The following is a 57,671-nucleotide window of genomic DNA, read 5'->3' as shown; positions in this document are numbered from 1 at the left end:
TGAACTCGACCAGGTCGTAGTTCTGCATCAGGTCGTTCACCACGCGGCGGATGCTGATGTAGGAGGTGATGTTGCCGTCGGCGTCGAACAGCGGCTGCACGGTGGTATCGACCACATAGAGCACACCGCCCTTGCCGAGGTTGGGCACGATGCCGGTCCAGGTCTTGCCGGCCTTGATGGTGTCCCACATGTCCTTGTAGACAGCCTTGGGCACATCCGGATGGCGCACGATGCTGTGCGGCTGGCCGATCAGTTCCTCGCGGGCGAAGCCGGTGAGCGTGCAGAACAGGTCGTTGGCATAGGTGATGTTGCCCTGCAGGTCGGTGGTGGAGATCACCATGACGTTCTGCATGGCGTTCAGCAGCTGGGTGTTGTCGGGGGTGTAGCTCATCGCAGGGTCCTTGTGGATGCCGGTAGCGCCGGCGTGTTCGGGTCCTGCATAGAGATACGCCCGCACGGCAGCGGGCGGTTTGACATTGGTCAAGTGCGTGGCGCGAAGGCCTGCGACCGGGTGTCGCAGTGGGCGTTCACTGCTGCAGGGGAAAACCGATCGTCTCGTGGCAATGCTGCACCAGGTGGCGGCCTCCCTCATTGATGCGCAAGGTTTCCGCGTCACCGAAGAACCGCAGCAGCGCTGTCCCGGTCGTACTGCCCGCGTGCGCGGAGCGCCTGGCTGCGGATGGCAGGAACGGATCAGCTCGCGGATCGTGTCCGCTTGGCAGATCCGTACGTGCAACTGCACCTTCGATCACCAGCTGGGCACATGCGCCTGCCAGATAGGCGTCTGGTTCCCGCTGCCCGCCGCGCCGCGGCTGCCCAGACAATGCGGTGGCGATATGCTGGAACTCATGCGCGGTGGTGGCGATCACGCGCTTGCGCAGCGAATCGGTGTCGGGGCCGGAGGGAAACCAGAAGCTGACCACCTGGCCCGGCGGCTCTGGTCCTGGCAGTTGTCGCCAGATGCCGCCTCCGTCACTTACGATCGTGAGCTGGTAACGCACAGGCATCCATTCCAGCCCATTTGCCTGGAGCGGCAGTCCAGCGGATCGTGCGGCGGCCTTGCAAAGCTGTGATGCTTGCATGGCCGAAAGCGCTCCATCTGCCCAGAGAAGCAGAGTTGCGACGGATGACCACCCGCACTCGATGGATCGGTTGGCATACTCCGAGCTTTCCGGGCCGGGTAGCACTGACACTGTGCTGATCTTCAGATGCGAGGAAGGGCCTCGCAACAGGGTGGCATACCCTCCATCGGGACTGACCAGGTTCCGGGGAGGCAGCTGGAGGGATTGGCACGCACTTGTGGCCAGAAGGATTGCCGCCAGCCCAGCATAGTGCCCGAGGGCGGAGCCTGGTTGGGTACGCCTGGACTGGCGGCGCTGCATCAGGGGGTCAGCCCGCATTGATACGGCGATGGATACTTCGTACAGACTTGAAATTCCGAGACTGAAGCCGCTTTGGTGGCTCCGCCATATCGAGAGGCCGCCGCGATGGTGTTTGGTCCAGGGGCTGCACCTACATCGAATGTTGCAAGGTCATACCTCAACTCGGTCGCTGGACCGGACGCAGATGCGGCCCAGGCGTTCGCGCCATCCGGATCGACAAGCCGGAGGACGGTTCCTGTTCGATGCCATTGGAACTGCTTGGCGGCGATGGTGGCTCCTTGCCTGGCGTCAAACAGCAGCAGGGTTACAGATCCATTGGCTGGGAAGGCTATGGATGAACCCGAGACGTCGATTTCGAATTGCGCGGCATCTGGGACTTCCGATGTCGACGCCAGCAGAATTCGCTCGAACCAAAATATGCCATCGCGTTCGCCTCCGCCGATCTTGCCTCCAATCCTGCCTTCTATCCGGCACTTCTTGGTTTCTTCGCACGATGCGCTCAACTGCCACTCCATTGGCCCGCAGCCAGCAGAGATGAGGGTGATACCGATTGCCGCCACGATCGCTCGTAGATTGCTCATTGGTACTCTCCACGTTTGACGTCGATTGACCGATCAGCTCAACCCGCTGGCTCGGTAGTCAATGCGTATCGACTGTGGCTCGATCAGGCAATCGGAATTGTTTCAAACACCTCCAGTAGGTGGCTCCGGGCCACATTTGACGCGGCAGGCAAATGTCCAGGTCGTGCTAATGGCGACACTTGTGCCTCCAGTCGCACCACGTTGTGAAGTCGCGCGTGTGTCAGCCCATCAGATAACGCAACACTCCGGCCGAGGCCACGCCGATCAGCACCGTCGGCAGCATCGACAGCCGCGTGGCGGCCAGCAGGGTGATCGCCAGTGCGGCCAGGTCGGCGGGCTTGTCGGCGACGAAGTCCGGGGCGATCACCGAGATCAGCACGCAGCCCGGTGCGGCTTCCATCACCGTTACCGCGCGCTTGCTCAGCGTGCGGTTGCGCAGCGCGAGGAAGCCGACGATGCGGGTCAGGTAGGTGGCGGCGGCCATCAGCACGATGGTCAGCACCGAGGTCCAGTGGATCAGTCCGTTGAAGATCATGCTGCGTCCTCCGCCAGCAGCCAGGCGGCGGCCAGGCCGGCCAGGGCGCCGCTGGCCACGTACCACGCTCCCGGGATCAGCAGGTAGGTTGCAGCGGCCACCACCAGGCTCACCAGCCACGGCCGCGCCGCTTTCATGCCCTGCCACATGCCGCGCAGCAGCACCAGGAACACGGCGGGGAAGGCCATGTCGAAGCCGTAGGCGTGGATGTCGCCCAGCATCGGCCCGACGATTGCGCCCAGCGCGGTGCAGGCCACCCAGACCGTGTACAGGCCTGCCGATACGCCCAGGTAGTAGGCCAGGCTGAAGCCGAGCGCACGGCGGCGCGCATCGGCCACGCCCATCGCCCAGCTTTCGTCGCACATGAAGAACAGGGCCGGCAGCACGCGGCGGCGCGGCAGGTGCTGCAGCAGCGGGGCCAGGCTGGCGCCCATCAACAGGTGGCGGCTGTTGACCAGCGCGGTGATGGCCACGATCAGCGCGATGTGTGGCGGCGACGTCCACAGTTCGACGGCGGCGAACTCCGACCCGCCGGCAAAGTTGAGGCCGGTCATCAGCGGCACTTCCAGTGCGCTCAGGCCCTTCTGGGCCGCCTGCGCGCCGAGTACCAGGGCGAAGGGAATGAAGCCGATCATCACCGGTACCGCGGCGCGCAGGCCGCGCAGGAATTCGGCACGCGGCGCGGTATCGCAGATGTCTGGCAGGGGGAGGGTGGTACGGGCGTCCATGGAACGGCACAACGAGGTGGGGGTGGCCCATGCTAGCGGTCCGATCACGAAATCGGGTTGCGTTGATGCCACTTGATTCTGGATGATTGATATTTCATGCGGCCAGAAGTCACACGGGTGAAATCCCATGCAGTACCAGCTCGACAACCTCGATCGGCGCATTCTCGACGCCCTGCAGCGCGACGGCCGCCTGCAGAACCTGGAGCTGGCTCGCCTGGTCGGGCTGTCGCCGTCGGCCTGCCTGCGCCGGGTGCGGTTGCTGGAGGAGGGCGGCTACATCGATCGCTATGTGGCCTTGTTGAACGAGGCCAAGGTGGGCCGCGGCTTCACGGTGTTCGTGCGGGTGTGGCTGCGCGGGCAGGACGAGGACACCACCAACCACTTCATCAACAGCATCAAGTCATTCCCGGAAGTGCTTGAATGCCATCTGATGGCGGGCGACTGCGATTTCCTGCTGCGGGTGGCGGTGGCCGACCTTGATGCCTACCGGCAGTTCCAGATGCAGCACCTGAACCGGATCGCCGGGGTGCAGAACACGAAGACCGAAATTCCGATGCAGCGGATCAAGCAGACGACCCAGTTGCCGCTTTGAGGATGGTGGGTTCCGGCCGGGTTGCACCCGGCACCCGCGGTAGTGCCGGCCGCTGGCCGGCAACCTCAGGAGCAACAGCACAGCAACAGAGATTCTCCGTGGGGCGGCGGGGCGGTATGGCCAGGCAGGACACGCCGTAAACCCTTCCTTGGGGGCTCGATGGCGCCATCCATGGCGCCAACGGTCCTGCCTGGCCATACCGCCCCGCCGCCTGACAGCTTCCGCGATCTGTCGGGGTCGGATCCCGTGCGCAGATGAACCTGTCTGCTCGATTCATTGATTCCTGATGCGTGACTGGCTTTACGGAGCCTGCCTCGGCGTCAGCCGTGGCGGCGGTCATCGCAATGACATCTGGCACCGGTACGGTTTGAGCCCGCTTGCGGGTCGCGCGCGGGCCGGGGTTCCGGTCGTGGTGCGCGTCCACTGCAGCTGCTGTCGCTGCCGAGGGTCATGTGTTCTACGTCAGGGGGCTGAATGGACACCATGCGGTCAGAACTTGGAAGGTGGCCATCGCCGCATGGCTGCTGCTGTCCTTTGCCGCTGCCGCACAGGACGCTGTTCATGCCTACGACATCCCTGCGCAGCCGCTGGAACAGGCGGTCGAGCGCTTCAGCGTCATCAGCGGGTGGTCGGTGATGTACCCGGGCGATCTTGCTGCGGGCCGCAGCAGCCATGCGCTGCGCGCCAGCCTGGCGCCGCTGCCTGCGCTGAAGGTGCTGTTGCAGGACTCCGGTATCGAGGCCGAGGTGATCGGCGAGCAGCGTGTGGTGCTGCGCCGGGGCACGTCCTCCGTCGCCGAACCCGGTGTTGGCGTCGATCTTCCCGATGCCGAGCGCCGGCGTCGCTACGGCGGGCTGCAGCAGCGCCTGCGCGCAGTGTTCTGTGACGACCCGGAGATCGCGCCCGGCCGCTATGCCGCGACGCTGCGTTTCCATGTCGACAGCGAAGGCCAGGTGCATGCGCCCGAGCTGCTGTCAGGCAGTGGCAGCGCCCGTCGCGATGCACGCCTGCTGCAGGCGATGCAGGGCCTGGTGCTGGCGGCCGAGGCTGGCGCGCTGGCGCAGCCGGTAACGCTGCAGATCCGACCTTCCGGCACCGACCACGACTGTGGCCGGCGCGCGCCCCTTCCATGACTTCAAGGATTCGAACATGAGCAACGGTACGGCTGGGGCAGTTGACCTGATGGACCACCTTCTGGGTGCCTACGATGAGCTGAAGCGCCGGCTGGTGCGCAAGCTGGGCTCGGAAGAGCTGGCCGGCGACGCGCTGCAGGACACCTGGATGCGCCTGAGCGCGCGGCGTGATCGCCTGGACGCCGTACAGAACCCCGCGGCCTACCTGCTGCGCATGGCGATGAATACCGTGATCGACCGCCAACGTGCAGACCACCGCCTGCTGAGCCTGGAGGAGGTGGATACGCTGATGGACATGGCCGACCCGGCACCCGGCCCGGCGCAGGCGGCCGAACTGGACTTCGCGCTGGAAGACATGGTCGGCCTGCTGCAGCGCATGCCCGAGCGCCGTCGCCGCATCCTGCTGGCAATCCGCGTCGATGGCCTGCAGCAGCGCGACGTGGCCGACCACCTCGGCGTGTCGCTGCGGCTGGTGCAGCGTGAGCTGAAGGCGGCCCAGGATTACCTGGCCGAGCGCAGCGGGCAGGGGCGCCAGGTGCGGTTCTGAGCGACGGCATCCGTCTACACTTTGACGCCGAGCAGAACCCCGCAGCGTGCGGGTCCGGCATGAGCCCTCATGGATCCTGACGATCGCCCGCAACGCCCGCTGGATGCCGTCGAGCGTCAGGCCCACGCGTGGGTGGTGCGGCTGACCTCGGGCGAGGCGACCGCCGCCGACGGGCGCAGGTTCCGTACCTGGTGTGAGGCTGACCCGCGTCATCGCGAAGCGTTTGGCCGAGCGCGCCGGCAATGGGAGCAGGTACGCCTGGCAGGCGAGCAGCTGCCCGCCACCGCGCGTCAACCGGTCGTGCCGACGCCGGCCCAGCGCTGGAGCCGACGCGCCTTCCTGGGCGCCGCGATTGCCGCCCCGGCCAGCCTGGTAGTGGTGGCGGCCATCCGCCCGCCGCTGGGGCTGTGGCCCTCGGTGACGGCCATGGCAGCCGATTTCCATACTGGCACCGGTGAGCGACTGCAGATCGCGCCCTCGCCGCAGCTGAAGATCGAACTGGATACGCAGAGCAGCCTGCGCCGCCGCGCGGACACGCAGGGCGAAGGCTTCGAGCTGGTGCAGGGCCAGGCCGCGATCGAGACCCAGGCCGGCCTGCGCCTGGCGTTGTTCGCGGGCCCGGGCTGCGTGATTGCCGATGAGGGAGCGGTGCGCCTGGACGTCCGCAACACCCATGGCCAGGTGCGGGTGACCTGCCTGCAGGGCAGTGCCCGCATCGAGCATCCGCAGGGCCGGCTGCAGCTGCAGGCGGGCCAGCAGACCCAGTACGACGAGCGCCTCAGTGGTGTGGTGGCCGAGGCCGTGGCGTCGGAAGTGAGTGCCTGGACCGAGGGCATGCTGGTGTTCCGCCGCGCACCGCTGCGTGAGGTGGTGGAGGAGATCAACCGTTACCGCCGCGGCAAGGTACTGCTGGGCGAATCGGCGTTGGCGCGCGCACCGGTCAGTGGTCGTTTCCGCATCGATGATCCGGACGCGGCACTTGAGCAGCTGCGACTGACGATGTCGCTGGATCTGCGTCGCTTTCCGGGTGGCATTGCCGTCCTTGGATAGATGAAGACGCTGGCCGTGCGCACCGCGCAGGGCTGTTGCAAGCAAGGAGAAGCCAAGGATGCGCAACGAGACCATCGGTGTGCTGGATCTGCGTCGCAATCTGTCGGCGTTGCTGGAAACCACGCAGCGACGGCCGTTGATGGTGCATCGATATGGCTCGCCCTGGGTGTGCGTGGTGTCCGATGCGCAGTGGCAGCAACAGGCGGTGCTGCTGGATTTCGATCCGCAGTCGCACCCGCTGGCGATGCTGCTGCGCCTGCAGCAGCAGGCGCTTCCCCTGTCTGAAGCCGGTGCGTTGTCACCTGCGGTCCTCGCGCGCGCCCTGCTGTTGACGGGGGTTCATGGCATTGACGATCTGGCGCAGCTGCACGAGCAGGTGCTGCACCATCGGCTGTGGCACTGGTTCGTGGCGGGCACCCACGGTGTGATGGACAGCTGGCAATTGCCGGCGCTGCGCGTTGCGATGGGGGCATGGTGCGATGACGCGGAGATGACCGATGCGCTGGCCGCGTTCGCCGCGCGCAGCGACGTGGCGATACTGGCGCGCCGTTGCGGAGGCGACGCACCGCGACTGGAGCGCGAAGCCTGCAGGCAGATGACGCTGCGATGACGTTGGCGATGAAGCGCCACGCAGCGCACAGAGCTGCGTGTGCGCTGTCGCTTCACCTGCCTTGCTGACGTCTTCTCCAGAGTACGGCGCACCACGCGTCGCGGAGCACGGGCGGCGCCGATGGCAGACAGTCGCAGGATCAGCATGCTGGAGCTGGATCGTCACCTGAGCCAGTCACTGGAGCAGGCACGGCATACGCCATTGAACGTGCAGCGCTATGGGCACTCCTGGGTCTGGGTGTTGTCCAGTGACGCCTGGGCAGATGCGGGGCGTTGGGCGGCACTGGATGGTAGTGCGCACCCACTGGTGGCGCTGCGAGAAGCGCTCGACCTGCAGCTGCGGCCCTGGCCCGAAGCAGCCATGAGCCCGCTCCCGCTTGATGCAGGTGATGCGCGGCTGCTGCAACGCGCGGCCCTGCTGGTGGTCATGCGCGATCTGAATAGTGCCCAGCGCGTGTACGACGACCTGCGCTATCACCAGGCCTATCGGATGTTCATCGGCCTCGATCATGGAACAGCGTGGTCGCCGATGCAGTGCGTGCGGCTGCTGCAGGCCTGCGCGCACCCATTGCTGCGCGGCTGCATCGACGATGCGCTGGCCAGCGTGCCGCGGCACCTGCTCGAGTCTGCATGTGCGCCGGCTGCGCGTGTTGCGCCTGCACAGGCACACGCGCAGCGAATTGCCGGCGGATGTTTATCGTACTGACACATGCACCGCTGACCATGGCGCAGCGGTCTCTTCCAGGATGACGAGGGCGGAACAATGGCAAGGCAGATTCGTGGTCGCAAAGCTCGGCAGAAGGGTTTCAGCCTGATCGAGATCATGGTGGTGGTGGTGATCATCGGCATCCTCGCCGCGCTGATCGTGCCGCGGTTGATGGACCGTCCGGACCAGGCACGGGTGGTGGCGGCGCGCCAGGACATCGCGGCGCTGATGCAGGCATTGAAACTGTTCAAGCTGGACAATGGTCGCTATCCCAGTGCCGAACAGGGCCTGCAGGCACTGGTGAAGCCCCCGCAGGGCGGTGGCGCGATGCCGGTCACGCCCTATCTGGATCGCCTGCCCAATGACCCGTGGGGCCATCCGTACCAGTATCAGATACCTGGCACCCACGGCGACATCGATGTGTTCTCGCTGGGTGCGGACAGCAAGCCCGGTGGCGACGCCGGGAACGCGGACATCGGCTCCTGGCAGCTGTGAGGCAGGCCGATGTCAGCCCGGATGCGTTCTTTTTCGAGTGTCCGTCAACGTGGCATGGCGGTGATTGTCGCCCTGCTGGTGGTGGCACTGGTGGCGGTGATTGCCACGGCACTGCTGACCCGGCAGTCGGCCCAGCTGCGCGCGCTGCGTGGCGACCAGCTGCGCGCACAGGTACGCATGGCCGTGGACGTAACGCTGGAGCGTGCAGCGCAGCAGCTGCGTGAGGATGTAAAGGAACAGCTGACCACGGTGCGCAGCGGGCGCTGGGCCCGCCCGTTGGAGCTGCAGGCGCCGTTGCCGGTGCAGCTGCAACTGGTCGATGCGCAGTCGATGTTCAACCTGCGCAACCTGCTGGCGCATGGCAGGCCGGACCCCGAGGCGCGGCGCGCGTTCATCGCGTTGTGTGCCGGGCAGGGGCTGGGCCAGGGCGCCTGCGCATCCGCCGCGGACCACATCCAGGCGCGCCTGCGCGATGGCGACATGCAGGCGCAGGCGCCGCTGCCGCGTGAATCACTGATCGAACAGGCGCTGGCCGGCGCTGACCCGGTAGCGCTGCAGGCGCTGGCGCGGCGCACCGTGGTGCTGCCGGCGCAGACCCTGGTCAACGCCAACACCAGCGACCTGCGCGTTCTGCAGGCGGTGACGCCTGCGGTCGAACCGGCACGGCTGCAGGCGCTGCTCGGTGAGCGCGACGCTGGTCATTGGCTGCTCAATCGCGGCGACATCGCCAATCGACTCCAACTGAGCAACGAACAGATGGCCGTGCTTCCCCTGGGTATCCATAGCGAGTGGTTCCTTGCCGTCGGCCAGGTGCAGGCTGACGGCAGCGCGGTTGATTTTCGCGCGCTGCTCTGGCGCGAGTACCGCGACGATGGCGTGCGTGTGCAACGCGTGTGGACGAGGATCGGCGCATGACCGTGCAGCTTCGGGTGCGCTTGCCGGCGCTTGAGCGTCTGCGCGCCGACAGCGCGGTGGACTGGGCGCAGCTGCACAAGGGCGAGGTGCTGGCTCACGGCCGCGACACGCTGGCGGCGCTGGGGCTGCGCCATCCGCAGGCTGCGGTGCATGCCTGCCTCGATCCGAACGACCTGATCCTGCTGGAACTGCAGTTGCCACCGTTGTCCGGGCGCCGTCTGCAGTCGGCGCTGCAGGGTGAGGTGGAGGCGATGCTGCTGGATGACCTGCAGGAGGTAGCGCTGGCCCACGGTGTGCAGGCGACGGACGGCACGGTTCCTGTGACCTGGTTGGGCCAGCAGGCGGTCCTGCAGGCGCAGCAGCTGCTGGCTTCGTGTGCACTGCGGCTGCAGGCACTGTATCCGACGCCGCTGCTGCTGCCCTGGCAGGACGGCCATGCCACGCTGCAGATCAGCGGCGAGCACCTGCTGGTACGCAGCGGGCGCGATCGGGGTTTCGTTCAATGGTATGGCGGACGTGATGCCTGTGCGGTGATGCAGGCGTTGGCAGTGCGCCTGCAACAGGCCGGCGTGCAGGCCGTGCAGTGGATCGATGGTGTGCCGCCGACGTGGCCGGACAGTCTGCCGGCCACCGCCATCCCCCATGAACGGCAGGCCTCTGGCCCCTTGCCAGGCTGGTCATTGCCGCTGCCCGGGGCGGGCCAGAAAGCGCCGCGGCTTGCGATCGGGCTGGCATTGGCGGCGATGTTGCTGGCCGCGCTCGGTCTGCAACTGCAGGTCTCGCGGTGGCGAAGTGAGGGCGAGGCCCTGCAACAGGACATGGCACGCCAGTTCAGCGCACGCTTCCCGGAAATCACCGACGTGGTGGACCCGGTGCTGCAGGCAAGGCGAGCACTGGCCGTGCCACTGCCGGCGCCGCCGTTGCCGCCGCTGCAGCGTCAGGTAGCCGGCACGCTGCAGGCGGTTCCGGAGCTGGCGGGACAGGTACGCAGCCTGCATTACCAGCCCGGGCAGCTGGACATGGAGCTGGATGCCGACGCCCAGGCATTGGCCGACGATCCGCAGCGGCTTGAGCATTGGCAGCAAGCGGTCCAGGCGCAGGGCCTCCAGTTGGCGCGCGAAGCCGGTGGACGCCTGCGGGTGAGCGGAGCTGGACAGTGACGACCCGGACCCTGCGGCTGGTCGCGGGAATGACGGGCGTGCAGCAGCGCTGGCAACGCCTGCCACCGCGCGACCGGCTGATGCTGTGGGTGATGGTGGTGGCGCTGCTGGCGGCGGGTCTGTGGATGTTGTGGCTGGAGCCGCTGCTGAAGCAGCGCACGCACTGGCAGGCCGAGCTGCCGCGGCTGCAGGCGCAGGCGCGTGTCCTGGCGCCACTGCTGCACGCACGCGAGCGCCAGCAGCGGACGCAGGGGCAGCGCCCGACGATGGCCAGGTTGCGTGACGGAATCAAGTCGGCCGGCCTCGCCGACGGACTGCATATCGAAGCGCGCGACGGGCGCTGGCACCTGCAGGTGCAGGCGGTGCCCGCTGACGCGCTGTGGAACTGGCTGCTGCCCGTGCTGGCCGATCCGGCCATCGAACTGCAGCAGCTGCAACTGACACGCACAGGGGATGCGAACATGCCGGCGGCACGGATTTCCGGAAACATCGTGATGGCGCTCAACGTGGGTGCCCATCCATGAGGGCGATGCGCAGCCTTGCCTGCAGTACCGCACTGGCCCTGATCGTGTGCATGGCCCACGCACCGGCGCCGGTGCTGGCGCAGGACACCCGCGATGAGCCGGTGCAGTTGAACCTGGTGGATACCGATATCGGTGGCGTGTTGCGCATGGCGGCACGCTTCACCGGACGCCAGTTCCTGGTCGACCCACGGGTGACCGGCAAGATGACAGTGGTTTCCGATGGTCCGGTCAGCCGTACCCAGGCCTACCAGTTGCTGCTGGGCGCACTGCGCATGCGTGGCTTCGCGGTGGTTGAGAACGGCGGCGTCAGCCGGGTGGTGCCGCAGGCCGATGCCAAGCTGCTTGGTGGCCGGGTCGGTAGTGGTGGTGCAGGGGGCGAGGTCGCCACGCGCACCTTCGCGCTGCGCTACGAGAACGCGGCCGCGCTGGTGGCAGTGCTGCGGCCGATGATCAGCCCGGACAATCCGATCACCGCCAATCCGGGCAACAACACCCTGGTGATCACCGACTACGCCGACAACCTGGAGCGCATCGCGCGGGTGATCGCCAGCGTCGATACGCCGGCCGGCATGGACACCGATGTGGTGAAGCTGCAGCAGGGCATTGCGGTTGACGTAGCGGCGATGGTCGCGCCGCTGCTGGATGCGCAGGGCGCCGAGCCCACCCAGAAGGTGGTGGTGATGGCCGACCCGCGCAGCAACAGCGTGCTGCTGCGCTCCAGCAGTCCCGGCCGCACCCGCCTGGCGCGGCAGCTGGTGGAGAAGCTGGACCGCGCCCAGGACGAGTCCGGCAACCTGCATGTGGTCTACCTGCGCAATGCCCAGGCCAACCAGCTGGCCGGTGTGTTGCGAGGCGTGGTGGCGGGGCAGAGCGATGCACCGGCGATGGGCAGCAATGAAGGCATCACACCACTGCCGGGTGACGCCAACCGTTCCACGCCAACGCAGCCGTCGCAGCCGCAGCAGGCCAAGACCGGAGGCAATGCGCTGGAATCGCAGCGCCTGGACCCCAGCCGCCGTGACCCGATCGATGCGGGAAGCACCGGCTTCAGCCAGAACGGCATCTCGGTGCAGGCGGACGTGGCCACCAACACGCTGCTGATCTCGGCGCCGGAGCCGGTGTACCGCAACCTGCGGCGGGTGATCGACCAGCTCGACCAGCGCCGTGCACAGGTGCTGGTCGAGAGCCTGATCGTGGAGGTCAACCAGACCGACGCGGCCGAGCTAGGCGTGCAGTGGACGCTGGGCAATGGACGCACCTTTGGTGGCACCCACTTCGGTGGTGCCACCGGCGGTAGCGGGCTCAATACCGGCGCGCGTACCACGCTGGACGTGCTGCCCAAGGATGGCCTGAAGATCGGCGTGATCGACGGCACCATCAACCTACCCGGTGTCGGCCAGATCCTCAACATGAAAGCGCTGGCCACTGCGCTGCAGAGCAAGGGCGGTGCCAACATCCTGTCCACGCCGAACCTGATGACGCTGGACAACGAGGCGGCCAGCATCATGGTCGGCCAGACCGTACCGTTCGTCAGCGGCCGCTACGTGACCGACGGCGGTGGCGGCAGCAACAACCCGTTCCAGACCATCGTGCGCGAGGACGTGGGCCTGAAGCTGCGGGTGCGCCCGCAGATCTCCGAGGGCGGAACGGTGAAGCTGGACATCTACCAGGAAGTCAGCAGCATCGACGCGCAGAGTGCCAACAGTGCCGCCGGCATCATCACCAACAAGCGTGCGCTGGATACCAGCGTGCTGCTGGACGATGGCCAGATCATGGTCCTGGGTGGCCTGCTGGAGGACAACGTCAGCCACGGTCGTGATGCGGTGCCGGGGCTGGGCAAGCTGCCGTTGCTGGGGGCGCTGTTCCGCAGTGATACGCGCAAGCGCTCCAAGACCAACCTGATGGTGTTCCTGCGCCCGCACGTGGTGCGCGACCCCGCCGCCGGCCAGCGTCTGACCCGCGACCGCTACGACTACATGCGCAACGCGCAGGCCAGCGCGCAGCCGGTACAGAGCTGGGCATTGCCGGCGCTGTCGGCACCACAGCTGCCGCCGCAGGACCTGTCTGTACTCGGCCAGGGCAATGTGCGCGACGGGCAGGGCCAGCCGCTGCAGAACACCAGCCTGGCGGCGTTGTATCCGGCCGGTGACGGCGACGCGCAGCTGGTGCAGTTCGCGCAGGGGCTGGACCCGGCCCGTGCCAGCCAGGGGGTTGCACAGGTGCGGGCACTGGGCCTGCAGGCCTACGCGGAGGCGACGCCGGGCGAGAGTGGGCAACGCCTGCGCGTGCGCCTGCCGCGTGATCCGGCGACGCTGGATCCGGCATTGCAGCAGCTGCGCGGGCTGGGCTACACGCCGGAACTGGTGATCGGGCCGTGAGCGCGTCTGCGCCACTGCCGTATGCCTGGGTGCGCAGCCATGGCGTGATGCTGTCCGAGGCGGGCGGCGAGCCCGTGTTGCTGGGCACCGCCGACACCGCGGCGTGGGCCGTGGCCGAACTGCGCCGCCGGCATGGCCCGCTGCCGTTCCATGCGCTGGATGCGGCGACCTGGCAGCAGCGGCTGGGTGAGCAATACCGTGACGGCGGCGATGCCGCTGCCGTGGTCGGTGCCGCCGAAAGCGAAGTCGACCTGGACCGGCTGATGCAGGACATGCCGGAGGTCACCGATCTGCTGGATGCGCAGGACGATGCACCGGTGATCCGCATGATCAATGCGCTGTTGGCACAGGCCGCACGCGATGGCGCCAGCGATCTGCATATCGAACCGTTCGAGACCCATTCGGTGGTGCGCTACCGTGTCGACGGCACGCTGCGCGACATGGTGCAGCCGCGTCGCGCGTTGCATGCAGCACTGGTTTCGCGCATCAAGATCATGGCCCACCTGGACATCGCCGAGAAGCGGCTGCCGCAGGACGGGCGCATCGCGATCCGCGTGGGCGGGCGGCCGCTGGATATCCGTGTCTCCACGGTGCCGACCGGGCATGGCGAGCGCGCCGTGCTGCGACTGCTGGAGAAGGATGCCGGCCGCCTGCAGCTGCAGCGCCTGGGCATGGCGGATGACACCCTGGCCACGTTCACCGGGTTGATCCGGCAGCCACATGGCATCGTGCTGGTCACCGGGCCGACCGGTAGCGGCAAGACCACGTCGCTGTACGCCGCACTGGGCCAGCTCGACAGCAGCACCAGCAACATCCTCACCGTGGAAGATCCGGTGGAGTACGACTTTGCAGGCATCGGCCAGATCCAGGTCAACGCACGCATCGGCATGAGCTTCGGCACCGCGCTGCGCGCGATCCTGCGCCAGGACCCGGACACGATCATGATCGGCGAGATCCGCGACCTGGAAACCGCGCAGATCGCTGTGCAGTCGTCACTGACTGGGCATGGCGTCCTGGCCTCGCTGCACACCAACGATGCGATCTCGGCGGTGACCCGCCTGGCCGACATGGGCGTGGAGCCTTTCCTGCTGGCGTCCTCGCTGCGCGGCGTGCTGGCGCAGCGGCTGGTGCGGCGGCTGTGCACGCAGTGCCGGCGTGCCGAGGTGGACGGCGAGGGTCGTACCGTATGGCGCGCTGTGGGCTGCGCGGCCTGCGGCAATAGCGGCTATCGGGGACGCACTGGCATCCATGAACTGTTCGTGGTCGACGACCGCGTGCGCGCGTTGATCCATGAAGGACAGGGTGAGCCCGCGCTGCGCGAGGCGGCCCGGCGTGCCGGCATGCGGACCTTGCGGCAGGACGGCCAGCGCTGGGTCGACAGCGGGGTGACCACGCTGGAAGAGATCCTGCGCGTCACCGGCGACGATTGAGGCCTGCATGGCACTGTTCGACTACCAGGCTGCCAACGCGCAGGGCCGCATCGAGAAGGGTCAGCTGGATGCCGACAGCCCGCGCGGTGCGCGCCAGCTGCTGCGTGGGCGCGGGCTGACCCCTGTGCAGGTGAGTGCGGCGCGCAGTGCCGGCAGTGGTTGGGGGGCTCGCCGGTTGTCTGCCAGCGAGCTGGCCTGGGCCACGCGCCAGCTGGCCAGCCTGCTGGCCGCCAGCCTGCCGTTGGAAGGTGCTTTGAGTGCGGTGATCGAGCAGGCCGAGCGCCCGCATGTTGCGCAGGCGCTCACTGCAGTTCGCGCCGACGTGCGCGCAGGCCAGCGGCTGACCGTGGCGCTGGCCGCGCGGCCACGCGATTTTCCACCGATCTATCGGGCGCTGGTGGGGGCGGGTGAAGACTCCGGCGACCTGGCGCGAGTGATGGAGCGCCTGGCCGACTACATCGAAGAACGCAACGCGCTGCAGGCCAAGGTGCTGACCGCCTTCATCTACCCGGCGGCGATCAGCCTGGTGTCGGTGGCGATCGTGATCTTCCTGCTCAGCTACGTGGTGCCACAGGTGGTGACCGCGTTCGTGCAGGCGCGGCAGACGCTGCCGATGCTGACCCAGGTGATGCTGGCGGCCAGCGCCTTCGTGCGCAGCTGGGGCGTGTGGGTGGGGCTGGGCATCGCTGCGCTGGTGGTGGCGTGGCGGCTGGCGCTGCGCCGGCCAGAGCTGCGCCTGCGCTGGGATGCGCTGTTGCTGAGGGTGCCGATGATCGGGCGCTTCGTGTTGGGCGTGAACAGTGCGCGCTTCGCCTCGACGCTGGCGATCCTGCTCGATGCCGGCGTGCCGCTGCTGCGTGCGCTGGAGGCGGCACGACAGACGCTTGGCAATGCATTGCTGGCGCGCTGTGCCGATGACGTATCTGGGCGCGTGCGCGAAGGTGCCGCGCTTGGCTCTGCGCTGAAGGTACAGAAGGTGTATCCGCCGATCCTGGTGCACCTGGTGGCCAGTGGCGAAAAGACCGGTTCGCTGGCGCCGTTGCTGGATCGCGCTGCGCAGACGATCTCGCGGGAGATCGAGCGTCGCGCGATGGCGCTGACCGCGCTGCTGGAACCCACCATGATCCTGGTGATGGGCGGCGTGGTGCTGACGATCGTGCTGGCGGTGCTGATGCCGATCATGGAAATGAACCAACTGGTGCAGTAGATCCGCGCCATGCGTGGATGGATCACCGCGCCATGGGCGGCACATCCACGCATGGCGTGGATCTACTGACAGCTGGATTCCTCCACACAATCCTCCACACCTTTTTCTGATCTTCCAGAGGTTTCTTAAGCGGCCTGTCATCGGCGCGCACCAGCATAGCCACGTCGCCGCAGAGTGGGCTGGGAGGCCCTCGGCGGCAGCAGGCGTGTAGTGACCGTTCCTCCCTTGGCGTTTCCCTTCGCAGTAAACCCTTCAGGAGAAGATCATGAACAAGTACAAGACCCTGGCCGCGCTGGTTGCCACCGCGCTGCTGGCCACTGCCGGTGCCGCTTCGGCGCAGACTGTCACCGGCGGCGGCGCTTCGCTGCCGGCCGACCTCTACAAGGGTTCGTCCGACAGCATTCTGCCGGCGAACTTCACCTACGCCGTGACCGGTTCGGGCACCGGCAAGAAGGCCTTCCTGGAAAACAACTCGCTGCTGTTCTCGACCACCGGCACCGTGCACTTCGCCGGCAGCGATTCGGTGCTGAGCAACACCGAGCTGACCACCTACACCACCAACTTCAACCAGCCGACCAATGCCAACCGCTACGGCGCGCTGATCCAGGTGCCGTCGGTGGCCACCTCGGTCACCATCCCGTTCAACAAGGCCGGTTCTGCGGTGAACCTGAGCGTGGCGCAGATCTGCGGCGTGTTCTCGGGTGCGATCAGCGACTGGTCGACCATCGATGCCAACCGCAGCGGCCCGATCCAGGTCGTGTACCGCCCGGAAAGCAGCGGCACCAGCGAAATGTTCAGCCGCTTCCTGACCGCGGCCTGTGCCGCTGAGAACGCTGAAACCTCGAAGCTGGTGGGCGGCAAGTTCGCCATCAAGTCGACCTTCGCCGACCTGTACAAGCGCGATGCCAACGGCAACCTGCCGGCGTTCCTGGTGCCCGCCCCGGCTACCGGTGGCACCTCGCTGTACAACGCTGTCTACGCTGCTGAAGGACGTATCGGCTACGTTGGCCCGGACGTGATCCCGAACGTGACCGATGCGACCAAGGTCGCCAAGGTCAAGGGCTTCTCGCCGGACCAGGTGAGCGTGCAGGCCACCCTGGACACCGTCGCTCCGCCGACCGGCACCGCTGCCGAGGACCCCGCCAACTGGGTGCCGGTGTTCGGCAACCCGTCGGCCGGCTATCCGATCGCCGGCTACACCAACCTGGTAATCGGCCAGTGCTACAAGGATTCGAGCGTCGCCACCAGCCTGCGCGGCTTCCTGGCCCGCCACTATCCTGCGACCTACACCGTCGCGTATGAGAAGTCGATCACCGACCACGGCTTCATTCCGCTGACCAAGGCCTGGCGCGATGCGATCCGCAACCGTTTCGTGCTGGCCAGCAGCACTGCCGGCCTGAACAATCCCAGCACCTGCGCCGGCATCGGTCGTCCGCTGTAATCCGCAGCACTGGTTGAATCCTGCTTGACCCGACGCCGGCCCTTGGGCCGGCGTCGCCATTTCCGCGACGGTGCCGCCGCTGCAGCGTTTCGCTGTCGGCTTCGTGTCACGTGAACCGTCTATCAGTGGCAGGGCATGCGTTGCGCGTGTCTCCCCGATCGTCGCCGCAGCCGCGGCCCACCAGGTTGATGAGGTTCCGATGTCGCACCCGCTCCCGTCCGCTGTTCATCCGGCCGCGCCGATGCGCCGCAATCATCCGATGGCGTGGGCCATCGCGGTCGCCTTGGGCAGCATGGTGGCCCCGGCCAGCCAGGCGCAGCAGGCGTTCAGCCCGGGCTGGTTCGCTGAGCGGGGCGCGGCCCAGGGCAGCGCGGCACAGAGTGGCCGGATGCCCAACGGTGTGCCGATCCAGTTCCAGTTGCCGGCCCAGCAGCAGGATGCAGCACGGCAGAAGCTGCAGCAGTCGATCGACAACCTCGGCACGGCGGCGCAGGCGATTGCCCTGCAGCAGCGGCTGCAGGAACAGGCGCGGCAGGCGCGCCGCGAGGCTGGCTTCATCGTTGCCGATGGCCTCGGCAAGGATGGCCTGAGCGTCGACCAGAACCCGCTGACCCGCGGCTGGCTCAATGCGCGCGACGCAATCCAGTCGCAGGGCAGCGACGGGCGGGTGCAGGTTACGGTTGAGCAGACCGCGGACAAGGCGATCCTGAACTGGGAGACCTTCAATATCGGCGGCAACACCACGCTGAACTTCCTGCAGAACCCTGACTGGGCAGTCCTGAACCGCGTCAATGATCCGCAGGCGCGGCCCAGCCAGATCCTGGGCCAGCTGAAGGCCAATGGCACGGTGTTCGTGGCCAACCGCAACGGGGTGGTGTTCGGCAACAACAGCCAGGTCAATGTACGCAATCTGCTGGCGGCTGCAGCACGGATCAGCGATGCGCAGTTCCGTGACAACGGCCTGTACAGCCCCGACGCCAGCAGCAGCGCGCTCATCGATGCATTTGGCAAGGTGATGGTGGAGCAGGGTGCCCGCATCGCGACCCATGAGCCGACCAGCGCGACGCGCGGCGGTGGCTACGTGCTGCTGGCCGGGCACAGCGTGGAGAATGCTGGCCATATCGAAGCGCGCAAGGGCCAGGTGCAGCTCGCTGCCGGTGACAGTTTCGTGATCCGGCGCGGCGTGGGTACGGCGACCAATACGAGCTCCACCACCCGCGGCAATGAAATCGCGCCGCGCTTCGTCGCTGGCAGCACGGCGGGCAGCGTGCGCAACACCGGTCTGCTGCGCGCCCGCGAGGGTGACGTGACCCTGGCCGGGCGCAACGTCGAGCAGGCCGGTGTGGCCGTGGCCAGCACCACGCTAGCGCAGCGCGGCACCGTGCATCTTCTGGCTTCGGCCAGTGATGCCGGCAGCAGCGTCACGCTTGCCGATGGAGCCACCACGGCGGTGCTGGTCGAGGACGATGGCAAGGCCACGGTGCTGGATACGCAGCGCAACAGCCTCATCAAGGAGTCGGCAGAGCAGGACGCGATCCGCGCCGGCGCGCGCTCGGCAACCTTCGACAATCTGTCCCAGCACAATGATCGCCGGGACCAGTCGAGGGTGGAGATCGTCTCGGGTGGCAACATCCATTTCAGCGCGGATTCGCTGACGGTTGCCACGGGCGGCCAGATCATCGCCGACGCGGCAGCCCGCAGCTACGTAGACGACGCGTCACGCGTGGACGTGTCCGGCGCAGTGGGCGTACAGGTGTCGATGGAAAGCAACAATGTCCAGGTCAAGGTGCAGGGCAACGAACTGCGCGATGCCCTGGACAACCGCGATAGCGGCAAGCTGACCAGCAGCGAGGTCTGGGTCGACCGCCGCAGGCTGGTCCACGTTCCGGCCGGTACCGGGGGCTACGCGGGTGAGCGCTGGTACGCGGCGGGTGGCCTGCTGGAAGTGGGCGGCTATCTCGACAACCAGGGGCACTCGATCGGCGAATGGGCCGCGCAGGGAGGCACCGTCCTGCTGGGCGGCAGGGAAGTGATCACGCATGGCGGCTCACGCATCAACCTTGCCGGTGGCAGCCTGGATGTGCAGAGTGGCGTGATCCGGCAGAGTTGGGTGCGCGGCGTCGATGGCCAGGTCTACCGCCTTGATGACGCGCCGGCCGAGATGCTGTTCGATGGCCTGTACAGCGGCCATGAAGTAAAGCAGGAGCGTTGGGGCATCACCGAGACCTTCCGTGATCCGATTGTATTCGCGGCGCAGCGTGTCGATAACGGATACACGGTCGGCCGCGATGCAGGACGCCTGATCATCTCCGCACCGACCGCGGTGCTGGATGGAAAGGTTGAGACGGCTACCTTCCAGGGCGCGCAGCAGAACCGCAGGCCGGATACCGCGCTGGAGGGTTATGCGCAGGCGCAGACGGCGGTCGCGCGCAATGCGCAGCTGTACCTGGGGCGCTACGACGGCCAGGGCCGCAGCGGTGTGTTCGGCTCGGATGTGCGCCTGGATGACAAGGCTCGGACGAAGGCCGCGTGGTCGCTGCTGGCCCCGGTCAACGAGAAGCGGCGTGACACGGTGTGGCTGGATATCGCAGAGCTGAGTGCCCAGCAGTGGGGACGGATCGACCTGGCGACCGCCGATCGCATCCGCATCGACGGCAACCTCCGGCTTCAGGCAGGTGGACAGCTCAACCTGACCGGCAGCGAGGTGGAACTGGCAGGCGACATCGGCATTGCCGGCGGCCAGCTGTCGGCGGGCAACCTGCTGGATGTCCAGGGCCGGCCGACGGCGCTGCTGCACGATGGCCGCACGCGAACCGCCATCGCCGACGGCACGCGGATCGATCTCTCCGGTGAATGGAGCAACGCGACACTGGCGATGCCGCGCGACGCGAGCGGTGCCTGGACGGATGGCGGCCGCCTGAGCCTGAGCAACAGTCATGACGTGGTCGTGGGCGCCGAGGTAACGGTCGACGTCGAGGCCGGCGCCGCGTTGGACCTGCGTGGCAAGGGCCACATCGGCAAAGGTGGCAGCATCAGCCTGCAGGCGAACAGCAGCACGGTTACGACCGACGGCAGTGGCCGGGTGCAACTGGGCGAGGGGAGCCGGTTCAGTGGTCGAGGACAGGGCAGCGGTTCCTTCTCGCTGGGGACCGGTGGCCAGGTGCGGGTGGGGGACGCGGACCTGGCGGGCGCGTCGCTGCGACTGGACCCCAGCCTGTTCGGCAGTGGCTTTGCACAGTACGACATCAATGGCCACCAGGGCCTGGAAGTGACCGATGGCGCGCAACTGGTCGCAGCCATGCCAGGCCTGCGCCTGACCCAGGATGCGCGGATGGCAACGGATCGGGCGACCGCACTGGCGGCGTGGGATGCGCCGCTGTACAGCGCCGATCCGTCGAGCGGGCGCGTCAGCCAGCGCTCGGGTGCGAGCATCAGCCTGCGTTCGGACCGCAACAACGTGGGCGGTGACCTGCGGGTCGGCAAGGATGCACTGGTGGCGGTCGATCCAGGGCAGACGATCTCGCTGCTTGGTGCAGGCAACATCGATGTTGAAGGCACGCTGCGCGCGAAGGGCGGCCGCATCCTGATCGACGATGTGCGCCCGGAAAACGCGCTGTACGCCGGGCAGCGCACCGAACGCACCTGGCGTTTCGCCGAAGGCGCGCTGCTGGATGCCGATGCAGACGCGATTTCGCTGCCCGATTCCAGGGGCCGCCTGCGCGGGCAGGTGCGTGCAGGTGGACGCATCGAGATTGGCGGGGCGCTGGACTGGGAGACCACCGCATTCGTCGACAACCGACCACCGGAAGCCTTCGTGGTGGTCGAACGCGGTGCGCGCCTGCAGGCGCGGGGCGCGTCGGCCGAACTGGACATCGATGGCCAGGGCCGCGTGCGCGTGGACAGCGACGGCGGGCAAATCGTGCTGCGTTCGGCCAACGCGCTGTACCTGGAGGGCGGGATGGACGCGGCCGCCGGTGGTGCCGGCGCACGCGGGGGCACGCTTGGCCTGGCCTTTGGCGGGAGCATCCATGCACGTGGCGCCAGCGAGGAGGTACTGCGAGCGCGTGCGATCAGCCTCAGCCAGCACAGCGCACCGGCGCAGCCACTGCCGGCCGCATTGGAATATGGCCACGCCGCGTTGTCGGTCGAGCAGCTGCAGGCCGGCGGCTTCGACAACCTGTCCGTGTTCGGTGACATCCGCGCCGTCGGCGATGTCGACCTGCGCCTGGCCCAGAGCCTGCGCATCCACGGCCAGGGCACTTCTAGTCTGGGCATGGCCGTGGACGCCGTGCCGTCGTCGGCGTTGCGCCTGAGTGCGCCCTACGTCCGCCTGGCGCAGGCGCGCTGGCGCCAGCTGGCGGGCGAGAACCTGCTGGTCACGGCCGAGGTGGCCTCTGCGGCACCGGACCGGCATTCGCTGGCGGTGCAGGCCGAGCTGATCGACATCCGCGACGTCACCTGGCTGCCCGGGTTCGAACACGTGGCACTGGAAAGCCGCAGCGACGTGCGCCTGACCAACGGCATTGCCAGCAGTGGCAGTACCAGCGCGTTGATGACGGCCGGTTCGATGGACGTGACCGCTGCCCGCCTGTACCCCACCACAGGCGCGGTCGGCACGCTGGTGGCCGGCGCCTCGGCGCAGACCGTGCAGACCGCTGATTACTGGGCCGATCCGGATGCCGTGCTGCGCATCCACGGCACCGGTGCGGCCACGAAGCCGGCGCCGGAATCGGCGCTGGGTACGCTTCGCCTGGTGGCGGCCACGGTGCAGCAGGGCGGCAACGTACAGGCGCCGATGGGCACGCTGCAGCTGGGTGGCCTTATCCAGAACGGAACCGTCGGCAGCCGGGTGGAACTGCTGCCAGGCAGCGTAACCTCGACCAGTGGCGCCGGCTTGTCGCTGCCCTATGGTGGCACCGTCGATGGTGTCGACTGGCGGGTCGGTACGCGCAGCCTGGGTTCGCTGACGCCGGCCGGCATCTCCTCGATGGGGGTGACCTTGAAGGCGAATGAGATCGAGGTGGCGCCGGGGGCACTGCTGGACATGTCCGGCGGTGGTGAGTTGACCGGTGCCGCCTTTGTGTCAGGACGCGGTGGCTCTGTCGACGTGCTGCGAACGGCGTTGGCCGACGCCAATCCGCGCTATGAATTCAGTGCGTCGGGCAACCCGGTGTATGCGATCGTGCCGGGACGCGCCGGGACATTTGCCCCCAGCGGCGAGGAAGGATTCGCCGCACCGGCCGTGGGCCAGCAGATCACCGTGCCGGCGGGCGTGCCCGGCCTGGCGGCAGGCACCTACACGCTGATGCCGGCCAGCTATGCGCTGCAGCCCGGTGCATTCCGGGTTGAGCTGGGCGCCACCGGCACCTCGGGCATCGCGCAACCCATCGCGACCGGCACCGGCACCTGGCGCGTGTCCGGGCAGCAGCGCACGGCGCTGGGCGCGGCAATCTCGCCGTTGCTCACCGACATCCTGCTGACCCCGGCCGCAGTAGTACGCCGGCACTCGGGCTACAACGAAACCTCCTACAACAGCTTCGCGCAATCGGTGGCCGACCGCCGCGGCGAGTCGCGTGGCTGGCAGACCATCGATGCGCTCGGGTTGACCCTTGCGCTGGGCGAAGGCGCAGGTCGTGCAGACGCGCCTGCCATCCGCTTTGCCGGCACCGCGCGGTTCGGCGCCGCCACCGACAACGGGCGCGGCGGCACGCTGACAGCCACGTTGGCCAGCCCGGCGGTCGGTTCACTGGAGATCGTCGATGGCGGTGCGCAATCGCAGGCGCGTGATCGCGGTGCCACCTTCAGCGACGACGCGCTCAATGCCTTCCTGCCGGCGCGGATGATGATCGGCGGGCAGTTCAACCAGGAGGCCTCGCAGGTGGCGGTGACCGGCCAGGCGCGCAGCGTGGCGATCCGTTCCGGCGTCACCTTGAACGCACCGGAAGTGCTGGTGGCAGCGGCCTCCGGTGGCAGCGGCGTGCTGGTCGAGGCCGGTGCGACCCTCGATACACTGCCGTTCGCATCCGCCAACGCGAATGCCAGCGCGACCCTGCCTTACCAGGTCTCCGGCGGCCTGCTGGCGGTGTCCAACCAGCGCCTGAACCTGATCACCGGCACCACCGGGGTGGAGGCCGGTCCAGTGGCGATCGACATCGGGGGGTGCCAGACGGCGTGCGACGGCCAGACCCGGCTGGTTTCCGATGGCAGCATCGCGGTAGCGACCGATGGCACGCTGCAGATGCGCGACTCGGCCAGCTATGGCACCCGCCAGCTCGGCCTGAGCATGGCGGCGCTGAACCTCGGCAGTGCCGAAGCGATCGCCCAGGCCGCTGCGGCAGGTGCGCTGCCCAGTGGCATGACCATGAACCAGTCCGTGCTGCAGCAACTGCTGCGCGGCAATGATGCCATCGGCGCGCCGGCGCTGGACACGCTGAGCCTGGTCGCGCGGGACTCTGTCAACGTGTTCGGCAGCGTCGACCTGGACGCGCGCGACAGTGCTACCGGCCGCAGTGGCCTGCAGACGCTCGTGCTTGGTGCGCAGGCCATCCACGGCTACGGTGCTGCGACTGACCGGGCGCGCATCCTGGTGGACACGCTGGTCTGGGACGGCTCATTGGCGGCGAGCCAAGCGCCGGGCAGTGACGCGTCGGTGCCGCCGGCCGATCCGATGGTGGACCGGCTCGGCGCCGGGCAGCTGGACATCGTCACCCGCCAGCTGCAGCTGGGGCGGGCACCGTTCAGCCGCCCCAGCTCCGAGGTGCCGGCGAACCGGCAGGTCCTCGGATTCAGCGCGCTCAACCTGGGTGCTTCCGAGCGGCTGTCGTTCTCCGCGCAGGGTACGCTGGACGTGTTCCAGCAGCGTGGCGACTATCTGGCCGACAAGGGCTGGCAGTACAGCGGAGGCAGCCTCGGCATCGATACCCCCCTGTTGACCGCCGGTGCCGCCGCGCAGCTGCGCGTGCGCAGCGGCGGCGACTTCCGCCTGCAGGGTGGCGCCGGCAAGGCGGGTGGCGACGCACTGGGCAGTGAGCTGAGCATCGACGCCAATAGGATCGCGCTGGACAGCACGATCGCGCTGGCGTCAGGACGGCTGTCGGCGAACGCGCGCGAGGGCATCACACTTGGCAGCCTGGCGGCGCTGGACCTCGCCGGGCGCAAGGTCTCGCTGTACGACGTGGACAAGTTCAGCTGGGGCGGCGATGTCCTGCTGTCCAGCGACACGGGGGACATCCGCACCGATGCTGCCTCCCGCATCGATGTTTCCGCCCGCAACAACCGCGGCGGGCGCCTGACGGTCACCGCAATGGCCGGCCGAGCCGATCTGGCCGGTGATCTGCAGGGCGCCGCCAGTGGCCGCTATGACGCCGGTGGCACGCTGGTGCCGTACGACGGTGGCGAACTGGTGGTGCGGGCACGCCAGTTGCAGGATTTCGCCGGCCTGAACCAGCGACTGACCGCCGGCGGCGTTGTCGGGAGTCGCAGCTTCCAGATCGGCGAAGGCGATCTGCGGATCGGTGACGAAGTGAAGGCGCGCCGGGTCGACATCAGCGTCGATGCGGGCAGCCTGACCGTGGCCGGCCGCATCGATGCCAGCGGCGAGCAGGTCGGCAGCATCCGCCTGTACGCCCGCGATCAGTTGCAGGTGGACGGCACGCTGGACGCGCACGGTACCGGCCTGCGCGTGGACAGTCATGGCAAGATCATCGACAGTCCGAACCGGGCCACCATCACGCTGGGCAGCGCCGAAGGCGCCGTTGGTCTGGGCAGCGCGGCGCACCTGGACCTGCGTGCAGGCAGCGACGTTGCCGTCGGTGACGGCCCTGGACAGAACGACGGTTTGGCGCGGGGCTCGCTGAAGATTGATGTGCCGCGGCTGGGCAGCAACGACGCGGCGATTGCTGCAGCCAATGGCGTGCGCATCGATGGCGCGGCCGACATCCAGCTCAATGGTTTCCGCCGCTACGACGATGCGCCCCTGGCCAGCACCGCTGATGTGCGCGGCAACCGCGCGCAGCTGGTCACCCAGCAGTGGCTGGACCGGGTGGTCGATCCGCACAGCGTGGCGTGGATCGATGGTGCGCTGGGCAACCCGGACCTGCAGCAGCGCACGCGCGCGCTGGGCGACGTCCGCCTTCGTCCCGGCGTGCAGGTGCTGGCGCGGCGCAGCATCGCCAATCCGGAGGGCGATCTGACCATTTCCGGCGACATCGATCTGTCCGGCTACCGCTACGGCCCCGATGCCAACCGTGCCGATCCATCGCGGCGTGGCTTCGGCGAATCGGCCTCGCTGGTGCTGCGGGCCGAAGGCAACATCAACGTCTACGGCAGCATCAACGATGGGTTCGCACCGCCGCCGTCCACGCCGGATGAGGGTGGCTGGCAGCTGTATGAGGGTCGCAATGGCAGCGCGGGGCACACCCCCTTTGGCGGCGGCCTGGTGGTGCCGGTGGACGGAGTGAAGCTGCAGCCCGGCACCGAGTTCCAGGCCGGCACCCGCCTGAACTATGACGTGCCGGTCGAATCGGTAACGCTTCCGGTCGGTACCGTGCTGCCCGCGCCGATGGTGATCTCGCAGAGCCTGCGCCTGCCAGCGGGCACGGTGCTGGGTGCGGCGGTGACCACCGACTCCGGGCAGACGCTGGCGGCGGGCACCGTGCTGCAGGAGCCGCTGGTGTTGGCGGCCGGTGCGCGCCTGGGGGCCGGCTTCCGCCTGCGCAGTGCCGTACAGATGGCGGCACAGGAATGGCCCGCCGGCGCGATGCTGCCGGTTGCGTTGCGCCTGGCACGGGAAGTCGAGCTCAAGGTGGGCGCGTACATCCCATCGTTGACCAAGGTGGAGTTGCCCGGCAACGGGCCGGTGAATCTGCGGCCGGCCGATGCCGACGGCAACCAAGGGCGCAACTGGGCGCTGGCGCCGATGCTGGCCGAGGGCACCACCTCCTGGGACCTGACCGTGGTTGCCGGCGCCGATGCCGGGGCAGCCGATCCACGCAGCCGGCGCTGGGGCAGCGAAGGCAGCGTGGTACTGGCCGACACGCACCAGGGCTCGATCGGTACGGTCAAGACCGAAATCATCTGGGTGGGTGATCGTGCGTTGACTGAGCGGGCATCGCTGGACTGGATCGGCGACACCTCCTATGCGGGCCGTCCGATCGCGGAGCTGGCCGACATGTACGGCTTCACCGAAGATGAGTTCTGCGCGATGTCGGCCGACTACTGCGGCCCGGCCCCCCGCCAGGTGGCCGCGCAGGGCTCGCTGGATTTCTGGGGTGACGAGTCCTACGTGGGCACCCCTGCGAAGGACTTCGCGGCGATGTTCGGCATGACCGAAGACCAGTTCTGCAGCACCGCACCCAGCTACTGCGCCGGCGGTGGCACGCAGACCGAAGTGACCACCTACGGCAAGCGCGCGGGCACGCCGGCCTGGAGCGTGCTGCGCACCGGCAAGGGTGACCTGGAACTGCTCGCTGCCGGTGATGTCGTGATGAAGTCCGGCTTCGGTGTGTACACGGCGGGCACTCCCACCACGCTGGGCGAGGGCCGCGACGCTGCCTTCAATTCGCCCCGTGCAGCAGCCCCCAGGAACACCGCACTGCTGGGTCCGAACCTGGTGCCGGGCAGCTATGATGCTGCGTTGGCCGGCTACCGGGCCTGGTATCCCGATCATGGTGGCAACCTGCGCGTCGAAGCCGGGCGCGATATCGTCGGTGACGTCTGGACCGGGCGCGCAGAGTCGGGCACCAGCGAGCGCGACTGGGCGCTGTACTCCAGTGCCGCGGTCGGCAATTGGCTGTGGCGGCAGGGAACCGGCAGCACCACCGGCGTGGAGCCGGTGCCGACCAGCTGGTGGGTGAACTTTGGCGCCTACACCAACGTGTCCGCTGCTGCTGGCGCCTCTCCGCGGATGGTCGGCTTCACCGGCTTCGGCACATTGGGCGGCGGCAACCTGACGCTGGAGGCCGGGCGTGACGCCGGCGTGCGCGATGCGATAGGTGACGCGCTGGACTCGATGATCGCACCGCGCTCGGGAGCGATCATCGCGGCGGTGGGATCGACCGGCCGTGTCAGCGATGGCCAGCTGCACCTGACCGGCGGCGGCGACCTGCAACTGCGTATCGGTGGCGCACTGAATCCGAATCTGCGGGCGACGTTCTCCAGCCTCAATGCCTCCAGGGCGGGACAGAATCTCGACCTCAACGGTACCTTCAGCAATCTGCGTGGCAGCCTGCAGCTGGATGCGGGGCGCCTCGGTGCAATGGGCGTCACCCTGGAAAGCTACGCGACGCTGGGTCAGCAGCGCGCGGCAGACCTGTTTGCGCCCGACGCCGCCCGCGCGATGGGCGGGCCGGTACTGGTGCTGGGCGACGCTGCCGCGCAGCTGCAGGCACGGGGCGATGTGGTGCTCGGCGGCGTCGCCGATGCAGGCCGGGTTCCGCTGGCCAACTACAGCACAGTGCTGCAGGATGATGGCGCGCGCGCTGCAGGCAGCACGTGGTTCTCCCTGTGGACGGCCAACACGGCCGTGGATCTGTTCAGTGCCGGTGGCGACCTTGCGCCGGGCCTCGCCGGGCCGGAAAACGTGACGGGCAGCAATCTGTGGCCGGAGCGGGTCCCGCTTGTTGTGGGCGGCGGCGAGGATCTGCTGAATTACTGGCTCTATCCTTCGCGCTTCAGTGCCATTGCTGCGCAGGGCGACATCAAGCTGGACCGGATCAGCACCACGCCGGGGACGCAGGATGTGATCCTGCTGGCCCCCTCAGCGACGGGACGGCTGGACGTCCTGGCCGGTGGCAGCATCTTCGCCCAGCGCGGCGCTACCCAGATCGCGCGCTCCGGTGCGGATGCGCGCCTGCCGGGACCATTCGACCCCGCATTCCTGGCCCAGCAGGGGGATTCAGGCGGTAATGTGACCCGCTCGCGGCACAACCTGTCGGTCGACGGCAACACCGCCTCGCCGGAGGCGTCGCTTCCGCTGTTCGCGTTCGGTCCGAATACCCCGCTGTCCACAGTGTCTGCGGCACTGGCGCCGAGCCGTTTCTACGCGGTGCAGGGCGACATCATTGGTCTGGCCACCGGCGCCCAGCGCACGCTGAATGTCAACGCGGGACAGCGCACGCAGCTGAACTGGTTCGAGGCCGCCGGCGCCGTGCAACTGCGGGCAGGCCGTGACATCCTCGGGGTGTCGATGACCGCGTTGAACACCACGCCCACCGATATCACGGTGGCGGCGGCGGGCCGCGACATCGTGCATCTGAACGCGACCATCGCCGGCCCCGGCAATGCCGAGATCAGTGCCGGCCGCCAGCTGCGCCAGGAGGATGCAGGCAGCATCGTCAGCCTCGGTGGCATCGTGCAGGGCGACACCCGTCCCGGCGCCAGCATCGCGCTGACGGCCGGCAACCAGCAGATCGATTTCGCGGCCCTGCGTACTCGCTATCTGGACCCCGGCAACCTTGCCGATCCCGCGCAATCGCTTGCGTCGCAGCCGGGCAAGGCAGTCAAGGTGTACGACCAGGAACTTAAGCAGTGGCTGCAGCAACGCTTCGGCGTGGCTGCCGACGGCGACGGGGCGCTGGCCGCGTTCGATGCGCTGCCGCAGGAACAGCAGCGCATCTTCCTGCGCCAGATCTATTACGCCGAGTTGCGCGAAGGTGGACGTGAGTATACCGATGCAGAAGGGCCCCGCTTCGGCTCCTACCTACGTGGACGCGAAGCCATTGCTACGCTGATGCCGGACAAGGGGGGGACCGGAGCGATGATCGACCGCACCGGCGATATCGTGATGTACGGTGGCTCCGGCGTGCGCACCGAGGCGGGTGGCAACATCGAGCTGATGGCGCCGGGAGGGCAGATCGTGATCGGTGTGCAGGGCGTGGTGCCACCGGCCAGTGCCGGACTGGTGACCCAAGGGCAAGGTGATATCCGGCTGTTCAGCCAGGACAGCGTGCTGCTGGGCCTGTCGCGGGTGATGACCACGTTCGGAGGCGACATCCTGGCGTGGTCGGAGCAGGGTGACATCAATGCCGGTCGTGGTTCGCAGACCACGTTGTTGTACACGCCACCGCGCCGCGTCTATGACGGCTGGGGCAATGTGATCCTGTCGCCACAGGCTCCCGCCAGTGGCGCAGGCATCGCAACGTTGAACCCCATTGCCGAAGTGCCCCCGGGCGACGTCGACCTGATCGCGCCGCTGGGCACCATCGACGCGGGCGAAGCGGGTATCCGTGTCTCCGGCAACATCAACCTGGCCGCACTGCAGGTGCTGAACGCGGCCAACATCCAGGTGCAGGGCGAGAGCAAGGGCCTGCCGGTGCTGGCATCGGTCAACGTCAATGCGCTGGCCTCGGCCAGTGCGGCAGCGAACAGCGCCAGCCAGGCGGCACAGGATGTGATGCGCAAGAGCCAGGACGACGCACGGCGCAACCAGCCGTCGGTGATCAGCGTGCAGATCCTCGGCTTCGGCAGCGGCACCAGCAGCATCAATCCGCCGGCGCGTGGCAACACGGCCAACAGCGGCTATGACGCCAACAGTGCCTTCCAGTTCCCGCAGGCCAGCCGCGACGAGGGCACACAGCGCCGCTAGGTGCCGACCTTGGTCGGCACACATTGCTGCCGATCGCGCTCGGCAGTAGATCCACGCCATGCGTGGATGCGACCGGGCCGGAAGAACGAACAGCATCGGGCCAGCCGCCACGGAGCGGTGGCGGCCCCAGCCAGGACGGCACGGAGGGCAGGGAGCGGCCATCAGCGGTGAGGACCACCGACACAGCGCCGCCGGGTGCAGGAGAGCACCCGGCGGCAGGCGGGGGGATCCATGCAATGCGCGGATTCCGGAGCCAACAACAATGCCGACCAACGGTCGGCACCCACCAAGGCACGGTCGGCGCCCAGATCCACGCCGTGCGTGGATGCTTTGCCTGGGAAGAATCCTAAAGCTCCAGCACCCGCCGGTAACTCAGCGGCCCACGCCCATCGCGCAGGCCCAACCGCAGTTCAAGTCCGGTGGCCGGCAGCACCTCGCCCTCGCTCGGCAACACGGCCCATCCCGTTCCTGGCTGCCAGGCCCGCACCTCGAACCGCTGCACCTCGCGCGCCACAGCGATGCCATTCGACAGTTCCGGCGCCGGCAATGGGTACCGGTCCGTAGCCGCACCACTGGCCCGCCACAGCGTGCTGCCCTGGCGCCACCAGCGTACCCGTTGCCAGTGCAGTCCATCACTGCCGACACTGCGGGTGATCTCCAGGGCGAAGCTCCCATCCGGATGCCGCTCGCTTACCAGCGAAGGAGGCAGCAGCCGCTGCGGTTGATCGGCCGGGCGCACTGCACCATTCATCAGCGCATCGTCGGTACGCATCTCGATATCGCGCTGGAACTGCTGAAGCACGCGCAGCGCAGTCGTGGTTTCCGCATCAGCCTGGCGCAGACGCTGGTCGCTGTTGGCCACGCTGTCGAGCGCCCGCCAGCAGATCAGTGCCAGTACGCCCATGATGGTGATCGCAATCATCACCTCGATCAGGGTGAAACCGCGCACGGCTCGCGTCATTGCGCGGCCGTCCATGGCAACTGCATCCGCGCCAGCGACTGCCGGGGAGCATCCTCGGCAACCACACTCAGTTCCAGCTGCGGCTGGCCGTCGCTGCCCGTGCCCAGATGCTGAAGCACCAGGAAGCTGCCGCGCCCCTGCACACAGCGCTGCCGGGCATCCTGCGGCGCCTGTCCGCTCAGGCGCAGTTCCTGCCAGCGATCCTGCGCGCACAACAGTGCCAGGCGACGGTCACGCAGCCGTGACTGGTCGTCGGTCGCCACTGCCACCGAGCGCATCATCGCCGCCAGTGCAATCGATACGATCGCCAATGCGATCAGCACTTCGATCAGGGTGAATCCGCGCGCCGCCTGCTTCATTGCACGACCTGCAACTGTCCGCTGCCATCATCACGAAGACGCAGTTTGCGACCCTCCAGCGACAATCCAAGCTCCCAGGAGATACCGATCCACTCCGGGCTCAGCTCAATGGGGTTGGCGGGCTGCACCGCAATGCCCGTTGCCTGCCACTTCTGCGGACGCAGCAGATCGTCGTGTTCAACGGTCACCCAGCGGCTGCCTTCGCGGCGGCTGAATCGATAGCCGTTGGCGTCGGCCTGCCAACGCAGGGGGCGGCCATCGATGCGCGCCTCATCGCGTGCCACCTGCAGGCGCTGCGCCAATCTCTCGGCCTCCTGTCGCAGCTGCCGACCCGGATCAAGCAGGCTGCCCAGGCCCAGCCCGATTCCGGCCGTGCAGATGCCGATGATCACCAGCACCACCATCAGTTCCAGCAGGGTGAAACCACGCGGCACGCGGTGCATCGACGTTGCCTCCTGTCCGGGTCGATAGCTGCCAGCGTAGGCCCGCATGATGAAACAAAAGCGTCAGCCACAGCTGCTAGCGTAGGCGAACACGAACGTGGCGGTGGTGCGGAACATGGATGGCAGGCGCTGGGATCGCAATCGCATACTGACCCTGCTGGCGGCGACGCTGCTGCTGGCCGTGGTGGCCTATTGGAGTGTCACCCTGTCAGCGGTGGCGCCAGCGGCCGCGGCCAGCGAGGCGAAGGCCGTGGCGCCGGTACGGCCGATGTTCGATGCAGTGGCCAGCCTGCCGCTGGTGCGGCTGTTGTCCCCCGGTGCAGTGCAGACCGAGGTGGTGGTGCTGGGCGTGATGGCCGGTGACCATGCGCCATTGGCCCTGCTCTCGGTGGATGGACGCCCGGCGGAAGCGTATGCGCCCGGCCAACGGCTCGGACCTTGCACCGTGCTGGCCAGCATCAGTGCCAGCGCGGTGGAACTGAACCAGGCCGGGCAATCGCGCAGCTTGCCGGTGCCTGAGCTGCCGCCGGTGCCGACCGATGGCATCGTGCCGGCCGCACTGTAGAGCCGAGCCTACGCTCGGCTGCGCCTGGAAGAACAGTCGAGCATGGCTCGACGCTACAAAACCCTGCCGAGCTTGGGCTTGGAACCGCGGCTGCGCAGGCTCAGCGCGCCGGGCGCTGCGGTACCACCGAACGACCAAAGGCGTCGCCCATGCGCTGTCGTGTGCCTTCCAGGTTGTACTGCATCAGCTGGTTTCCGGGCTGCCGCATCAGGCGTTCGGCCTCCGGTAGCGCCGGTGATTTCGCTGCTTTCGATGCCGGCGCAAGTTTGCGCTGCAGGCAGTCCCAGGCCGGAATGCGCTCGCCGTTGACCTGTACTTCGATGCAGGGCGCGGCGTCTTCCTGCTTCTTCGCCTCGCCGGCGCGAAGCGGGGCCAACACCAGCAGCAACGCAAGGGTGAGGGCAGCGCGCAGCTCCATTATCAATGATTCACGCATCTCGAATCTCCCGCAGCAATCGACGTTCTGCAATGAAGACGTGTGGCGAAGGCAGGGTCCGCCTGCGTGCGTTGCGGCGCTGTCAAAAGATGACAGTGCTGTCACAAAACTGTTGGCGGTTTTGACGCGACGTACACGTCCTGTTGGTAGACCCACGCGCCGCTCCCTGGCCACTCCCTTCGATACGACGCGATGCCTTCGATGAATCCTGTTCCGTGCCGAGCCGTCCGCCTTCCCTTGCGCCTGCATCCACTGGTGCTGGCCCTGGCCGCGATGCCGCTGCCATTGTTCGCGCAGGAGGCGGCGCCTGCGCCCAGCGTGAACATCAATGAATACATCGTGCGCGGCAATACCGTGCTCGATCCGCGCCAGATCGAGCGCGCGGTCGAGCCCTTCCTCGGCCCGGGAAAGACCCTGGCCGATGTCGAGAAGGCACGCGATGCCGTCAGTGCGCTGTACCAGCAGGCGGGCTACCAGTCGGTCTACGTGGAGCTGCCCGAGCAGCAGGTCAGTGGAGGCGTGGTGTTGCTGAAGGTACAGCAGACACCGATCGGCCAGCTGCGGGTCGTGGGGACGAAGCACGAATCGCCCGAGCGCATCCGCGAACGCGTGCCGGCACTGGCGGAAGGCAAGGTGCCGGACTTCGACCAGGCCCAGAAAGAACTGACCGCGCTGAATGAGGGCGGACGACGCCAGGTGATGCCGCTGGTGCGCGAAGGCCAGGTGCCGGGCACGATGGATGTGGACCTGCAGGTCGAAGAGAAGTCGCCGTGGCGTGCCAGCGCGTCACTCAACAACGACCACAGCGCCGACACCGAGAAGCTGCGCCTGAGTGCATCGCTGGCCTACGACAACCTGTGGAAGCGCGGGCACAGCGCCAACATCGGCGTGTATCTGTCACCGGAAGACACCAAACAGGCCAAGGTGTTCTCGGCCTCGTACACGATGCCGTTTGAAGGTACCCCATGGAGCCTGGAAGCGTCTGGCTACAAGTCCGACAGCCGCGTGTTGAATGCCGGCGGGCAGGTCGGTACCGGCACCGGTACCAATGTGATCGGCAACGGCCATTCGATCGGCCTCAAGCTCAACTACCGCCTGGCCGGCAGCAGCCAGTGGTGGCGCCAGCTCAGCCTCGGTGTGGATTTCAAGGACACCGAGGAAGACACGCAGATGGGCAAGGACAGCCTGAAGACACCGCTGAAGTACGCGCCGATCACCCTGGCCTTCGTCGGCGTGCGCCAGGGCGAGCAGGATCAGCTGAGCATCAATACCCAGCTGGTGGCCGGTACCCGCCGCCTGTTCGGTTACGGCAGTGATGCCACCGCGTTCGGGCAGAAGCGCTACTGGGCCGACCCGAGCTTCGTGGCCTTCAAGGCTGACGTGGCCAACACCCACACCTTCAGCAATGACTGGCAGTGGTATGCGCGTGGCTCGCTGCAGGCAACCGATGCGCCGCTGGTGTCGGCCGAGCAGTTCGCCGCCGGTGGCATGTACACCGTGCGTGGCTACCTGTCGGCCGAGGCGATCGGCGACTACGGCGGCCTGGCCAGCCTGGAATGGCGCACGCCTGCGTGGTCGCTGTGGAGCGGCACCGACCTGCGTGTCTACAGCTTTGCCGACGCGGCCTACCTGCGCCTGCGCCAGCCGCTGCCTGAGCAGCGTGACAAGTACAACCTGGCCTCGGTGGGCCTGGGCGCGCAGCTGCGCCTGGGCGAACACCTGCAACTGCGCCTGGACTACGCCTGGCCCTATGCCGACGGCCCGGTCACGCGCAAGGACGATCCGCGCCTGCATTTCAACATCAGCACCAGTTACTGACCCTTCCCTTGAACATGCGTTCTCCGGAGACCCTTCGCATGGACCGTTTGCTTTCCCGAGTGTTGTTGCTGCTGGCCGCGCTGGTTGCGCTGCCGGCCGCTGCGGCCGATGCCAATTGGTGGCAGGCCGAATGGAAGTACCGCAAGCCGATCACCGTCGACGCCGGCCCGCAGGGCGCGGGCCTGGCCGGTGACCCGGGCCGCACGCCGCTGCTGCTGCGCCTGCATACCGGCAACTTCGGTTTCGACGGCACCCAGGACGCGGGCAACGATCTGCGCTTCGTCTCGGGTGATGGCCGCACCGTGCTGGCCCACCAGATCGAGCAGTTCGATCCCAAGCTGGGCCTGGCCCTGGTCTGGGTGGACGTGCCGGCGATCAGCGCTGCGGCAGCGCAGACGATCTGGATGTATTACGGCAACGAGAAGGCCCCTGCCAGCGGCAATGGCCAGCAGGTGTTCGACCCGGACTACACGCTGGTTTACCACTTCGCCGAGGCCAATGCGCCGGCCCGCGACACCACCGCTTATGGCAACAATGCCGGTGCCGTGGCGCCCCCTTCGGAAGGCTCGGTGATCGGCCGCGGCGTTCAGCTGGGCGCAGGCCCGCTGCCGCTGCCGGCCAGCGCATCGCTCGCACAGGAGGGGGGCGCGCCGCTCACCGTTTCAGCTTGGATCAAGCCGGGCAGCAACAATGCGGCTCAGGCGATCTACGCGCGTCGCGACGGCGCGTCCGAGCTGATGCTGGGCATCGAGAACCGTGTGCCGTTCGTGCAGCTCAATGGCCAGCGCAGCACGCCGGCGCAGCCGATTCCGGAAGGGCAGTGGGCCCATGTTGCACTGACTGCAGAGAAGGGTGCTTTGCAGCTGTACCTCAATGGGCGCGTAGTTGCCCAGCTGAGCGGCGAGCTGCCGGCGCTGACCACTGCGCCGGTGGTCGGCGCCGATGCGCCGGGCGCGGTGCAGCCGCTCGCCAATTTCGAGGGCGCGCTGGATGAGCTGCGTATCTCGCGCGTGGCACGCCCGGCGGCACTGCTGCTGGCCGATGCCACCGCACAGGGCGCCGACTCGCGCCTGATCAGTTATGGCGCCGACGAGCAGTCGGCCGGGCAGAGCCACTTCGCCTTCATCCTCAAGGCGATGCCGTTCGACGCCTGGGTGGTGGTCGCCATCCTCGGCCTGATGATGCTGCTGTCGTGGGCGATCATGATTGCCAAGGGACGCCACTTCGGCCGTACCAGCAAGGCCAATGCGGTGTTCATCGAGAGCTTCGGCAAGCTGTCCGGCGTGCCGCTGCGCACCCTGTCCGACATGGACCGCCAGGGAAAGGCACCGACCGCGATGCATGACGGTTCGTTGTGGCGCATCTACCAGGTGGCCATCGATGAAATGCAGCAGCGCCACCAGCGCGACGGCAACAGTGGTTACCTCAGTGGCGCCACCATTGCGGCGATCCGCGCCTCGATGGATGCGGTCATGGTGCGCGAGCAGGAGGCGATGGCGCGGCGCATGAACTGGCTGTCGACCACCATCGAAGGCGCGCCGTACGTGGGCCTGTTCGGTACCGTGATCGGCATCATGCTGGTGTTCGTGGTGGCGGCGATGGCCGGTGCGGTGGACATCAACTCGGTGGCACCGGGCATGGCCGCGGCGCTGCTGTGTACCGCAGCCGGCCTCGGCGTCGCGATCCCGGCGCTGTTCGGCTACAACTACCTGGGCGCACGCGCCGAGGCGATCGGCGCGGACATGGCGGTGTTCATCGACGAGTTCGCCGCACGCCTGGCCGAAGAGCAGGACGGGCGCGGCCCGGCCGCGGTCCAGGGCTGAGGGGCGCGCCATGGGCCATAAGGCGAAGTTCGGCATCAAGAAGCGCGAGAAGGGCATCAACGTGACGCCCTTCGTCGACGTGCTGCTGGTGGTGCTGGTGATCTTCATCCTGACCAGCAACGCCTCCATCCCCGGCATCGAGGTCAACCTTCCGAAGGCCAGCAACAGCGTCGCGCTGGAGAAGCCGAAGACCAAGGCGATCACCATCGACCCCAGCGGCCAGGTGTTCCTGGATGCCTACCCGGTGACGATGGCCGAGCTGGAAGACCGGCTGCGCACCGAGCGCGCGACCACGCCGGATTTCCCGGTGATCGTGCGCGGTGATGCGCAGGTGCAGTACGCCCGCGTGGTCGAGGTGCTGGACCTGCTGCGACGGCTGGAGCTGGCCCAGGTCGGCCTGGTCACCGGCAAGGCGCAGGGCTGAGGCATGACGGCCCATCAACCCCCTCGGCCGGAGCCCGGCATGCGCGGTCGCCAGTTGCTGGTGACCGTCGCGCTGGTGCTGGCCGCGTTGCTTGTGCTCGGCATCGCCGTGTGGTGGATGCTGTTCAAGGACACCGCCAGCACCCGCCGGCCGGTGGTGCAGCCACCGATGCTGGCGCTGCCACCACCCCCTCCGCCGCCTCCGCCGCCGCCGGAAAAGCCGCCGGAACCGGAGACGCCGCCGGAAGAGACCATTCCCGAGCCGGAGCCGCTGGATCAGCCGACGCCGGCGGAAGAGCCGACGCCGACCCCGGACAACGCCGACCCGGTAACGATGAATGCCGATGCGCAGGCCGGTGGCGACAACTTCGGCATCCAGTCCGGCAGTGGCGGCGGTTCGTCCGGCGTCGGCCGTGGCGGCGCCGGCAATGCCACCTATGGGCGCTACCTCGGCTATCTGATGCAGCAGGCGATCTCGCGCGACGACAAGGTCAAGCGCCTGGCGTTCCAGCTGCAGGTGAATGTGTGGCTGTCCAACGATGGCCGCCTGGAAAAGGTCGAGCTGGTGCGCGGCAGTGGCAACGAGGAGGCCGACGCGGCCGTGCTCGATGCGCTGCGACGCATCGGCAAGGTCGACCAGGCACCGCCGCCGTCGCTCGATTTCCCCGCCCGCGTGCTGATCCAGGGCCGCCGGCCCGGGGCCTGACTCCGACTTCCGTGATTTCCCTTCTTTCGATGAGAACCGTGATGAACGACCACGTCCGCGCACGAACCGACTCCCGCTGCCCGCGGCCGGCCCGACGGGCGCTGCTGTGCTGCGCCGTGCTGCTCAGCCTGGCCGCCCCGGCCGGCGCGATGGCTGCCGAAACCACCATGGTCAAGCTGATCAAGGGCCTGATCGCCAGCGGTGCGCTGAAGCCCGAAGACGGCCAGGCATTATTGGTGCAGGCCGAGGCTGAAGCAGCCGCCGCATCGCGCACCGCGGCCACCGCAGCTTCGGCCGCCAGCGGTGGTGTGGCCCTGGAAGCCGGCGACGTGCGCGTGCCCTACGTGCCGCAGAGCGTGCGCGACGGCATTCGTAACGAAGTGCGCCAGGACGTGATGGCGCAGGCCAAGTCCGAGGGCTGGGCGGCACCGAACGAAGTGGCCGAGTGGACCAAACGCATCAAGGTTACCGGTGACATGCGTGTGCGCAGCGAGTCGCGCTTCTACTCCGAGCGCAACAGCGACATCGTGAGCAACTGGGCGTCGATCAACTCCGGCAACGGCTTCGACACCAACACCAATACCAACCTGCAGTTGCCGCCGTTGCTGAACACCCGACAGGACCGTCGCAACCTGTGGCGCATCCGTGCCCGCCTGGGCATCGAGGCAACCATCGGCCAGCACACCACGGCCGGCGTGCGCCTGGCCAGCGGCAGCAGCAACGGCCCGGTGTCCACCACCGAGCAGCTGGGCGGTGGCCTGAGCAAGAAGGACGTGTGGCTGGACCAGGCCTGGCTGGCCTACAGCCCGGCCGACTGGGTGACGGTGCGCGGCGGTCGCTTCGGCAATCCGTTCTGGACCAGCGACACGCTGTTCTCCAACGACCTCAACTTCGATGGCCTGGCCGCCAACCTGCAGTACGACTTCGACGGCGGTGACCTCGGCCTGTTCGGCAATCTGGCGGTGGTACCGCTGGAGTACACCTCCGACAGTGCACCCAGCCAGAGTCGGGTCAAGACCCCGAACGAAAACAAGTGGCTGTCCGGTGCACAGGTGGGCGTGAACTGGCGCTTCAACGACGACAATGCGCTGCGTGCCGCGTTGGGCTACTACGACTTCAAGAACATCAGCGGCCGCCTGTCCTCACCGTGCGCCCTGTACGCGGGTGCGGTGGGCTGTGACACAGACTGGTCGCGTCCGGCGTTCATGCAGAAGGGCAACACCCTGATGCTGATCCGCGACATCGCGCGCAATCCGCTGGACCCGGCCAATACGCCCACCCCGCAGTACGTCGGCCTGGCCTCGGCCTTCCGCCTGGCCACGCTGAACCTGCGCTGGGACACGCAGCTGGCACAGGGCATCGGTCTGCGCCTGGACGGCGATTACATCCGCAACATGGCCTACGACAAGCAGGCCATGTTCAGCCGCGCCAACAACGGCATCGTCAACAACTATGGCGCCGGTGGCACCGCCAGCATCGATACCTTCCGCAGCGGTGACACGGCGTGGATGGTGCAGGCCACCTTCGGTGCGACCGAGCTGAAGGAGAAGGGCCAGTGGCAGGCGCTGCTGGGCTACAAGCACATCGAGGCCGATGCGCTGCCCGACGCCTACAACGATCCGAATTTCCACCTCGGTGGCACCAACGCCCGCGGCTACTACGTGGGCGGTGCCTACGCGCTGGACGCGCGCAGCTGGATCAGCGGCAAGTGGATGGCGGCCAAGGAAGTGTCTGGCGCGCCGCTGTCGATCGACGTGTTCCAGCTGGAGTTCAATACCGGATTCTGAGTGGCGGCGTGATGCGGATCACGTAGTGCGTGGCGGGGGCGCAGCGATGCGCCCGTCTAAGGAAAGGAGACCACGCGTTGTTCAAAAGGAGGAGTGGATGAGCCGTCGCAAGCTGTTCGAGAGTCCCGAACCGTCCAGCCAGGTGCTGGGTGTTGGACCGGCCTATGTTTCAGTGGAGGGCCTGCGCCAGCACCTGGCCGAGTTCCTGCTGTATGCGGGCCGGCCGGTGGTGATCATGCGCGGTCGCAGCGAAGTGGGCTATTTCCTGCCGGCGCGCTGCTGGCGCCAGCGCGACGATGATCCGCTGGCGGCCGCCGCCGCCGACCAGCTGCTGGATGCGGCCGGCTTCCAGGCCGAAGACATCCAGCAGGTGGAGCAGGAATTCAACGCGATGCGCCAGCGCACCGTGCTGCATTCACGGCGCTGAGCGGAATGTAGAGCCGAGCCCACGCTCGGCTGCATGCTGCGGAGCCGAGCATGGGCTCGGCTCTACAGTAGATCCACGCCAGGCGTGGATGGGGTTACGCTGCAGCCCCACGCTCACTGGTGATCCGCGCACCCTCACGCATCACCAGCGTGACCGGGGTCTTCTCCACCACCTCCAGCAAACGCTGCCACTGCGCATCGCTCAGCTCGGCGCTGGCATGCAGCACGCGGTGCACATGGAAGCGTCCGTCCGCGTCACGCTCCGAGCGCAGCTCGGCATGGAACTCGCCCAGTTCCCAGCCCTTGCGCTGCGCATACATGCGCAGGGTGATGGCGGTACATGCCGCCAGCGAGGCCAGGTACAGGTCGAATGGTGCGAAGCCCTTGCCCTGGCCACCCAGCGAGGCGGGCTCGTCCGCATCCACATCGAAGCTGCCATTGCTGACGTGATGCAGGTAGTTGTCGGCGGTCGAAACAATGCGTGCGTAGGCCATCAGGTTCTCCATCTGCCTGTAGAGTCGAGCCATGCTCGACTGCTTCAAAAGGCGGCGCAGGCCATGAACCCGCGCCGCCACGTAATCACTCGGTACGATCGTACGAGAACTGGATGCCCGCCGTACCACCGGTTTCAATGAAGAGGTTCATGAAGGCCGGCACCGTTTCCGAGCGGGCCCAGTCGCGCTGCAGCTCACAGAACAGCTGCGGCACGCTGATCAGCTGGCCACCGGCCTGTTCGATGCGGCGCAGCGCGGCATCGTGCGCGGCCAGCGAGGTGCCGCCGACGGCGTCGACCACCACATACACCTCATAGCCTTCCTTCAACGCATCCAAGGCCGGGAAAGTCAGGCACGCCTCGGTCCACAGCGCGGTCATGATCAGCTTGCGGCGGCCGGTGGCTTCCACCGCCTTGCGGAACTCGACGTCCTCCCAGGAATTGATGGTGGTGCGATCGTAGGTAGGGTAGTCGCCCAGAACCTTGCGCAGCTGTGGAATCGGCGGCTTGTTCAGGCCGGTCTTGACGTTCACCGTTGAATGCACGATCGGCAGCCCGTAGGCCACCGCGGCCCTGGCGGTGCCGACGATGTTGTTGATCAGCAATTGGCGGTCCATCGAGGCGATGGAGTTCACCTGCACTGGCTGGTAGTCGATGATGATGAAGGCGGAATTCTGCGGGGTCAGCAGGTGGTCGCTGGCTGGGTCGCGGATCGGTTCACTGGACATGGGGGGTCTCCTGTTCGAGGGCGTGCCGGCGATCGGCCGGCACCGGGGGCAGCTCAGCTGCGCTGCGAATCCAGCTGTTCATGGTTCTTCTGCACGTCCTGGGCCTTCAGGTAGCTTTCGATCAGCAGCTGGTAGTTCGGGAAGATCTTCGTGTAGACCTCGGCCCACTGCTGGGCATCGTCGCGGTTCCAGCTGCGCTGGATCTCCGAGGCGACCGCGGCAGTGTCCATCGGCACCACGCCGGCCTGCACCACGCGGGCCAGGGTGATCTCCTCGGCCATCTTCGAGTAGGTGCCCGACGCGTCGATGACCGCGAACACCTGGTAGCCATCGGCGACGGCGGCGATCGACGGGAAGGCCATGCACACGCTGGTGATGGTGCCGGCAATGATCAGCTGCCTGCGGCCGGTGGCCTTCACCGCAGCAACGAATTCCGGGTTGTCCCAGGCGTTGATCTCACCTTTGCGCGCCACGTACTGGGCATGCGGGGCGGCGTCGTGGATCTCCGGGATCAGCGGGCCGTTCGGCCCCTGCGGAACCGAGGCGGTGGTGATCACCGGCATCTTTGCCAGCGTGGCCATCTTCGCCAGCGCGGTGGCGTGGGCACGCACGCTGGTGAACGGCATGTCACCGATGGTCTGGAACAGGCCACTCTGGTGGTCGATCAGCAGCATCGCGGCATTGTCCGGATCGATCACCGGGCGGGCACCGTTGAAGTTGGCGGGGGTACTCATGGTCAGTCTCCTGGAAAAAGTGGGCGATGGCCCGGAGGGTGCGGCGGGCCAGTGCCCGCCGCCTTGAGACGATCAGTGCGCGATCTGGCCGAAGCGGCCGCTGTTGAAGTCGTTGACCGCCTGCGCGATCTCGGCCTGGCTGTTCATCACGAACGGGCCGTAGCCCACCACGGGCTCGTCGATCGGCTCACCGCTGAGCAGCAGCACGGTGGCGTCACTGTCGGCGTCGACGAACACGTCTTCACCGCTGCGGTCGAAGGTGACCAGCTGTGCCTCGCCGACCGGCTGGCCGCCGTTGATCCGCACCGTGCCCTTCAGCACCACCAGCGCCAGCGTGCGGCCATCGGCCACCGGCAGTTCGGCGTGGTGGCCCTGCCGCAGGCGGATGTCCCAGACATCCATCGGCGTGTGGGTACGCGCCGGGCCTGCGTGGCCGTCGAAGCGGCCGGCGATGACACGTACGCGGCCGGTGCCTTCAGGCAGTTCAACCGAGGGGATCTGTGCGTCAAGCAGCGTCTGGTAGCCCGGCGCACCCATCTTGTCCCGCGCCGGCAGGTTCACCCACAGCTGGACCATGTCCAGCGTGCCGCCCCGCTTGCTGAATTCCGGCGCGTGGAATTCCTCGTGGAGGATGCCGGAGGCAGCGGTCATCCACTGCACGTCACCCGGGCCGATGGTGCCCCCGGCCCCGGTCGAATCACGGTGGGCGACCTCGCCCTCATAGACAATGGTGACGGTCTCGAATCCGCGATGCGGATGCTGGCCGACGCCACGCGGGGTATCGCTGGGGGCGAAGGTGTAGGGGCCGGCATAGTCCAGCAGCAGGAACGGGCTCAGGTGCTGGCCGTGGGTGTTGTAGGAAAACATCGAGCGGGCGGGGAATCCGTCGCCTACCCAGTGCGGGCGGGGGGCGCTGTAGGTACCGGTGACACGCTTCATGGCGATCTCCTGGCCGGGGCTGCCGGCCGCTGTTCTTCGTTGCGAAGACGATATAGCCGTGACAATTGGCCCGGTAGACGCCAATATTTGCCGTCATAGTCCTATCTGGTGAACAATGGTTGCAGGCCGTGGGCCGCAGGAGATCGCCCCGTGTTCATCGCAGATATCCGCCGTTGTGACCTCAACGACCTGTTCTACTTCGCCATGGTGGTCGAGCACGGCGGCTTCTCGCAGGCCGGCCGGGCATTGGCCATGCCCAAGTCGAAACTGAGCCGGCGTATCGCGCTGCTAGAGGAACGGTTGGGCGTACGCCTGATCCAGCGCTCGACCCGGCGCTTCTCGGTCACCGAGGTCGGCCAGGACTACTACCGCCATTGCAAGGCAATGCTGGTCGAGGCCGAAGCGGCCGAAGAAGCGATTGCGATGTCACGCGCCGAGCCGCGCGGCACCATCCGCCTGGCATGCCCGATCGCGATCCTGCATGCGCGCATCGGCACGATGCTGGCCGATTTCCTCGCCCTGCACCCGCAGGTGACGGTGCAGCTGGATGCCACCAACCGACGCGTCGATGTGGTGGGCGAGGGTGTGGACGTGGCGATCCGCGTGCGGCCGCCGCCGCTGGAGGACAGCGACCTGGTGGTACGTGTGCTGGCGCGCCGGGTCTGGTGCACCAGTGCCAGCCCGGCGCTGCTGCAGCGGCTGGGCACGCCGCAGGTGCCGGCTGATCTGGCGATGATGCCGACGGTGGATCTGGCATCGCCCAGCCAGCAGCATGTATGGGAGTACACCGGGCCGGAGGACGTGCAGGCGAGTGTGCACCATCGTCCCCGGCTGGTCAGCGATGACATGATCGCGCTGCGCACCGCTGCGGTGGCCGGGGTGGGCCTGCTGATGCTGCCGCGGATGATGATCAGCGACGAGCTGGCCAGCGGTGCGCTGGTGCCGGTGCTGCCGGAGTGGGCGCCAAAGCATGGCATCGTGCACGCAGTGTTCCCGTCGCGACGCGGCCTGTTGCCTGCGGTGCGTGCGCTGATCGACTACCTCGCCGAACGCTTCGAGGCGCTGGAGGAACCGTAGATCCGCCATCCACGCAGGGCGTGGATCTACCGGGGCGGGGTGGCCCCCTCCGGCACATACACCATGCGCCCATCCGGCAACCGATAGGTCACGCCAGCCTTGACGCCGCCGCCTTCGCCGATCTCGCCGGTGGACTGGTAGCGGGTCAGTTCCTCACCCTGCTTGACGGTGATGCGCATGTTGGCCTGGCCGGGGTTCTCGATCACGGTCACGTCCTGGCTGGTGAACGGATTGAGCGGATTGCGCACGATCACGATCATCAGGATGCCGGTGACCACCAGGAACAGGTCGATCAGGTTCACCACCGACAGGATCGGGTCGTCGGCTTCGTCGTCATCCAGGAAGCGCATCAGTGCACCTCCTGCAGGCGTTCGAACATACGCAGTTCCTGTAGCAGCCAGCGCCGGCGCACGGTCAGCACCAGGTAGGTCAGGCTGGCGGCGACCAGGGCCAGGATCACCGACGAGAAGGCCACCACCATGTTCTCGCCCACGCCTTGCGCGTCGCTGCGGGTCAACGCCAGCAGCGCCGGTCCCATCGGGATCATGGTAGCGACCAGGCCGAGCATCGGCGCAGTGCGCGAGACGATGCGCAGGCCTTCCAGGCGCTTGAGGATATGCAGTTCCAGGTCGTCACTGCTGCCACCGTGGCGGGCCTGCCAGGCCAGCAGCTCGGGCCGGTGGCGGCCACGCCGGCGCTGCAGCCCTTCCCACAGGAAGGCGCCGAAGCTGAGGAAGGCATAGGCCAGCGACAGCATGATCAGCAGCAGGACCGGTGACAGGAACAGGTGGGAGAGATCGTAAAGCGTGGATTCAAGCGCGTTCATGCGGAAGCCGTGGTGGAGGGGGAACGGGAAGGGCTGGCGCACCGTGCATTGCGCCGCGACTGCAGGGCAGCGCCTGCGCCAAGCAGGGCCAGCAGCACGGCGAGTGCCCAGTGCGTGGCAGGCGAGTGCGGCGCCGGTGGCGGCACTTGCCGCATCACCTGGCCACGCACCTTGGGCGCTGGGGGGGCGGCCGGATCGACGGTGGCGCGTTGTTGGGCGGCGGTGGCGGCAGCATCGGGTGCCGGTGTGGCGGCCGCCGCGCGGCCGAGCCCATAGCCGGGAGGTGCCTGCGTCGGTGCCGGTTCCGGCGCTGACGAGGCCTGCAGCTGCTGCAGGCGCGCCTGCAGCTCCGCACGGGTGCGGTCATCGGGTCGCCAGTAGCCGCGCGCGATCGCCTCCTGCAGGCGCTCGATCATCTGCACCTGCGCGCTGGCGTTGTGCTGCTCGAACCACAGGGCCAGGCCCAGTTGCCGGCTGTCGCGCACGAAGGTGTCATGCACCGCCTGCCACTGGTCGGCACGGACGGTGGCAGGCGCGGTTACCTGCCAGCCGAACAGGTTGTCGACGTTCTTCAGTACCTCCAGCGTGCCGGCATAGCCTTCGGCCTGCATCGCACCGATCCATTGCGGGTTGAGCGTCTGCGCGCGCAGCTCATCGGCAAGGAAGCGTGCGGTGCTGCGCGTACGCGGTGCCGGTTCGCGCAGGTCGGAGACGTAAAGCGCCGGGCTGGCACCGTCGAGGTGGCGCACGGCCAGCGCCAGCCCGCCCAGATACTCGAAGGGATGGTCGGTGCTGAGCAGGCCATGGGTGTTGGAGGAGCGCGACAGCACCGCCGCCTGCACGCCGCGCAGCTGTTCGGCGAACAGGTTGCCGCCGGGCAGGGTGGTCGCCTGGCCGTCACTGCCGTAGCCGTGCTGCAGGCGATCCAGGAAGCCGCTGGCCAGCGCCGCATCGGCCTTGCCCGCTGTGCCGCCGCGCGCCAGCACGGCATGGTTGAGGCCGCTGCCGTACTCGCCGGGGGCGTTGCTGAAGATGCGCAGGCGCGACAGGCGTTGCGCCTGCTCCGCAGGGACACCGTCGCGCTGCAGGCGCTGCTGCACGGCCAGTGCATTGCCGGCAATCGGGTTGCCGGGCGAGGCCGGCATCGCCGCCAGCTGTTCAATGGCGCCGGCCAGCAGTCGCAGGAACGGATCGAACTGGTCGCGGTAGACGCTGGTGGCCTGGATCACCACATCGATGCGTGGGCGTTGCAGTTCTGCGTCGGGCACGATATCCAGGGCGATCACTCTGCCACCACTGTCCCAGCGTGGGCGCAGGCCCAGCGCGTGCAGTACCTGCGCCTCCAGCACGCCGAGATGGCGGATGGCCTCGCTCGACCACAGGCTGATGGCGAGCTTGCGTGGCAGCTGCCCTTCGTGATCATCACGATAGGCCTGCAACAGCTGCTGCAGGGCGAGCTCGCCGGTGTCGAATGCCGCACGGGTGGGAATGCGGTCGGGCTCGAACGCGAACAGGTTGCGGCCACTGCGCAGCTCCGGCGTGCGGATCGGATCGCCGCCGGCGCCGGGCTGCACGAAGCCACCTCCCAGGCCGTGCAGCAGTGATTCGATCTCCTGTGTATCGGCCAGAGCTGCATCCAGTTGCACGGCATGCTGCAGCGCTGCGCGTAGATCCGGGTTGGCGACGCTGCCGATCGGCGCACCGTCGCGCAGATGGCGCGCCAGCGTGCGATAGCCGGGGCCCTGCTGGATCTGCCGGTAGTCCACCGCAGTGGCCTCCATCGGATCTTCGCCCAGCGCTTTCAGATAGCCCGGCCCCAGCTGCTGCATCACCATCAGCAGGCGGTGCTCGGGCGAGGCCGGCTGGCCGAAGGTATGCAGCCCCAGCGGCAGGTTGCGTCGTGCCAGCTCATGCAGATGGTCATGCAGCACCGGCAGGAAGCTGTCGAAGCGCGCCTGCATGTCCACCGCGCTCCAGCCGAGGTCGGCGGCGATGCCGCTGTCGGTGGCCAGTGCGCGCAGGCGTGCGGCGGTGGCATCACGCACCGGCCCCTGGTCCAGCTGCTGCAGTTCGTGCACCACCGCGTGCAGGTCGCGCAGCTCGTCGTACAGGCCGGACGGCGCGAACGGCGGGGTCTGGTGGCTGACCACCACTGCACGGCCACGGCGCTTGGCCTGGATCGCCTCGCCCACGTTGTCCTGGATGTAGGGGTAGAACACCGGCAGTTCGCCCACTGCCAGCCACGGATAATCGGCGGCCCACAGGCCGCGGTCCTTGCCCGGGGTCCATTCCTGCGTGCCATGGGTGCCGAAGTGGATCAGCGCATCGGCCTTCCACTGCTGGCGCAGGTACAGGTACGCCGCCAGGTAGTAGTGGCTCGGCACCGACGCCGTATCGTGGGTGGCCTCGCCAACGCGGCCCGCGCGCGGCGGCTGCGGCATCAGCAGCAGGTTGCCCAGGCGCAGGCGCGGCAGCACGAATACGGCCTGTCCGTGCCGCTGGCGTACCGCGGGGTGGTGTGCAGGATCGCCCCATTGTGCGCGTAGTTCGTCGCGGCGCGAAGCGGGCAGGGACGCCAGCCAGCGGCGGTAGTCGGCCACCGTCAGGGTATCGGCCAGCCCCGCATCGAGCAGCGCGCCCAACCGCTCAGGATGGTAGTAGCCCCCCAGCAGCGCCTGCAGTTGCTCGATCAGGGTCTTTTCATCCACCGGCTGCGTCGAATACCCGGCCTGTGCCAGCCGTGGCAGCAGCGTCTCGATGCTGCGCGGTACGTTGAGATGCGACGCGGACAGGTTGCGCTCGCCGTCCGGCGCATTCCAGAATAGCAGTGCCAGGCGCTTGTCGGCCGCGGCCGTGTGGCGGAGCGCGGCCAACCGCTGCAGCTTGGCGGCCAGCGCATCGATCTGTTCGGGAATTGGCTGCAGTTCACCGCGTGCATTGGCCGAGACCACGATCGGATCACTGGCGCCCCAGGCTTCGGGTACAGCGAGGAAAGTCGCCAGCGTCGCCATCGGAATGCCGGTGGTCGCTGCGCGCCAGTCATCCGCATCGCCTTGCCGATGGTTCAGCGCCTGCAGCACCGGCACGTCCAGCGTGGCGAATTCGGCGGCACGCGCGCTGCCGTTCTGCAGATGGGTCAGATTGACCAGCGCATCCACCTCGATGCCGCGCAGCGCCTGCTTCAAGCCATCGTCGGCGGCGGCATCGAACCAGACCCCGAACAGCGCGACTTTGCGTGCGCGCCCGGCCTCGATCAGTGCGTCCAGCACCTGGGCCTGCATGCCACTGAGCATGCTGCCGGAAACCAGTACGGCCACTTTCGGCCACGACGCCTGGCCATCGCGCTGCCACTGCGCCTGCAAGGCCTGCGGGCTGTCCAGCCACTGGCTGCCGCGCGTGCTGTAGCCGGTGGCCGGCAGCACCTGCGGCAGCGGCAGTCCGTCGGTCCCGGCACCGCTGCGCCAGGCCTGCAGGTAGGCAGCCAGCGTGCGGATGTTGGCCTCGCCACCATTGCCGTAGTAACCGGCGATCCTGCGCGCCACCTCGGCGGGCAGGTGGCCGGAGGCCGGTGCACCGCCGCCCACGCGCAGCCACGGCACCTTGCCGTTCTGCAAGGGCCCATCAACCACCGCCATCACCTGTTCGACATCGGTCGATCGCGGCGTATCCAGCAGCACCAGGTCGGCGCTCGCCGGCCAGTCAGCGGGCAGCGCTGCCGCCGGGTCAACCACGCGCTGCTGGAAGCGCACCCCTGCCGGCGCGCCCAGTGCATCCAGTCGGGCGATCCTGCCGGGCAGCACGAAGCTGCTGCTGACCACCTCCACCCGCAGGGGGTCGGGCGAGGCACGGGCCGATGCGGCAAGCATCAGCCACCCGAGCAGCAGCCATATCCACCCGCTGCGCATGGTCAGAACGCCAGTTCGATGCCGGCATGCACGTAGCGGCCGGTTTCCGGATAGGGGTACAACGCGCCGGTTTCGTCCAGCCGCTTGTCGGCCAGGTTGTCGATGCCGGCCACCACGCTCACCGCCGCAGTCACGCGCCAGCGCGCATCCAGCGACCACAGCCAGTAGTCGGGCAGGGTCGCCTGGCTGCTGCCGGCCACCTGCTGCTGTGGGCCGATGTACTCGCCACGTACCGCAGCCTGCAGCGGTCCGCGCTGCCAGTTCAGCGCAGTTGCACCGCTACGGCGCGGACGCTCTGGCAACCATTGGTCGGTCTGGCGGTCACGCGGGTCCAGCCAGCTCCAGTTCGCCTCGAAGGAAAGATGCTCGCTGATCGGTGCGGTGCCGGCCAGCTCGAGGCCACGGATGCGGGCACGGGCCACGTTGGTGTAGTTGCGCAGTTCGCGGCCGCGTACACCGCAGGCACGCACGCAGGTGGTCTGGATCAGGTCCTTGAGCTCGTTCTGGAAGGCGGTGGCCTGCAGCGACCAGCGTTGCTGCTGCCAGGCGACCGACAGTTCGGCACTCGTGTTCTGCTCCGGCTTCAACTGCGGATTGCCGACAATGGTGAAACGCCCACCGCCACCCACCGCGGAGTACTCCGGCGACAGCTGCTTCAGGCTCGGCGCCTTGAAGCCGCTGCCGATGCCGCCCTTGATCGTCAGTGCTTCAGTGGCGTGCCACACCGCATAGGCGCGCGGGCTGTGGTGCCAGCCGAACTCGGGATGGCGGTCGCCGCGGCTGCCGAATACCAGCGAGAGTGCGTCGCTCACCTGGATCTCGTCCTGCACGAACACCGCGCTCTGGTCGGACTGCAGGTGGCCACTACGCGCACCGGCCGCATCATCAAGTTCCTGGCGCCGCCATTCGCCACCGACGCTGACGCGGTGGCGTGCACCCAGCGCAACGGTGGCGCGCGCATCGACGATCTGGTCGGTCAGCTGCTGCGGCCGCGAGGCCTCGCCGCGGTCGCGACGGTTGTCGCGGTCCAGCGTTGCACGGTAGGCGCTCACCCGGGTTTGCCCCCAGTCCCACTCGCCCTGGTGGCTCAGTGTGGTCTGGCGGCGACGGATGTCGTCGATGGTCTCGTACACGTAGGGTGCGGTGCCGGCCTGCAGCGCATGGCGGCGGCGTTCCTCGCTGCCCTGCAGGTGCGAAAGATCGATGCGCTGGTGCGCATCCGGCGTCCAGGTCAGTACCGCACGCCCGGTATTGGCACGGCGTCCCTCCTGTTCGTCCAGGCGGTCGTCGGTGGGGTCGCGGGTGGCATCCTTCTGCCGGTGTTCGGCAAACACACTCAGGCCCAGCGTGCCGGGCAGCAGTGCGCCACCGGCGTAGAAGCCGGCCTGGGTAGTGTTGCCACCGCGGTCACCGCCAACCACGCCGGCGTTGTAGACCAGGTTGCCTTGCCAGTCGTCGGTGGCGCGGCGGCTGATCACGTTGACCACGCCGCCCAGCGCCTCCGAGCCGTACAGCGAGGACATCGGACCGCGTACCACCTCGATGCGTTCGATCGCGGCAGCAGGCAGCCAGCCCAGATCGAAATCCGAGTGGGCGATGGCATCGGCCGACGCACTGACGCGCTGGCCGTCCAGCAGCACCAGCGTATAGCCCGGGTCCATGCCACGGATGCGGATGCCGCGGCGACCGAAGCCGACCCCGGCCACCGTCACGCCCGGGCTGCCGCGTAGTGCGTCGGCCAGGTCCAGCACCGGCCGCAGCTGGATCTGCTCACGGGTGATCACGCTGATGGAGGCGGGCGCGTCGCTGGCCAGGCGATCGGTGGCCGTGGCGGTCACCACGATCGGATCCAGCTGCGAAGGGGCGTCTGCCGCCGCTGCCACTGCGGGCGCCAAGGCAAGGAAGATCGCGCCGGACAGGCGGCGGGCGGGGACGGAACGGGACATGGGAAGGGGTCGCTATGAATGTGACGATATAACATAGCATTCTCTTCACAAGATCTTCATAGGCCGAAGGTCCTGCCTGTAGCGACCTCGCTGAATGGGGTGCGGTATCGCGGCGGGACGCCTACAATCCCGGCTCGGACCGTCGCCATCACGCCCATCATTCCCCGGTCCGGCCTTGGCACCTATGTCTCCCAATGCCCTGGCGCTGGTCGAGCTGCTGATTCGCGAGCGCCGTGCGTTGTCTCGCTTCATCGCGCGCTATCTCGACCCGGCCAGTACCGAGGACACCCTGCAGAACCTGTACCTGAAGGCCAGCAGCGTGCCCGGCGACCCGCCCATCCTGGAGCCGCGCGGCTATCTGTACCGGATGGCCTATCACCACGCGCTCAACCGCAGCCAGGCCGATGCCCGCGAACGCCGCGCCATGGCCGAGTACGCCACCGACATGGCCGAGGCGGGCCTCGACGGCGAGGCTCAGGCGCTGGACCAGGCACAACTGCGCGAGATCACCCAGACCATCCTTGCGCTGCCAGCGCAGGTACGCGAATGCTTCGTGCTCAACCGGTATCTGGGCCTGAGCGAGCGCGAGATCGCCGCCCGGCTGGGTATTTCCAAGAGCCTGGTCGGCAAGCATGTGCTGCGCGCGGCGCTGTTGATCCAGCAGCACCAGCAGGGAATGCATCGATGAGCTGCGATTGCCGTGGGCAGATCGCGCCCGCCGTTGTCACAACAGGAAAGCGCACCCGTTCGCGGTGCGGCAGGCCACAACCATGACCACGTCCGAACCCTCGCCGCGTCAGGCCAGGCAGGCGTTGCGCTGGGTGATCCGGTGCAGTGCAGGCCCGCTGCCGGAACGCCAGCAACGAACCCTGCAGCGCTGGCTGCAGGCGAATCCCCGCCACGCGTTGGCATGGCGCCAGCAGCAGGCCTTCTGGCAAGGGTTGGATGCCGCCGGGCCCGAGGTGCTGGCCGCGCTGCCTGGGTTGACGGCTGATCGCCAAGGGTTGCGCCCGATCGCGCCGCGTCGGCGCCTGCCGTGGTTGCTGGCCAGTGCTGCCGCGGTGGTGCTGATGGTTGCCGCTGCGCCACACGCGCTGCTGCTGGCACGCAGTGACCTGCGCAGCAGCGATGCACCGCGCGTGGTGCAGCTGGAGGACGGCAGCACCGCGGTACTTGATGCGGGCACCGCACTGGCGGTTGCGTTCGATGGCCAGCAGCGGCGCCTGCGCCTGCTGCGCGGCCAGGCCTGGTTCCAGGTGGCGCATGAACAGCGACCGTTCCAGGTCGAGGCCGGCGGTGGCCAGATCCGTGACATCGGCACCGCCTTCAGCGTGTCGATGCAGGACACCACGGTCGTAACCCAGGTCAGTGAGGGCGTAGTGGATGTGCGCCCCGGCGATGGCAGCGTACAGCGCCTGCATGCCGGGCAGGCACGGGTGTTCCGTGACGGTCGCTGGCTGCAGCCGCTGCGGCAGGCCGATCCGGATGCCGTGGCGCCGTGGCGGCGTGGCGAGGTAGTGATCGACGATCAGCCGGCCGCGCAGGCCATCGCCGATCTGGCGCGCTACCGCCGTGCTCCGGTGTGGGTACTGGGCGGGCAGGGCACGGACGTACGGGTCAGTGGCCTGTTCCACCTGCAGCAGCCGGAGACCGCCATTGACGCGGTGGCCGCACAGGCGGGACTGCGCGTGCAGCGCTTGCCAGGTGGCGCGCTGGTGGTGTGGTGAGGTGCCTGCGGCGCAGCGCACGGCCCGCCAGATGAAAAAAACATGAAAAACCGTGGGCACTCGCTGTGCCCTCCTGTCTATAGAGGTATAGCCAGAGCGAAACACCGTTTCTCCTCAAGCCAGACATGCCACCGGCACCGGATGTGCCCGTGGTTCCGCCACGCTTGAGGAGTTCCTGTCCATGCCGTCCACGGCATTCGCCTGTCATCGTCGCGCCACCGTCCTGGCCCTGGCCATCTCCACCGCACTGCTGCCGCTGGCCTGGGTGCCTGCCGTGCAGGCGCAACCGGCGATCGTCGCGCCGGTGCGCCAGTACGCCATTCCGGAACAGCCCTTGGCCGACGCCGTGCGTGCCTTTGGCCGCCAGGCCGACGTGCAGGTGGTGTTCCGCAGCGATCTGGTGCAGGGCCGCCGTTCGAGTGCGGTGAACGGTGAGTACAGCCAGATGCAGGCCCTGCAGCAGCTGCTGCGCGGGAGTGGCGTGCGTGCACAGCGCGGCATGGACGGTACCTGGAGCCTGCGGGCCGCAGCGGAGGCGGGTGAGGGGGAAGGGGTGCGGGTGACCGAAACACTGGACGTGGCCGGTCGCCTGCAGTCGGAAGGGGGCGAGGCGCGTGATCGGCGCGGCTACGATGATGTGTTCGCGCTGGACCTGACCACGGCGTATTCGGGGCGTGACCGGGTGGAGCGCTATCGCGGCTCCAATCCGGCCGACGTGGTCAAGGATCTGGTCGGTGTGTTCAGTGGCGACGCACGCAACAGCGGCGCGCTGGACATCAACATCCGCGGCATCCAGGGGCCGGGGCGGGTGCCGGTCAGCATCGACGGTGGCGAGCAGGCGCTCACGGTCTGGCGTGGCTACAACGGTGTCAGCAACCGCAACTACATCGATCCCAACCTGATGGGTGGCATCCAGGTCATCAAGGGGCCAGGGCTGGTGCGCGATGTGCATAGTGGGATCGGTGGTGCGCTGGTGATCAAGACCATCGACCTCGATGACATCGTTGCAGCCGGCGAGCGCTTCGGCGGGGAGCTGAAGATCGAAGGCAGCAGCAATGCGGTGGCGCCGCGCCTGCCGCGCCTGCACACCGGCGAGGACTACCGCACGGTATCCGGCTTCCCGCAGGCGTCGCCGGCCTCGCCCTACGACGACCGCACCCTGGTGGTGCCGGTGAAGTCGCGCAGCGGTAACAACCCCTTCGACGGCGAGGACCAGGCCTGGCGCCTGGCGCTCGGTTATCGCGGCGACACCGTGGACCTGATGGCCGCCTACGCCTGGCGCAAGCGCGGCAACTACTTCTCCGGCAGCAAGGGCAGTGGCTACTACGACCAGGATCCGCGCGAGCAGTTCGAGTACCAGGGTATCGATTACATCACCACGCTGGCGCGCTACTTCAAGCCCGGCGATGAAGTGCCCAACACCTCCAGCGAGCAGGAATCGTGGCTGCTGAAGGGCAGCTGGCAGATCAACGATGACCAGCAGCTCAAGGCCACGTGGCGGCGCACGCTGTCGCGCTACGGCGAGATCATGCCCTCGCGCATCCTGTCCGCGCCGGATTACGGCCGTATCCAGTGGCCGCTCAGCCGCGTCGCCTCCGATGCCTGGAACCTGGAGTACCGCTTCCAGCCGGCCGGCAGCCGCTGGCTGGACCTCTACGCCAACCTGTGGCGCACCGAGACGGACAGCGATACCTACACCGCAGGCGGCTTCCCGAACTTCGCACCGGGCAATCCGGACTGGAATGCCGGTGCCAGCCCGATTCTGCGCAACACCGCGCTGGCAAATGCGAGCAACGACCGGACCGGCCTGACCCTGAGCAACCGCTTCGCCCTGCATTCGACCCTGGACCTGACCGTGGGCGGCAACTGGCAATACGAGAAGCTCGGTTCGCGTGACCCGTATTTCGGCCCGTCCGACGGCTGGCGCATGTACCCGCGCGCTGGCCGTCGCCAGGAGGGCGAGGGCTACCTCACTCTGGAATGGCGTCCGGTCGACTTCCTGACCCTCAATGCCGGCGTGCGTTACAGCCGTTACTGGGCGTTCGACGACTTCCTGCAGGCCCACCCGGAACTGCAGACGACCTCGATCGTGCCGCGCGAAGCGCAGTACCGGGTGAATGAACTGCCGCCGCGGCCGGACAGCCTGCAGGGCGAGATCGACGCACTCGAGAGCGAGCGGGAATTCTGGGACAGCATCGGCATGGGCTGGATCGTCGATCAGTCGCTGGCCGACCTGCTGCGCAAGTACGAGACACCCAGGGAGGTCCAGCACGGCATTCCCTGGTTGCCCGATGCCAACGGCAACTACAGCCGTGCCACCAATCCCTGCCTCAACGGCCAGGTCGCTGCCATCCCCGGGCTGCTGCCGATGGTGCTCGGCACCGACATCCGCTGCAGGATCGGGGGCGGGGCGATGCAGTCGGTGGCCGGGCGCAACGAACGGCACCGCGATCACGCCTGGTTGCCGACGTTCTCGGCGACGGTGCGTTTCTCGCCGGCCGCTCGCGCCTATCTGCGCTACAGCGAGGCGGTGCGCTTTCCCAGCATGTTCGAAAGCACCATTGCGTTCTCCAGCAGCCTCAATCCGCTGTATCCACTCAAGCCGGAGCATGCCTACAACTACGAGCTGGGGTACGTGCACAACCTTTCCGGGCTGTTCGGCAACACCGCCGATGCCGACGTCAAGCTGGCTTATTACGTGCACAAGACCCGCAATGTCATCGAGCGTGATGCGTACTTCATGTTCGACAACATCGACAAGCAGACTGTCCGCGGCATCGAGCTGCAGGCGCGCTTCGACAACCGGCGCTTCTTCACCGATCTGGGCATCAGCCGCATCCTTGAAAACGAAGTCTGCGATGAAAGCTCGGCGGTACGGCTGGATGCGGACCAGGGGCGGGTGCCCAACTGCGTCCAGGATGGCTTCGTCAGCGGCTATCTGTTGACCCAGGCCACGCCGAAGCTGTCGGTGAACTGGTCACTCGGCACCCGCCTGTTCGATGAGCGCCTGGAGCTGGGCAGCCGCATCGTGCACTACCAGCGGCACGACAATCCGGACCTGCAGGCCTACCGCGACCGCCTGATCGCCGGGGGCAGCAGCCTGCTCTGGCAGAACGTGCCTTTCACCTGGGGAAACATCACCACGGTGGATGCCTACGCCCGCTGGCGCTTCAACCAGCACGCCAGCGTCGAGCTGGTCGGCAGCAATCTCGGCAACCGCTATTACGTCGACCCGGCAACACGCTCAACGCTGCCTGCACCGGGCCGCACGATCAAGCTTGGCGTCACGGCGCGCTTCTGAGTCCGCATTCGACAGGGAGAACCACCGATGAAACAGCACCGTACCCTTGTACTTTCGATCGGCCTGCTGGCTTCCATGCCGGTCATGGCTGCCGACATCACTGGTGGGCAGAGCCCGGCCCAGGACGGTGTCCATTACATCAATGCTGGCGAATCGACACTCAACGCCGGTCCGCACCGCTCCGGCCGCGCAGGCATTTCGTTGGGGCCGTATGCCAACGCGGCGCGAGTGGACGTGGCCAGCCTGGTGCCCTACGCCAACACGGTGGTGCGTGGCGCAACCACGGTCCGCACGCTGGGCCCGGACGCAGGCCTGCCGTTCGCCACCGCTGGCGTGGGCCACTTCAGCTTCGTGCAGGTGGGCAATGCAGATGTCTGGTTCGGTGAATGGTCATCCAGTGGCGCGCAGGCGGGCTTCAATCACCGCCAGGTGTTCTTCGTCGGTGACCGTGCCGGTACTTCGCTGCCGGCAGGCGTCGTCACCTACACCCTGACTGGCATCAACCGCTTTGATGGCAGCAGCGTGCTGGAAGGTGCACTGCGGGCGAATTTCGATACCGGTACCGTCACCGCCGGCTTGGTCGGGACCGGATACAGGCTCGCCGCGAGCGCCACGCTGGATCGCGCCACCGGTGCGTTCAGCGGTTCGGCCATCGCCAATGGTTCGATCATCGGTACCAGCAGCGGCCAGTTCTTCGGCGCCGGTGCCAGTGCCGTGACCGGCATCGCAACCTTTGCCGGCAACAGCCAGTTCGATACGTCCTTCGGCGGTCAGCGCAACTGATCCGCCGCCGTTCCTTTTCGTGTTGTACCCGTAGTTCCCTCAACCCAAGGAGCAATACCATGAAAATGATCAACCGTTCCCTGTTGGCCGTCGCCGCTGCGCTGGCCCTGGCCGGCACCGCGCAGGCGGCCGACATCGTCGGCGCTGCCAGCCCGGCGACCGATGCGCAGCTGTACGTCAAGGTGGGTGCGTCGGAAGTCAACGGCGGCCCGCACTCGGCCGGCAAGGCCGGTATCGGCGTCGGCACCGTGTCCAATGCCAAGCCGGTCGATTTCCAGGGCCTTGCGGCCTACTCGGCCCCGACCACCGTCAATGGTGTCACCGTACGCACTCTGGCTATGCCGATCACCGGTACCCCGGGCAGCCATTCCGGCATGGGCCACTTCAACTTCGTCAAGGTCGGCAGCGGCGATGTGTGGTTCGGCGAGTGGTCCAAGGATGGCGCCGCTGGTGGTTTCAACAACCGCCAGGTCTACTTCGTCGGTGACCGTGCCGGCACCACGCTGCCGGCCGGTGTGGCCACCTACAGCGTCGCGGGCCTGAACAAGTTCAATGGCAGCAACCTGCTGTCGGGCACCTTCCGCGCCAACTTCGGCAATGGCACCCTGCTCGGTGGCCTGAGCGGTGGCGGCCTGTCGATCAACGTCAACGCCAACATCAACAGCGCCAACGCCTCGTTCGCCGGCACCGCCACCGCCAACGGCTCGGTCAGCGGCACCACCCAGGGCCAGTTCTTCGGCGCCAACGCGGCCACCCTGGCCGGTATCGCCACCTTCACCGGCAACAGCCAGTACGACACCGCCTTCGGCGGCAGCAAGAACTGATCGCCACGCCCCTGACGGGGCAGGGCAGGGACAAGCCGCGATCCGCCAGTCCCTGCTTCGGCCCGTTGCATGCACCACCACGGATCGACCATGCGCCATTCCATCTTCCTTGTCGTACTGCTGTTGGCTGCCACCGACGTGCGCGCCCAGCAGGACGATCTTCGTCGTGTGCTTGAACAGGGCACCGAACTGCGCCACCAGCAGCAGGACCAGCAGCGCCTGCAGCAGGCGGAGTCGGAGCGGCCGACCATCACCATCGACGGCCAGACGCTGCGCGTGGAGCGCACCGTCGATGATCTTGGCCAGGCCCTCTACCTGTCACTGCAGCATCAGCAATGGCAGGCTGCCGCTGCGTTCCTCGAGGAGTACATCGAACTGCCGGGGCATGATCCCCTGCTGCGCCACTATGCGCAGGGGGCGCTGGCGCGGGTGGCAGGCGACCATCGTCGCGCGGCGAAGGAGTACGAAGCGCTGCTGGCGGCGCAGCCGGATTTCCTGCCGGCCCGCCTCGAGCTGGCACGTGTCTATGCGGAAGACCAGCGCGATCGCGATGCGGCCGCGCTGTTCACGGCCATCGCTGCAGGCATCAATGCCGATGATCCGGCCACGGCCGGCGTCCGCGCGCGCGTGGAGGGCTACCTGAGT

46 protein-coding genes (2 of these 46 only partly in view) are annotated in these 57,671 nt (G+C 67.7%); 29 read left to right on the top strand and 17 right to left on the bottom strand.

Annotated elements, in window-relative coordinates:
• The 5 genes from AC13FN_RS09785 to AC13FN_RS09765 form a co-directional block, all read right to left on the bottom strand.
• Positions 1 to 391: the 5' portion of a PAS domain-containing protein gene (locus AC13FN_RS09785; RefSeq protein WP_049403401.1), read on the bottom strand. Its footprint begins 38 nt before the window's first position; 391 of the gene's 429 nt are visible here — the first part of the coding sequence; the start codon lies at positions 389 to 391; the stop codon falls past the left edge of the window.
• A gap of 136 nt (positions 392 to 527) precedes the next feature.
• Positions 528 to 1,007 (bottom strand): hypothetical protein, encoded by a 480-nt coding sequence (locus AC13FN_RS09780; protein WP_049589804.1) that lies wholly within the window; start codon positions 1,005 to 1,007, stop codon positions 528 to 530.
• Between the two features lie 374 nt (positions 1,008 to 1,381).
• Positions 1,382 to 1,963 carry a hypothetical protein gene (locus tag AC13FN_RS09775; protein WP_152906228.1) on the bottom strand — a complete coding sequence of 194 codons (582 nt, stop codon included), beginning with the start codon at positions 1,961 to 1,963 and terminating at the stop codon, positions 1,382 to 1,384.
• 220 nt (positions 1,964 to 2,183) lie between these two features.
• A complete protein-coding gene (locus AC13FN_RS09770; protein WP_049437576.1) occupies positions 2,184 to 2,498 on the bottom strand; it encodes an AzlD family protein in 315 nt (104 codons plus the stop codon).
• Positions 2,495 to 3,226 (bottom strand): AzlC family ABC transporter permease, encoded by a 732-nt coding sequence (locus AC13FN_RS09765; RefSeq protein WP_049437574.1) that lies wholly within the window; start codon positions 3,224 to 3,226, stop codon positions 2,495 to 2,497. Before AC13FN_RS09765 ends, AC13FN_RS09770 begins: the two co-directional genes overlap by 4 nt.
• A gap of 127 nt (positions 3,227 to 3,353) precedes the next feature.
• Here AC13FN_RS09765 and AC13FN_RS09760 point away from each other — a divergent pair, with 127 nt between their 5' ends.
• The 15 genes from AC13FN_RS09760 to AC13FN_RS09690 all read left to right on the top strand — a co-directional run bounded on the left by AC13FN_RS09760 (position 3,354) and on the right by AC13FN_RS09690 (position 29,996).
• Positions 3,354 to 3,818 (top strand): Lrp/AsnC family transcriptional regulator, encoded by a 465-nt coding sequence (locus AC13FN_RS09760; RefSeq protein WP_005413654.1) that lies wholly within the window; start codon positions 3,354 to 3,356, stop codon positions 3,816 to 3,818.
• Positions 3,819 to 4,270: 452 nt separating this feature from the next.
• Positions 4,271 to 4,951: an STN domain-containing protein gene (locus AC13FN_RS09755; RefSeq protein ID WP_049437573.1), complete on the top strand. Its 681-nt coding sequence runs from the start codon at positions 4,271 to 4,273 to the stop codon at positions 4,949 to 4,951.
• 16 nt (positions 4,952 to 4,967) lie between these two features.
• Entirely contained in the window at positions 4,968 to 5,498 is a 531-nt protein-coding gene (locus AC13FN_RS09750) for an RNA polymerase sigma factor (RefSeq protein ID WP_019337777.1), read from the top strand.
• Positions 5,499 to 5,567: 69 nt separating this feature from the next.
• The gene (locus AC13FN_RS09745) at positions 5,568 to 6,548 is read left to right on the top strand and encodes a FecR family protein (RefSeq protein WP_049437571.1); all 981 of its coding nucleotides are present in this window, start codon (positions 5,568 to 5,570) and stop codon (positions 6,546 to 6,548) included.
• 58 nt (positions 6,549 to 6,606) lie between these two features.
• Positions 6,607 to 7,158 (top strand): hypothetical protein, encoded by a 552-nt coding sequence (locus tag AC13FN_RS09740; protein ID WP_049437569.1) that lies wholly within the window; start codon positions 6,607 to 6,609, stop codon positions 7,156 to 7,158.
• Positions 7,159 to 7,278: 120 nt separating this feature from the next.
• On the top strand, positions 7,279 to 7,863 hold the full coding sequence (locus AC13FN_RS09735) for a hypothetical protein (RefSeq protein WP_049437568.1): 585 nt from the start codon (positions 7,279 to 7,281) through the stop codon (positions 7,861 to 7,863).
• A gap of 57 nt (positions 7,864 to 7,920) precedes the next feature.
• Positions 7,921 to 8,358, top strand: coding sequence for a type II secretion system major pseudopilin GspG (gspG, locus tag AC13FN_RS09730; RefSeq protein WP_049437566.1), 438 nt, complete (start codon positions 7,921 to 7,923; stop codon positions 8,356 to 8,358).
• A 9-nt stretch (positions 8,359 to 8,367) separates the two neighbouring features.
• A complete protein-coding gene (gene gspK, locus AC13FN_RS09725; RefSeq protein WP_049437565.1) occupies positions 8,368 to 9,273 on the top strand; it encodes a type II secretion system minor pseudopilin GspK in 906 nt (301 codons plus the stop codon).
• Positions 9,270 to 10,433, top strand: a complete 1,164-nt coding sequence (gspL, locus tag AC13FN_RS09720) for a type II secretion system protein GspL (protein ID WP_049437564.1) — start codon at positions 9,270 to 9,272, stop codon at positions 10,431 to 10,433. The genes gspK and gspL overlap by 4 nt, the downstream gene beginning before the upstream one ends.
• Positions 10,430 to 10,957, top strand: a complete 528-nt coding sequence (gene gspM, locus AC13FN_RS09715; protein ID WP_049437563.1) for a type II secretion system protein GspM — start codon at positions 10,430 to 10,432, stop codon at positions 10,955 to 10,957. The genes gspL and gspM overlap by 4 nt, the downstream gene beginning before the upstream one ends.
• The gene (gene gspD, locus AC13FN_RS09710) at positions 10,954 to 13,335 is read left to right on the top strand and encodes a type II secretion system secretin GspD (RefSeq protein ID WP_482984686.1); all 2,382 of its coding nucleotides are present in this window, start codon (positions 10,954 to 10,956) and stop codon (positions 13,333 to 13,335) included. The genes gspM and gspD overlap by 4 nt, the downstream gene beginning before the upstream one ends.
• Positions 13,332 to 14,765 carry a type II secretion system ATPase GspE gene (gene gspE / locus AC13FN_RS09705; RefSeq protein WP_049437560.1) on the top strand — a complete coding sequence of 478 codons (1,434 nt, stop codon included), beginning with the start codon at positions 13,332 to 13,334 and terminating at the stop codon, positions 14,763 to 14,765. Before gspD ends, gspE begins: the two co-directional genes overlap by 4 nt.
• Positions 14,766 to 14,772: 7 nt before the next feature.
• Positions 14,773 to 15,972 (top strand): type II secretion system inner membrane protein GspF, encoded by a 1,200-nt coding sequence (gspF, locus tag AC13FN_RS09700; RefSeq protein ID WP_049437558.1) that lies wholly within the window; start codon positions 14,773 to 14,775, stop codon positions 15,970 to 15,972.
• Positions 15,973 to 16,237: 265 nt separating this feature from the next.
• Positions 16,238 to 17,413 (top strand): substrate-binding domain-containing protein, encoded by a 1,176-nt coding sequence (locus tag AC13FN_RS09695; protein WP_049437555.1) that lies wholly within the window; start codon positions 16,238 to 16,240, stop codon positions 17,411 to 17,413.
• A gap of 199 nt (positions 17,414 to 17,612) precedes the next feature.
• Positions 17,613 to 29,996, top strand: coding sequence for a filamentous haemagglutinin family protein (locus AC13FN_RS09690; RefSeq protein ID WP_482984687.1), 12,384 nt, complete (start codon positions 17,613 to 17,615; stop codon positions 29,994 to 29,996).
• 346 nt (positions 29,997 to 30,342) lie between these two features.
• Here AC13FN_RS09690 and AC13FN_RS09685 read toward each other — a convergent pair whose 3' ends face one another.
• From AC13FN_RS09685 to gspH, 3 genes are read right to left on the bottom strand one after another with little or no spacing between them, the layout of a single operon-like run.
• Positions 30,343 to 30,957, bottom strand: coding sequence for a prepilin-type N-terminal cleavage/methylation domain-containing protein (locus tag AC13FN_RS09685; RefSeq protein ID WP_049437552.1), 615 nt, complete (start codon positions 30,955 to 30,957; stop codon positions 30,343 to 30,345).
• Positions 30,954 to 31,316, bottom strand: a complete 363-nt coding sequence (gspI, locus tag AC13FN_RS09680; protein ID WP_049437550.1) for a type II secretion system minor pseudopilin GspI — start codon at positions 31,314 to 31,316, stop codon at positions 30,954 to 30,956. Before gspI ends, AC13FN_RS09685 begins: the two co-directional genes overlap by 4 nt.
• On the bottom strand, positions 31,313 to 31,759 hold the full coding sequence (gspH, locus tag AC13FN_RS09675; protein WP_049437548.1) for a type II secretion system minor pseudopilin GspH: 447 nt from the start codon (positions 31,757 to 31,759) through the stop codon (positions 31,313 to 31,315). Before gspH ends, gspI begins: the two co-directional genes overlap by 4 nt.
• A gap of 115 nt (positions 31,760 to 31,874) precedes the next feature.
• Here gspH and AC13FN_RS09670 point away from each other — a divergent pair, with 115 nt between their 5' ends.
• On the top strand, positions 31,875 to 32,324 hold the full coding sequence (locus AC13FN_RS09670; RefSeq protein WP_049437547.1) for a general secretion pathway protein: 450 nt from the start codon (positions 31,875 to 31,877) through the stop codon (positions 32,322 to 32,324).
• 100 nt (positions 32,325 to 32,424) lie between these two features.
• Here AC13FN_RS09670 and AC13FN_RS09665 read toward each other — a convergent pair whose 3' ends face one another.
• A complete protein-coding gene (locus AC13FN_RS09665) occupies positions 32,425 to 32,760 on the bottom strand; it encodes a hypothetical protein (RefSeq protein ID WP_049437546.1) in 336 nt (111 codons plus the stop codon).
• 201 nt (positions 32,761 to 32,961) lie between these two features.
• Here AC13FN_RS09665 and AC13FN_RS09660 point away from each other — a divergent pair, with 201 nt between their 5' ends.
• From AC13FN_RS09660 to AC13FN_RS09635, 6 genes are all read left to right on the top strand, one after another.
• The gene (locus tag AC13FN_RS09660; RefSeq protein ID WP_482984688.1) at positions 32,962 to 34,578 is read left to right on the top strand and encodes a ShlB/FhaC/HecB family hemolysin secretion/activation protein; all 1,617 of its coding nucleotides are present in this window, start codon (positions 32,962 to 32,964) and stop codon (positions 34,576 to 34,578) included.
• A 38-nt stretch (positions 34,579 to 34,616) separates the two neighbouring features.
• Entirely contained in the window at positions 34,617 to 36,401 is a 1,785-nt protein-coding gene (locus AC13FN_RS09655) for a DUF2341 domain-containing protein (protein WP_049437542.1), read from the top strand.
• Between the two features lie 10 nt (positions 36,402 to 36,411).
• The gene (locus tag AC13FN_RS09650; RefSeq protein ID WP_049437540.1) at positions 36,412 to 36,825 is read left to right on the top strand and encodes an ExbD/TolR family protein; all 414 of its coding nucleotides are present in this window, start codon (positions 36,412 to 36,414) and stop codon (positions 36,823 to 36,825) included.
• A gap of 39 nt (positions 36,826 to 36,864) precedes the next feature.
• Positions 36,865 to 37,530 (top strand): cell envelope integrity protein TolA, encoded by a 666-nt coding sequence (gene tolA / locus AC13FN_RS09645; protein WP_010485357.1) that lies wholly within the window; start codon positions 36,865 to 36,867, stop codon positions 37,528 to 37,530.
• A gap of 41 nt (positions 37,531 to 37,571) precedes the next feature.
• Complete coding sequence (locus AC13FN_RS09640; protein WP_482984689.1) at positions 37,572 to 39,317, top strand: putative porin; 1,746 nt, start codon at positions 37,572 to 37,574, stop codon at positions 39,315 to 39,317.
• A 97-nt stretch (positions 39,318 to 39,414) separates the two neighbouring features.
• The gene (locus tag AC13FN_RS09635; RefSeq protein WP_019337758.1) at positions 39,415 to 39,744 is read left to right on the top strand and encodes a hypothetical protein; all 330 of its coding nucleotides are present in this window, start codon (positions 39,415 to 39,417) and stop codon (positions 39,742 to 39,744) included.
• Between the two features lie 94 nt (positions 39,745 to 39,838).
• On the opposite strand, the gene AC13FN_RS09630 is transcribed toward AC13FN_RS09635, so the two are convergent.
• From AC13FN_RS09630 to AC13FN_RS09615, 4 genes are all read right to left on the bottom strand, one after another.
• Positions 39,839 to 40,237 carry an OsmC family protein gene (locus AC13FN_RS09630; RefSeq protein ID WP_049437787.1) on the bottom strand — a complete coding sequence of 133 codons (399 nt, stop codon included), beginning with the start codon at positions 40,235 to 40,237 and terminating at the stop codon, positions 39,839 to 39,841.
• Between the two features lie 85 nt (positions 40,238 to 40,322).
• Positions 40,323 to 40,964, bottom strand: coding sequence for a hydrolase (locus AC13FN_RS09625; protein ID WP_049437537.1), 642 nt, complete (start codon positions 40,962 to 40,964; stop codon positions 40,323 to 40,325).
• Between the two features lie 53 nt (positions 40,965 to 41,017).
• Positions 41,018 to 41,698: a hydrolase gene (locus tag AC13FN_RS09620; RefSeq protein ID WP_049437536.1), complete on the bottom strand. Its 681-nt coding sequence runs from the start codon at positions 41,696 to 41,698 to the stop codon at positions 41,018 to 41,020.
• A gap of 72 nt (positions 41,699 to 41,770) precedes the next feature.
• Positions 41,771 to 42,637, bottom strand: a complete 867-nt coding sequence (locus tag AC13FN_RS09615) for a pirin family protein (RefSeq protein ID WP_049437534.1) — start codon at positions 42,635 to 42,637, stop codon at positions 41,771 to 41,773.
• A 150-nt stretch (positions 42,638 to 42,787) separates the two neighbouring features.
• Between AC13FN_RS09615 and AC13FN_RS09610 the strand changes: the two genes are divergently transcribed.
• Positions 42,788 to 43,714 carry a LysR family transcriptional regulator gene (locus tag AC13FN_RS09610; protein WP_049437533.1) on the top strand — a complete coding sequence of 309 codons (927 nt, stop codon included), beginning with the start codon at positions 42,788 to 42,790 and terminating at the stop codon, positions 43,712 to 43,714.
• Positions 43,715 to 43,740: 26 nt separating this feature from the next.
• Here AC13FN_RS09610 and AC13FN_RS09605 read toward each other — a convergent pair whose 3' ends face one another.
• The 4 genes from AC13FN_RS09605 to AC13FN_RS09590 are packed head-to-tail and all read right to left on the bottom strand — an operon-like array spanning position 43,741 to position 50,391.
• The gene (locus AC13FN_RS09605; protein ID WP_197645886.1) at positions 43,741 to 44,064 is read right to left on the bottom strand and encodes a DUF2149 domain-containing protein; all 324 of its coding nucleotides are present in this window, start codon (positions 44,062 to 44,064) and stop codon (positions 43,741 to 43,743) included.
• The gene (locus AC13FN_RS09600; RefSeq protein ID WP_478412611.1) at positions 44,064 to 44,540 is read right to left on the bottom strand and encodes a MotA/TolQ/ExbB proton channel family protein; all 477 of its coding nucleotides are present in this window, start codon (positions 44,538 to 44,540) and stop codon (positions 44,064 to 44,066) included. The genes AC13FN_RS09605 and AC13FN_RS09600 overlap by 1 nt, the downstream gene beginning before the upstream one ends.
• On the bottom strand, positions 44,537 to 48,445 hold the full coding sequence (gene cobN / locus AC13FN_RS09595) for a cobaltochelatase subunit CobN (RefSeq protein WP_482984690.1): 3,909 nt from the start codon (positions 48,443 to 48,445) through the stop codon (positions 44,537 to 44,539). Before cobN ends, AC13FN_RS09600 begins: the two co-directional genes overlap by 4 nt.
• Positions 48,446 to 48,447: 2 nt before the next feature.
• The gene (locus AC13FN_RS09590; RefSeq protein ID WP_312392463.1) at positions 48,448 to 50,391 is read right to left on the bottom strand and encodes a TonB-dependent receptor domain-containing protein; all 1,944 of its coding nucleotides are present in this window, start codon (positions 50,389 to 50,391) and stop codon (positions 48,448 to 48,450) included.
• Positions 50,392 to 50,575: 184 nt separating this feature from the next.
• On the opposite strand from AC13FN_RS09590, the gene AC13FN_RS09585 reads away from it, so the two are divergent.
• The 6 genes from AC13FN_RS09585 to AC13FN_RS09560 form a co-directional block, all read left to right on the top strand.
• On the top strand, positions 50,576 to 51,079 hold the full coding sequence (locus tag AC13FN_RS09585; RefSeq protein WP_049437525.1) for an RNA polymerase sigma factor: 504 nt from the start codon (positions 50,576 to 50,578) through the stop codon (positions 51,077 to 51,079).
• A gap of 82 nt (positions 51,080 to 51,161) precedes the next feature.
• Positions 51,162 to 52,118 carry a FecR family protein gene (locus AC13FN_RS09580; protein WP_312392461.1) on the top strand — a complete coding sequence of 319 codons (957 nt, stop codon included), beginning with the start codon at positions 51,162 to 51,164 and terminating at the stop codon, positions 52,116 to 52,118.
• A gap of 181 nt (positions 52,119 to 52,299) precedes the next feature.
• Positions 52,300 to 55,419 carry a TonB-dependent receptor gene (locus tag AC13FN_RS09575; RefSeq protein WP_482984691.1) on the top strand — a complete coding sequence of 1,040 codons (3,120 nt, stop codon included), beginning with the start codon at positions 52,300 to 52,302 and terminating at the stop codon, positions 55,417 to 55,419.
• A gap of 27 nt (positions 55,420 to 55,446) precedes the next feature.
• Entirely contained in the window at positions 55,447 to 56,202 is a 756-nt protein-coding gene (locus AC13FN_RS09570; protein WP_478412607.1) for a Slam-dependent surface lipoprotein, read from the top strand.
• 59 nt (positions 56,203 to 56,261) lie between these two features.
• A complete protein-coding gene (locus AC13FN_RS09565; protein WP_049437519.1) occupies positions 56,262 to 57,026 on the top strand; it encodes a Slam-dependent surface lipoprotein in 765 nt (254 codons plus the stop codon).
• A 90-nt stretch (positions 57,027 to 57,116) separates the two neighbouring features.
• Positions 57,117 to 57,671, top strand: partial view of a surface lipoprotein assembly modifier gene (locus tag AC13FN_RS09560; protein ID WP_197645867.1) — the 5' portion only. The gene runs 900 nt beyond the window's last position; only the first 555 of its 1,455 coding nucleotides appear in the window; the start codon lies at positions 57,117 to 57,119; its stop codon lies beyond the right edge, outside the window.

The organism is Stenotrophomonas sp. 115C5, from assembly GCF_056861055.1.
This window is presented reverse-complemented; position numbering and strand designations above follow the sequence as displayed.

Bases quoted from the DNA above. Each gene is read 5' to 3' on its own strand.
- AC13FN_RS09780 (WP_049589804.1), bottom strand. From the start codon at position 1,007: ATGCCTGTGCGTTACCAGCTCACGATCGTAAGTGACGGAGGCGGCATC.
- AC13FN_RS09775 (WP_152906228.1), bottom strand. From the start codon at position 1,963: ATGAGCAATCTACGAGCGATCGTGGCGGCAATCGGTATCACCCTCATC.
- AC13FN_RS09770 (WP_049437576.1), bottom strand. From the start codon at position 2,498: ATGATCTTCAACGGACTGATCCACTGGACCTCGGTGCTGACCATCGTG.
- AC13FN_RS09765 (WP_049437574.1), bottom strand. From the start codon at position 3,226: ATGGACGCCCGTACCACCCTCCCCCTGCCAGACATCTGCGATACCGCG.
- AC13FN_RS09760 (WP_005413654.1), top strand. From the start codon at position 3,354: ATGCAGTACCAGCTCGACAACCTCGATCGGCGCATTCTCGACGCCCTG.
- AC13FN_RS09750 (WP_019337777.1), top strand. From the start codon at position 4,968: ATGAGCAACGGTACGGCTGGGGCAGTTGACCTGATGGACCACCTTCTG.
- AC13FN_RS09745 (WP_049437571.1), top strand. From the start codon at position 5,568: ATGGATCCTGACGATCGCCCGCAACGCCCGCTGGATGCCGTCGAGCGT.
- AC13FN_RS09740 (WP_049437569.1), top strand. From the start codon at position 6,607: ATGCGCAACGAGACCATCGGTGTGCTGGATCTGCGTCGCAATCTGTCG.
- AC13FN_RS09735 (WP_049437568.1), top strand. From the start codon at position 7,279: ATGGCAGACAGTCGCAGGATCAGCATGCTGGAGCTGGATCGTCACCTG.
- gspG (WP_049437566.1), top strand. From the start codon at position 7,921: ATGGCAAGGCAGATTCGTGGTCGCAAAGCTCGGCAGAAGGGTTTCAGC.
- gspK (WP_049437565.1), top strand. From the start codon at position 8,368: ATGTCAGCCCGGATGCGTTCTTTTTCGAGTGTCCGTCAACGTGGCATG.
- gspL (WP_049437564.1), top strand. From the start codon at position 9,270: ATGACCGTGCAGCTTCGGGTGCGCTTGCCGGCGCTTGAGCGTCTGCGC.
- gspD (WP_482984686.1), top strand. From the start codon at position 10,954: ATGAGGGCGATGCGCAGCCTTGCCTGCAGTACCGCACTGGCCCTGATC.
- gspF (WP_049437558.1), top strand. From the start codon at position 14,773: ATGGCACTGTTCGACTACCAGGCTGCCAACGCGCAGGGCCGCATCGAG.
- AC13FN_RS09695 (WP_049437555.1), top strand. From the start codon at position 16,238: ATGAACAAGTACAAGACCCTGGCCGCGCTGGTTGCCACCGCGCTGCTG.
- AC13FN_RS09690 (WP_482984687.1), top strand. From the start codon at position 17,613: ATGTCGCACCCGCTCCCGTCCGCTGTTCATCCGGCCGCGCCGATGCGC.
- AC13FN_RS09685 (WP_049437552.1), bottom strand. From the start codon at position 30,957: ATGACGCGAGCCGTGCGCGGTTTCACCCTGATCGAGGTGATGATTGCG.
- gspI (WP_049437550.1), bottom strand. From the start codon at position 31,316: ATGAAGCAGGCGGCGCGCGGATTCACCCTGATCGAAGTGCTGATCGCA.
- gspH (WP_049437548.1), bottom strand. From the start codon at position 31,759: ATGCACCGCGTGCCGCGTGGTTTCACCCTGCTGGAACTGATGGTGGTG.
- AC13FN_RS09670 (WP_049437547.1), top strand. From the start codon at position 31,875: ATGGATGGCAGGCGCTGGGATCGCAATCGCATACTGACCCTGCTGGCG.
- AC13FN_RS09665 (WP_049437546.1), bottom strand. From the start codon at position 32,760: ATGCGTGAATCATTGATAATGGAGCTGCGCGCTGCCCTCACCCTTGCG.
- AC13FN_RS09660 (WP_482984688.1), top strand. From the start codon at position 32,962: ATGAATCCTGTTCCGTGCCGAGCCGTCCGCCTTCCCTTGCGCCTGCAT.
- AC13FN_RS09655 (WP_049437542.1), top strand. From the start codon at position 34,617: ATGGACCGTTTGCTTTCCCGAGTGTTGTTGCTGCTGGCCGCGCTGGTT.
- AC13FN_RS09650 (WP_049437540.1), top strand. From the start codon at position 36,412: ATGGGCCATAAGGCGAAGTTCGGCATCAAGAAGCGCGAGAAGGGCATC.
- tolA (WP_010485357.1), top strand. From the start codon at position 36,865: ATGCGCGGTCGCCAGTTGCTGGTGACCGTCGCGCTGGTGCTGGCCGCG.
- AC13FN_RS09640 (WP_482984689.1), top strand. From the start codon at position 37,572: ATGAACGACCACGTCCGCGCACGAACCGACTCCCGCTGCCCGCGGCCG.
- AC13FN_RS09635 (WP_019337758.1), top strand. From the start codon at position 39,415: ATGAGCCGTCGCAAGCTGTTCGAGAGTCCCGAACCGTCCAGCCAGGTG.
- AC13FN_RS09630 (WP_049437787.1), bottom strand. From the start codon at position 40,237: ATGGCCTACGCACGCATTGTTTCGACCGCCGACAACTACCTGCATCAC.
- AC13FN_RS09625 (WP_049437537.1), bottom strand. From the start codon at position 40,964: ATGTCCAGTGAACCGATCCGCGACCCAGCCAGCGACCACCTGCTGACC.
- AC13FN_RS09620 (WP_049437536.1), bottom strand. From the start codon at position 41,698: ATGAGTACCCCCGCCAACTTCAACGGTGCCCGCCCGGTGATCGATCCG.
- AC13FN_RS09615 (WP_049437534.1), bottom strand. From the start codon at position 42,637: ATGAAGCGTGTCACCGGTACCTACAGCGCCCCCCGCCCGCACTGGGTA.
- AC13FN_RS09605 (WP_197645886.1), bottom strand. From the start codon at position 44,064: ATGCGCTTCCTGGATGACGACGAAGCCGACGACCCGATCCTGTCGGTG.
- AC13FN_RS09600 (WP_478412611.1), bottom strand. From the start codon at position 44,540: ATGAACGCGCTTGAATCCACGCTTTACGATCTCTCCCACCTGTTCCTG.
- cobN (WP_482984690.1), bottom strand. From the start codon at position 48,445: ATGCGCAGCGGGTGGATATGGCTGCTGCTCGGGTGGCTGATGCTTGCC.
- AC13FN_RS09590 (WP_312392463.1), bottom strand. From the start codon at position 50,391: ATGTCCCGTTCCGTCCCCGCCCGCCGCCTGTCCGGCGCGATCTTCCTT.
- AC13FN_RS09585 (WP_049437525.1), top strand. From the start codon at position 50,576: ATGTCTCCCAATGCCCTGGCGCTGGTCGAGCTGCTGATTCGCGAGCGC.
- AC13FN_RS09580 (WP_312392461.1), top strand. From the start codon at position 51,162: ATGACCACGTCCGAACCCTCGCCGCGTCAGGCCAGGCAGGCGTTGCGC.
- AC13FN_RS09575 (WP_482984691.1), top strand. From the start codon at position 52,300: ATGCCGTCCACGGCATTCGCCTGTCATCGTCGCGCCACCGTCCTGGCC.
- AC13FN_RS09570 (WP_478412607.1), top strand. From the start codon at position 55,447: ATGAAACAGCACCGTACCCTTGTACTTTCGATCGGCCTGCTGGCTTCC.
- AC13FN_RS09565 (WP_049437519.1), top strand. From the start codon at position 56,262: ATGAAAATGATCAACCGTTCCCTGTTGGCCGTCGCCGCTGCGCTGGCC.